The sequence below is a fragment of the Alteromonas sp. AWJ4_197 genome (assembly GCF_056160285.1).
The window spans coordinates 288,357-346,027 of record NZ_JBSWWW010000004.1 but is presented as its reverse complement, the minus strand read 5'-3'; the positions used below and the strand labels follow the sequence as shown (position 1 = coordinate 346,027).

Annotated in this window: 51 protein-coding genes (2 of these 51 cut by a window edge); 27 read left to right on the top strand and 24 right to left on the bottom strand. The window is 49.0% G+C overall.

Going from position 1 to position 57,671, the window contains the following annotated elements; genetic code table 11:
• Both ACXAGC_RS10785 and ACXAGC_RS10780 read left to right on the top strand, forming a co-directional pair.
• Window positions 1-94 carry the 3' end of a YaeQ family protein gene (locus ACXAGC_RS10785; protein ID WP_474844388.1) on the top strand. It extends 455 nt beyond the left edge of the window, so only the last 94 of its 549 coding nucleotides appear in the window; its start codon lies beyond the left edge, outside the window; the stop codon is at window positions 92-94.
• A 134-nt stretch (window positions 95-228) separates the two neighbouring features.
• Window positions 229-849: a CAP domain-containing protein gene (locus ACXAGC_RS10780; protein WP_474844387.1), complete on the top strand. Its 621-nt coding sequence runs from the start codon at window positions 229-231 to the stop codon at window positions 847-849.
• A 26-nt stretch (window positions 850-875) separates the two neighbouring features.
• On the opposite strand, the gene ACXAGC_RS10775 is transcribed toward ACXAGC_RS10780, so the two are convergent.
• The gene (locus ACXAGC_RS10775; protein WP_474844386.1) at window positions 876-1,910 is read right to left on the bottom strand and encodes a DUF3080 family protein; all 1,035 of its coding nucleotides are present in this window, start codon (window positions 1,908-1,910) and stop codon (window positions 876-878) included.
• Window positions 1,910-2,845, bottom strand: coding sequence for a fructosamine kinase family protein (locus ACXAGC_RS10770; RefSeq protein WP_474844385.1), 936 nt, complete (start codon window positions 2,843-2,845; stop codon window positions 1,910-1,912). The genes ACXAGC_RS10775 and ACXAGC_RS10770 overlap by 1 nt, the downstream gene beginning before the upstream one ends.
• A 207-nt stretch (window positions 2,846-3,052) precedes the next feature.
• On the opposite strand from ACXAGC_RS10770, the gene thrS reads away from it, so the two are divergent.
• From thrS to ACXAGC_RS10730, 8 genes are all read left to right on the top strand, one after another.
• Window positions 3,053-4,969 (top strand): threonine--tRNA ligase, encoded by a 1,917-nt coding sequence (thrS, locus tag ACXAGC_RS10765; RefSeq protein WP_474844384.1) that lies wholly within the window; start codon window positions 3,053-3,055, stop codon window positions 4,967-4,969.
• A gap of 77 nt (window positions 4,970-5,046) precedes the next feature.
• A complete protein-coding gene (infC, locus tag ACXAGC_RS10760) occupies window positions 5,047-5,586 on the top strand; it encodes a translation initiation factor IF-3 (protein WP_119501596.1) in 540 nt (179 codons plus the stop codon).
• A gap of 116 nt (window positions 5,587-5,702) precedes the next feature.
• The gene (gene rpmI / locus ACXAGC_RS10755; RefSeq protein WP_012518091.1) at window positions 5,703-5,900 is read left to right on the top strand and encodes a 50S ribosomal protein L35; all 198 of its coding nucleotides are present in this window, start codon (window positions 5,703-5,705) and stop codon (window positions 5,898-5,900) included.
• An 18-nt stretch (window positions 5,901-5,918) separates the two neighbouring features.
• Entirely contained in the window at window positions 5,919-6,275 is a 357-nt protein-coding gene (rplT, locus tag ACXAGC_RS10750; RefSeq protein ID WP_070123306.1) for a 50S ribosomal protein L20, read from the top strand.
• Window positions 6,276-6,539: 264 nt separating this feature from the next.
• Complete coding sequence (gene pheS / locus ACXAGC_RS10745) at window positions 6,540-7,520, top strand: phenylalanine--tRNA ligase subunit alpha (RefSeq protein WP_474844383.1); 981 nt, start codon at window positions 6,540-6,542, stop codon at window positions 7,518-7,520.
• A 12-nt stretch (window positions 7,521-7,532) separates the two neighbouring features.
• Complete coding sequence (pheT, locus tag ACXAGC_RS10740; protein WP_474844382.1) at window positions 7,533-9,920, top strand: phenylalanine--tRNA ligase subunit beta; 2,388 nt, start codon at window positions 7,533-7,535, stop codon at window positions 9,918-9,920.
• A gap of 3 nt (window positions 9,921-9,923) precedes the next feature.
• The gene (ihfA, locus tag ACXAGC_RS10735; protein WP_070123303.1) at window positions 9,924-10,223 is read left to right on the top strand and encodes an integration host factor subunit alpha; all 300 of its coding nucleotides are present in this window, start codon (window positions 9,924-9,926) and stop codon (window positions 10,221-10,223) included.
• Window positions 10,224-10,342: 119 nt separating this feature from the next.
• Window positions 10,343-10,921: a hypothetical protein gene (locus ACXAGC_RS10730; protein WP_474844381.1), complete on the top strand. Its 579-nt coding sequence runs from the start codon at window positions 10,343-10,345 to the stop codon at window positions 10,919-10,921.
• A gap of 11 nt (window positions 10,922-10,932) precedes the next feature.
• Here ACXAGC_RS10730 and ybaK read toward each other — a convergent pair whose 3' ends face one another.
• The gene (gene ybaK / locus ACXAGC_RS10725) at window positions 10,933-11,418 is read right to left on the bottom strand and encodes a Cys-tRNA(Pro) deacylase (protein WP_474844380.1); all 486 of its coding nucleotides are present in this window, start codon (window positions 11,416-11,418) and stop codon (window positions 10,933-10,935) included.
• A 199-nt stretch (window positions 11,419-11,617) separates the two neighbouring features.
• Here ybaK and ACXAGC_RS10720 point away from each other — a divergent pair, with 199 nt between their 5' ends.
• A complete protein-coding gene (locus ACXAGC_RS10720) occupies window positions 11,618-12,988 on the top strand; it encodes an SLC13 family permease (protein WP_119501591.1) in 1,371 nt (456 codons plus the stop codon).
• Window positions 12,989-13,008: 20 nt separating this feature from the next.
• Here the strand turns inward: ACXAGC_RS10720 and ACXAGC_RS10715 are convergent, their stop codons facing one another.
• The 3 genes from ACXAGC_RS10715 to ACXAGC_RS10705 are packed head-to-tail and all read right to left on the bottom strand — an operon-like array spanning window position 13,009 to window position 18,586.
• A complete protein-coding gene (locus ACXAGC_RS10715; protein WP_474844379.1) occupies window positions 13,009-14,448 on the bottom strand; it encodes a CsiV family protein in 1,440 nt (479 codons plus the stop codon).
• A gap of 2 nt (window positions 14,449-14,450) precedes the next feature.
• Complete coding sequence (gene mfd, locus ACXAGC_RS10710) at window positions 14,451-17,942, bottom strand: transcription-repair coupling factor (RefSeq protein ID WP_474844378.1); 3,492 nt, start codon at window positions 17,940-17,942, stop codon at window positions 14,451-14,453.
• Window positions 17,943-17,992: 50 nt separating this feature from the next.
• The gene (locus ACXAGC_RS10705) at window positions 17,993-18,586 is read right to left on the bottom strand and encodes a PilZ domain-containing protein (RefSeq protein WP_474844377.1); all 594 of its coding nucleotides are present in this window, start codon (window positions 18,584-18,586) and stop codon (window positions 17,993-17,995) included.
• 111 nt (window positions 18,587-18,697) lie between these two features.
• On the opposite strand from ACXAGC_RS10705, the gene ACXAGC_RS10700 reads away from it, so the two are divergent.
• Window positions 18,698-19,894: a lipoprotein-releasing ABC transporter permease subunit gene (locus ACXAGC_RS10700; RefSeq protein ID WP_474844376.1), complete on the top strand. Its 1,197-nt coding sequence runs from the start codon at window positions 18,698-18,700 to the stop codon at window positions 19,892-19,894.
• Between the two features lie 99 nt (window positions 19,895-19,993).
• A complete protein-coding gene (locus tag ACXAGC_RS10695) occupies window positions 19,994-20,560 on the top strand; it encodes a phosphoribosyltransferase (protein ID WP_474844375.1) in 567 nt (188 codons plus the stop codon).
• A 27-nt stretch (window positions 20,561-20,587) separates the two neighbouring features.
• On the opposite strand, the gene ACXAGC_RS10690 is transcribed toward ACXAGC_RS10695, so the two are convergent.
• The 4 genes from ACXAGC_RS10690 to ACXAGC_RS10675 all read right to left on the bottom strand — a co-directional run bounded on the left by ACXAGC_RS10690 (window position 20,588) and on the right by ACXAGC_RS10675 (window position 23,322).
• Complete coding sequence (locus ACXAGC_RS10690) at window positions 20,588-21,211, bottom strand: DJ-1/PfpI family protein (RefSeq protein ID WP_474844374.1); 624 nt, start codon at window positions 21,209-21,211, stop codon at window positions 20,588-20,590.
• On the bottom strand, window positions 21,183-21,827 hold the full coding sequence (locus ACXAGC_RS10685; protein ID WP_303573992.1) for an energy-coupling factor ABC transporter permease: 645 nt from the start codon (window positions 21,825-21,827) through the stop codon (window positions 21,183-21,185). Before ACXAGC_RS10685 ends, ACXAGC_RS10690 begins: the two co-directional genes overlap by 29 nt.
• Window positions 21,828-21,842: 15 nt before the next feature.
• On the bottom strand, window positions 21,843-22,652 hold the full coding sequence (gene xthA / locus ACXAGC_RS10680; protein WP_474844373.1) for an exodeoxyribonuclease III: 810 nt from the start codon (window positions 22,650-22,652) through the stop codon (window positions 21,843-21,845).
• Between the two features lie 88 nt (window positions 22,653-22,740).
• The gene (locus ACXAGC_RS10675; protein ID WP_474844372.1) at window positions 22,741-23,322 is read right to left on the bottom strand and encodes a heme oxygenase-like domain-containing protein; all 582 of its coding nucleotides are present in this window, start codon (window positions 23,320-23,322) and stop codon (window positions 22,741-22,743) included.
• A gap of 84 nt (window positions 23,323-23,406) precedes the next feature.
• On the opposite strand from ACXAGC_RS10675, the gene ACXAGC_RS10670 reads away from it, so the two are divergent.
• Together ACXAGC_RS10670 and ACXAGC_RS10665 are read left to right on the top strand one after the other, a co-directional pair.
• Window positions 23,407-25,959 (top strand): HWE histidine kinase domain-containing protein, encoded by a 2,553-nt coding sequence (locus ACXAGC_RS10670; protein WP_474844371.1) that lies wholly within the window; start codon window positions 23,407-23,409, stop codon window positions 25,957-25,959.
• A gap of 99 nt (window positions 25,960-26,058) precedes the next feature.
• Complete coding sequence (locus ACXAGC_RS10665; RefSeq protein ID WP_474844370.1) at window positions 26,059-28,173, top strand: two-component system response regulator; 2,115 nt, start codon at window positions 26,059-26,061, stop codon at window positions 28,171-28,173.
• 5 nt (window positions 28,174-28,178) lie between these two features.
• Here the strand turns inward: ACXAGC_RS10665 and ACXAGC_RS10660 are convergent, their stop codons facing one another.
• Window positions 28,179-28,649, bottom strand: coding sequence for a hypothetical protein (locus ACXAGC_RS10660; RefSeq protein ID WP_474844369.1), 471 nt, complete (start codon window positions 28,647-28,649; stop codon window positions 28,179-28,181).
• An 11-nt stretch (window positions 28,650-28,660) separates the two neighbouring features.
• Window positions 28,661-29,506: a hypothetical protein gene (locus tag ACXAGC_RS10655; RefSeq protein WP_474844368.1), complete on the bottom strand. Its 846-nt coding sequence runs from the start codon at window positions 29,504-29,506 to the stop codon at window positions 28,661-28,663.
• A gap of 131 nt (window positions 29,507-29,637) precedes the next feature.
• Here ACXAGC_RS10655 and ACXAGC_RS10650 point away from each other — a divergent pair, with 131 nt between their 5' ends.
• On the top strand, window positions 29,638-30,039 hold the full coding sequence (locus ACXAGC_RS10650) for a DUF2750 domain-containing protein (protein WP_474844367.1): 402 nt from the start codon (window positions 29,638-29,640) through the stop codon (window positions 30,037-30,039).
• Between the two features lies 1 nt (window position 30,040).
• Window positions 30,041-30,424 (top strand): SufE family protein, encoded by a 384-nt coding sequence (locus ACXAGC_RS10645; protein ID WP_474844366.1) that lies wholly within the window; start codon window positions 30,041-30,043, stop codon window positions 30,422-30,424.
• On the opposite strand, the gene ACXAGC_RS10640 is transcribed toward ACXAGC_RS10645, so the two are convergent.
• The gene (locus ACXAGC_RS10640) at window positions 30,417-30,839 is read right to left on the bottom strand and encodes a hypothetical protein (RefSeq protein WP_474844365.1); all 423 of its coding nucleotides are present in this window, start codon (window positions 30,837-30,839) and stop codon (window positions 30,417-30,419) included. The two genes, ACXAGC_RS10645 and ACXAGC_RS10640, sit on opposite strands and share 8 nt — an antisense overlap.
• A gap of 38 nt (window positions 30,840-30,877) precedes the next feature.
• Entirely contained in the window at window positions 30,878-32,131 is a 1,254-nt protein-coding gene (locus ACXAGC_RS10635; protein WP_474844364.1) for a glycosyltransferase, read from the bottom strand.
• 263 nt (window positions 32,132-32,394) lie between these two features.
• On the opposite strand from ACXAGC_RS10635, the gene ACXAGC_RS10630 reads away from it, so the two are divergent.
• Entirely contained in the window at window positions 32,395-33,240 is an 846-nt protein-coding gene (locus ACXAGC_RS10630) for an HDOD domain-containing protein (RefSeq protein WP_119501574.1), read from the top strand.
• Window positions 33,241-33,270: 30 nt separating this feature from the next.
• Here ACXAGC_RS10630 and ACXAGC_RS10625 read toward each other — a convergent pair whose 3' ends face one another.
• The gene (locus tag ACXAGC_RS10625; protein WP_474844530.1) at window positions 33,271-34,086 is read right to left on the bottom strand and encodes an acyl-CoA thioesterase; all 816 of its coding nucleotides are present in this window, start codon (window positions 34,084-34,086) and stop codon (window positions 33,271-33,273) included.
• 90 nt (window positions 34,087-34,176) lie between these two features.
• Here ACXAGC_RS10625 and ACXAGC_RS10620 point away from each other — a divergent pair, with 90 nt between their 5' ends.
• Window positions 34,177-34,968, top strand: coding sequence for an alpha/beta fold hydrolase (locus ACXAGC_RS10620; RefSeq protein WP_474844363.1), 792 nt, complete (start codon window positions 34,177-34,179; stop codon window positions 34,966-34,968).
• On the opposite strand, the gene glgC is transcribed toward ACXAGC_RS10620, so the two are convergent.
• The gene (gene glgC / locus ACXAGC_RS10615) at window positions 34,965-36,236 is read right to left on the bottom strand and encodes a glucose-1-phosphate adenylyltransferase (RefSeq protein WP_119501571.1); all 1,272 of its coding nucleotides are present in this window, start codon (window positions 36,234-36,236) and stop codon (window positions 34,965-34,967) included. The genes ACXAGC_RS10620 and glgC overlap by 4 nt on opposite strands.
• A 136-nt stretch (window positions 36,237-36,372) precedes the next feature.
• Between glgC and ACXAGC_RS10610 the strand changes: the two genes are divergently transcribed.
• From ACXAGC_RS10610 to ACXAGC_RS10600, 3 genes are all read left to right on the top strand, one after another.
• Window positions 36,373-37,356, top strand: a complete 984-nt coding sequence (locus tag ACXAGC_RS10610; RefSeq protein WP_474844362.1) for a nucleoside hydrolase — start codon at window positions 36,373-36,375, stop codon at window positions 37,354-37,356.
• A 41-nt stretch (window positions 37,357-37,397) separates the two neighbouring features.
• Window positions 37,398-37,931, top strand: a complete 534-nt coding sequence (locus ACXAGC_RS10605) for an SRPBCC family protein (protein WP_119501569.1) — start codon at window positions 37,398-37,400, stop codon at window positions 37,929-37,931.
• A gap of 79 nt (window positions 37,932-38,010) precedes the next feature.
• On the top strand, window positions 38,011-39,219 hold the full coding sequence (locus ACXAGC_RS10600) for an MFS transporter (protein ID WP_474844361.1): 1,209 nt from the start codon (window positions 38,011-38,013) through the stop codon (window positions 39,217-39,219).
• A 1-nt stretch (window position 39,220) separates the two neighbouring features.
• Here the strand turns inward: ACXAGC_RS10600 and ACXAGC_RS10595 are convergent, their stop codons facing one another.
• From ACXAGC_RS10595 to ACXAGC_RS10570, 6 genes are read right to left on the bottom strand one after another with little or no spacing between them, the layout of a single operon-like run.
• Window positions 39,221-40,138, bottom strand: coding sequence for a hydroxymethylglutaryl-CoA lyase (locus tag ACXAGC_RS10595; RefSeq protein WP_474844360.1), 918 nt, complete (start codon window positions 40,136-40,138; stop codon window positions 39,221-39,223).
• On the bottom strand, window positions 40,128-42,110 hold the full coding sequence (locus ACXAGC_RS10590; protein ID WP_474844359.1) for an acetyl/propionyl/methylcrotonyl-CoA carboxylase subunit alpha: 1,983 nt from the start codon (window positions 42,108-42,110) through the stop codon (window positions 40,128-40,130). Before ACXAGC_RS10590 ends, ACXAGC_RS10595 begins: the two co-directional genes overlap by 11 nt.
• Window positions 42,103-42,909 (bottom strand): enoyl-CoA hydratase/isomerase family protein, encoded by an 807-nt coding sequence (locus ACXAGC_RS10585; RefSeq protein ID WP_474844358.1) that lies wholly within the window; start codon window positions 42,907-42,909, stop codon window positions 42,103-42,105. Before ACXAGC_RS10585 ends, ACXAGC_RS10590 begins: the two co-directional genes overlap by 8 nt.
• Before the next feature lie 12 nt (window positions 42,910-42,921).
• Entirely contained in the window at window positions 42,922-44,529 is a 1,608-nt protein-coding gene (locus ACXAGC_RS10580; RefSeq protein ID WP_474844357.1) for a carboxyl transferase domain-containing protein, read from the bottom strand.
• Window positions 44,530-44,542: 13 nt separating this feature from the next.
• The gene (locus ACXAGC_RS10575; protein ID WP_474844356.1) at window positions 44,543-45,712 is read right to left on the bottom strand and encodes an isovaleryl-CoA dehydrogenase; all 1,170 of its coding nucleotides are present in this window, start codon (window positions 45,710-45,712) and stop codon (window positions 44,543-44,545) included.
• A complete protein-coding gene (locus tag ACXAGC_RS10570) occupies window positions 45,709-46,116 on the bottom strand; it encodes a MerR family transcriptional regulator (RefSeq protein ID WP_474844355.1) in 408 nt (135 codons plus the stop codon). The genes ACXAGC_RS10575 and ACXAGC_RS10570 overlap by 4 nt, the downstream gene beginning before the upstream one ends.
• Before the next feature lie 239 nt (window positions 46,117-46,355).
• Here ACXAGC_RS10570 and ACXAGC_RS10565 point away from each other — a divergent pair, with 239 nt between their 5' ends.
• The 4 genes from ACXAGC_RS10565 (at window position 46,356) to ACXAGC_RS10550 (ending at window position 53,322) form a co-directional block, all read left to right on the top strand.
• Window positions 46,356-47,531 carry a thiolase family protein gene (locus tag ACXAGC_RS10565; protein WP_474844354.1) on the top strand — a complete coding sequence of 392 codons (1,176 nt, stop codon included), beginning with the start codon at window positions 46,356-46,358 and terminating at the stop codon, window positions 47,529-47,531.
• Between the two features lie 396 nt (window positions 47,532-47,927).
• Entirely contained in the window at window positions 47,928-51,080 is a 3,153-nt protein-coding gene (locus tag ACXAGC_RS10560) for a S8 family serine peptidase (RefSeq protein WP_474844353.1), read from the top strand.
• Window positions 51,081-51,141: 61 nt separating this feature from the next.
• Window positions 51,142-51,675 carry a PEP-CTERM sorting domain-containing protein gene (locus ACXAGC_RS10555; protein ID WP_474844352.1) on the top strand — a complete coding sequence of 178 codons (534 nt, stop codon included), beginning with the start codon at window positions 51,142-51,144 and terminating at the stop codon, window positions 51,673-51,675.
• A gap of 252 nt (window positions 51,676-51,927) precedes the next feature.
• On the top strand, window positions 51,928-53,322 hold the full coding sequence (locus ACXAGC_RS10550) for a transporter substrate-binding domain-containing protein (protein WP_474844351.1): 1,395 nt from the start codon (window positions 51,928-51,930) through the stop codon (window positions 53,320-53,322).
• Window positions 53,323-53,350: 28 nt separating this feature from the next.
• Here ACXAGC_RS10550 and ACXAGC_RS10545 read toward each other — a convergent pair whose 3' ends face one another.
• Both ACXAGC_RS10545 and sbcB read right to left on the bottom strand, forming a co-directional pair.
• Window positions 53,351-55,012: a DUF342 domain-containing protein gene (locus ACXAGC_RS10545; protein WP_474844350.1), complete on the bottom strand. Its 1,662-nt coding sequence runs from the start codon at window positions 55,010-55,012 to the stop codon at window positions 53,351-53,353.
• Window positions 55,013-55,100: 88 nt separating this feature from the next.
• Window positions 55,101-56,531, bottom strand: coding sequence for an exodeoxyribonuclease I (gene sbcB / locus ACXAGC_RS10540; RefSeq protein ID WP_474844349.1), 1,431 nt, complete (start codon window positions 56,529-56,531; stop codon window positions 55,101-55,103).
• A 130-nt stretch (window positions 56,532-56,661) separates the two neighbouring features.
• On the opposite strand from sbcB, the gene ACXAGC_RS10535 reads away from it, so the two are divergent.
• Window positions 56,662-57,671: the 5' portion of an isoaspartyl peptidase/L-asparaginase family protein gene (locus ACXAGC_RS10535; RefSeq protein WP_474844348.1), read on the top strand. It continues 7 nt past the right edge of the window; 1,010 of the gene's 1,017 nt are visible here — the first part of the coding sequence; it begins with the start codon at window positions 56,662-56,664; its stop codon lies beyond the right edge, outside the window.

The window sequence follows — 57,671 nt, the reverse complement described above, 5'->3', positions numbered from 1 at the left end:
TCAGGTTACCGTTCAGGATGGCCAGATGTGGCTTAACATTGAAGGTGGCGGTGTAACAGAAAGTGTTGAAGTATCAACAGAACAGCGGATGTAAAGGCAGGGCAGAACTTTCTGTCTGCCCCGTCTCTGCCATCAGTTTTTCGAACATCAGGCTTGACTGGTTTGACAGACCCGATATGTTAGACGATACGCTTCGCCGTTTTATGGGCCTTGTCATAAGGAAGTGCATTGCAAATATTCAGGTCAATTTTCTTTACCATGTTACTCACGCCCTTTGCTGTGATGCCGGCAGAAGAAACCGCAGATAACGATGTAACGGCTTGCGGCTTCAGCCCGCAGGCCATTGCTCTGGCAAAACTCATACAGCAGGACCCGTTGCAGCAGCGCGCTTCCATTCAATGTCATCCGCTGCTTGCCCAGGCCGCCGATGATAAGGCCCGGGTCATGGCTGAGGTTGGCATGGTCATGCACAATGTGGGAGGCAGTCCTAACAGCCGCTTACGGGAAATCGGTTTTCCGCTGCCACGCTATTATAGCGGTGTTATGGGTAATCAGGTGGAAGCTATTGCCGGCGGCTATACAACACCAGATTCAGTTTGGCGTGCTTTTAAAGACTCAAAGTCTCACCGCCAACACCTGCTCGGTGAGCTTGATTTTTATCGGGAACAGCAGTTTATCGGCGTAGGATTTTATTCCGACCGTCATGCGCCTCACGTGGAATACTGGGTTGTTTACGTTACGAAGGCGGCGGACAATCTGCCGGTGCCTGACTTTGAATTTATACCCGACAAAGGCATTTTTGTTGTACAGCAGGTTAAACCTGAAATTAACTTGTCTTCGCCACAGTGACTGATGGACACTTATTCCCTGTAACATTACCCGGCCTGTGGCGATAAATTACAACGTCCCAGGAAGTGCTGCCACAATCCGATATGTTCTGCCATCACCTCACGGTATTGCCGGAACTCCAGTTCACGCTCAGTTAAATAGTCTTTGAATGCCTCAGACAAATAAGGGGATGTCTGAAGCGCATTCAGTGCCGGCTGCAGTTTATACATGTACTGATTCAACTGGCTGCCGGCAGGTTGTATGCGTTCAATGAAGAACAGATAAAAAACATTTCTGAGTATTTCTGCCTGTTCAGAGGCTTTACCGTTATCACAGTTAATGTCTGCCAGAGGAGCGGGGAGCAAGCGGTTCAGAGCAGATAAATGTGCCGAGAAGACTTTTTGAGATTTCCAGACTTTGGCCGGAATGCGGGATGATTCGAGAATTTTAAGTTGCCCGTTAATTTGTTCTGATGTGACGCTGCCGGTATCAGGCAGGGTTGTTAACCAGGCCAGAGCATTAATGCCGCTTTCGGCATCACGGTTATTACCGGCGGTTATCAATTCCTTGCTCTGAGAGAACGCCTGGCGGGTTTCGGTACTGGTTTGGATCAGGTTCGCCCACACTTTCTGCAGTTGTGTTGCTTTCATTGCCCGAAGTTCATCCAGCCGGTTGGCAAGTGACGGGTTTTCATCAGTTTGTTTTAGTTTTCTGACACAATTTTCCAGCGCCGTTACCAGCGTAGATTCATATACCCAGCTCGCAGCGGCATCCTGTTGTTTTCCAAGCGTGGTGTTCCTTTCTGCTACCAGCGTACCTAATTCACAAGACTGAATAGAATAAAAATCGGGTAAGGTTATTTCAGCCTCTTCAAGGGGATTAAACAACGTTTGCCGGGAAGGATAGGGTAGCGTTGTGTCAGATCCCACATCAGGGAAGCTGCTATCGAGCACCCGTGCCAGGCGGGAGCCGTATTCTTCAAGGTCCGTCTTCAGCGGGGGCGCCAGTCCGCAGCCATTCAAAATCAGGATGACGATAACAGACAGCTGTATTTTCAGGAATGTCAGGAGTATCTTTGGCATTACTCAACAGGTTGCCGGATAGCGGAAATTTGTTCTTTGCACGATTGTATATAGTGTCCGCCAAAAAGTAATGCATGATTGAGCAAATGATAGAGATTATAGATGTGCTTTCTGTTCCGGTAACCTTTATCCAGTGGCCATGTCTGGTTATATCCGGCGTAAAATTCCTGTGGAAACGCGCCGAAAAGCTCTGTCATGGCAATATCTGCTTCACGGTCACCATAGTAAACCGCCGGATCGTAAATAACCGGGCCGAACTTACAGAAACCGGCATTGCCACTCCATAAATCGCCGTGCAGTAATGACGCACGAGGATGATGCTCTTTTAACAGCGTATGGATTTGTGTCACCAGTACATCAATATTGGTGAGGCGAATCCCGTGACGGGCACAATCTTCCATCATCAGGCCAATCCGGGTTTCGGCAAAAAAGCGAGACCAGCTTTTGTTGAGCGTATTGTGTTGCCGGGTCTGACCAATGTAATTGTCTTCGTGCCAGCCAAACTGTTGGGCGAGGGCTGTACGGTGGAGCGTGGCCAGCCGCTCGCCGAACACAGACCATTCGCCTTTGCCGGGCTGGCGCAACTTGAGATGTTGCAGCACCAGATATTCAAAATGCTGGTCATCTTCGTCGATTTGTCCGTGACACACTGCGGCGGGTACATACAGCGCGCCGGATCGGGATAAAGCCTTCAGTCCGTCCATTTCGTAACGCAGCTTATGGCCATTCAACAGCGGGTTGATTTTTACAAAGTACCGGTGGGTTTCATCATTGATAACAAAGGCAGAGTGGGTATCACCGCCGCTGATCGTTGCACGTTTTGTGTAACTGAAAAATGTCTGTGTTGCATCGCTTATATGTTCGCAGATGAAATGCCACATAGGAATAAACGTCATTGATCGCCAGGTGAACCATGGAGAAATTATGGCAAACATTACTGTGAATGCCAGCAACGAAAACTGCTGTATTCACAATTAAAGTAATGTGTCATTGCGCACAGCATTTAAGCCGTTATAATTCGGTCTCTTTTGTCAGATGCAGGTAGGCATCTGAATACTTTTTCATTGCGTTATTTTGACGCTGTACACCACAAATTAATGCAAGTGGCGCAGAGTAGGCGTCACCACTGTAAAGGATATAACATGCCTGTAATTACACTTCCTGACGGAAGCCAGCGCGCTTTCGATTCTGCTGTTTCGGTAATGGATGTTGCTGCTGACATCGGCCCCGGTCTCGCCAAGGCGACTATTGCCGGCCGTGTTAACGGTGACCGTGTAGACGCCTGCGACCTGATTGAGTCTGACGCAGCGCTGCAAATCATCACCGCAAAAGACGAAGATGGTCTTGAAATCATCCGTCACAGCTGCGCGCACTTAATCGGCCACGCTATTAAACAGTTATGGCCTGATGCAAAGATGGCAATCGGTCCGACTATCGACAACGGCTTTTACTACGATGTTGATATGGAACACAGCCTGACGCAGGAAGATTTGCAGAAGCTTGAAAAGCGTATGCTGGAGCTGGCTAAAACTAACTACGACGTAGTGAAGAAAAACGTAAGCTGGCAGGAAGCGCGGGATACTTTTGAAGCCCGCGGCGAAACCTATAAAATGGAAATTCTCGACGAGAACATTCCAAAGGATTCTTTCCCGGGTTTGTATCACCACGAAGAATACATCGATATGTGTCGTGGACCTCACGTACCGAACATGAAGTTCTGTCAACATTTCAAACTGATGAAAGTGGCGGGTGCCTACTGGCGCGGTAACAGCGACAACAAAATGTTGCAGCGTATTTACGGTACAGCCTGGGCAGACAAGAAACAGCTGAAAGCCTATCTGCAACGTCTGGAAGAAGCAGAGAAGCGTGATCACCGTAAAATCGGTAAAACCCTGGATCTGTTCCACTGGCAGGAAGAAGCGCCGGGCATGGTGTTCTGGCACAACGACGGCTGGTCTATTTACACCGAGCTTGAGCAGTTCGTGCGTAAAATGCTGCGAAGCTATTCCTACGACGAAGTAAAAGGTCCGTTGATGATGGACCGCGTATTGTGGGAAAAATCCGGCCACTGGGATAAATACGCTGAAAACATGTTCACCACGGAATCGGAAAAGCGTGAATACGCGATTAAGCCGATGAACTGCCCTGGTCACGTGCAAATCTTTAATCAGGGTCTGAAATCCTACCGCGACCTGCCGTTGCGTATGGCAGAGTTCGGTTGTTGTCACCGCAATGAACCTTCTGGTGCACTGCATGGTCTGATGCGTGTACGTGGTTTCACCCAGGACGATGCGCACATCTTCTGTACTGAAGAACAAATCCTCAGTGAAGTGGGTCTGTGTATCGACATGATTTACGACGCTTACAAAGCGTTCGGCTTCGAAAAAATCGAAGTTAAGTTGTCTACCCGCCCTGAAAAGCGTGTAGGCAGTGATGAAATCTGGGACAAAGCAGAAAAAGCACTGGCGGAAGCGCTGGACTGCAAAGGCATTGAATTCAGCTGGTTGCCTGGTGAAGGTGCCTTCTACGGCCCTAAAATTGAATTCACCCTGTACGATTGTCTGGACCGTGCATGGCAGTGTGGTACCGTACAGCTCGACTTCTCTATGCCTGGCCGCTTAGGTTCAACTTATGTTGCTGAAGATGGCGAGCGTCGTGTTCCGGTTATGATTCACCGTGCGGTGTTAGGTTCTCTTGAACGTTTCATCGGTATTCTTACTGAAGAATTTGCCGGATTCTTCCCGCTCTGGTTAGCACCTCAGCAGATGGTGGTGATGAATATTACCGACAATCAGGCTGAATATGTGCAAAAAACTGTACAAAAACTGCAGAATGCAGGATTTAGAGTAAAGTCTGACTTGAGAAATGAGAAGATAGGCTTTAAAATCCGCGAGCACACTTTAAAGCGCGTTCCTTATATGTTGGTCTGTGGTGACAAAGAAGTCGAAGCAGGGCACATCGCCGTTCGTTCCCGTAAAGGTGATGATTTAGGTTCAATGTCTGTTGATGCCTTCATCGAACTGGCACAAAAGGAAGTCGCGGAGAAAACCATTAAGTAATGGTGAGTGTATAAGATTCAGCCCGCTGGCATGAGAAACTGGCGGGCATCAGTTTTTAATTTTTGGAGGATTAGCACATTAAAGGCGCTAATAATAAGGCTCAGGGCGATAAAGCCCGCATTAACGACGAAATCCGTGCTCGCGAAGTACGATTAATCGGTAAAGATGGCGAACAGATTGGAGTAGTGTCTCTCGCAGAAGCGATGCAGACAGCTGAAGAAGCAACTCTTGATCTTGTGGAAATCAGTCCAAATGCTGAGCCGCCAGTCTGTAAAGTTATGGACTATGGCAAATTCCTCTTCGAGAAAAGTAAAGCTCAGAAAGAGCAAAAGAAAAAACAGAAGCAAATTCAGGTCAAGGAGATTAAATTTCGTCCTGGCACTGATGAAGGCGATTACCAGGTAAAACTGCGCAACCTGCGTCGCTTTCTGGAAAGTGGGGATAAGGCTAAAGTCACGATTCGCTTCCGCGGACGTGAAATGGCCCACCAGGAGATCGGCATTGAGCAACTGAACCGTGTTAAAACGGATTTAGAAGACATTGCTACTTGCGAGTCTTTTCCACGTCGTGTGGAAGGCCGCCAGATGATCATGGTGCTTGCCCCAATTAAGAGGTAGTAGTGGTCTAAAGTTTTCAGAGAATCTGCACCTTTGAAACACCCTGCTGCAAACATTAGCCGGCAATAAGTGACTGCACACTGAAAGCCGATATCAAACAATGCGGAGTTTTAGCAATGCCTAAAATGAAAACTGTAAGCGGTGCCGCCAAACGTTTCAAGAAAACGGGTTCTGGCCGCTTTAAAAGCAAACAGTCTCACTTACGTCACATTCTGACTAAGAAGAGCTCTAAGCGTAAACGTCACCTGCGTGGCAAAAAACTGGTTCATGACTCTGATACTAAATTAGTTCAGCGCATGCTGCCTTACGTATAAGACTTAGGAGACTGATTAATGGCTAGAGTAAAACGCGGCACTATCGCACGTGCTCGTCACAAAAAAGTCCTCAAGCAGGCAAAAGGTTATTACGGTGCACGTTCACGTGTTTATCGCGTAGCAGTACAGGCCGTAACTAAAGCTGGTCAATATGCATATCGTGACCGTCGTCAGCGTAAGCGTCAATTCCGTCAACTGTGGATTGCACGTATCAACGCTGCGGCTCGTCAAAATGGTATCTCTTACAGCCGTTTCATCAACGGTCTGAAGAAAGCGTCTGTTGAAATCGATCGTAAGATCCTTGCCGACATCGCGGTACATGACAAGGTAGCATTCAGCGCATTAGTCGAAGCGGCTAAAGGCGCATTAGCTTAATTTTTTAACAAATTAAGTTTAAGTTCTTTCGGGAAACGGCGAGCAGGATGCTCGCCGTTTTTCGTTTCAGCGCAAAAATTTTTTCATTCTTTCGCCACCTCTGGCAATAAGCGCTCAAATCGCAAATTAATCCTGTAAATGTTGGAATATTCAGCCTCTTAGGGTAGCCGTATTCTTTGTCTGTCGTGTAAACTACGGGTTTAGAATTTTTGGTTAAGCAGCAACGCTGTTTTTCCACCACTACCATGCCAAATTGAGGATAACATGGAGCTTGAAGCGATCATCAGTCAGGCACAAAGCCAGATTGACGCTGCCGAAGATGCAGCCACGCTCGATAATGTGCGCGTCGAGTTTATGGGTAAGAAAGGCAAGTTGACTGACCTGTTAAAAGGGTTAGGCAAACTGTCTAACGAAGAACGTCCTGCAGCCGGACAAAAAATTAATCAGGCCAAACAGCAAATTCAGCAGGCTATCAGTGTTAAGGGCGAAGCGTTACGTGCCGCTGAACTGAATGCAAAGCTGTCTGAAGAAGCTGTGGACGTGTCAGCGCCCGGTCGTCAGGAAGTGCTGGGGAACATACACCCTGTCAGCCGCACGATTGAACGAATCGAAGGTTTTTTTGGTCAGCTAGGGTTCGCTGTTAAAACCGGACCGGAAGTGGAAGACAGCTTTCACAACTTTGATGCACTGAATATTCCTGCCAATCACCCTGCACGGGCTGATCACGATACTTTTTATTTTAATCCTGATGTGATGCTGCGTACCCAGACTTCCGGTGTGCAAATTCGTACCATGGAAACGGAAAAGCCACCACTGCGTATTATTTCGCCGGGCCGTGTTTACCGTAATGATTACGACCAGACACACACACCGATGTTTCATCAGGTGGAGGGTCTCATGGTTGACCGCAATGTGAGCTTTGCTGAATTGAAAGGCATTCTTCATGACTTCCTGGAACACTTCTTCGAAGAGTCACTGGAAGTGCGTTTCCGTCCTTCTTATTTCCCGTTTACAGAGCCTTCTGCCGAAGTAGACGTGCGTCGTAAAGGCGGTAAATGGCTGGAAGTACTGGGCTGCGGTATGGTGCACCCGAATGTACTGAAAGCGGTACACATTGATCCTGAAGAATTCACCGGCTTTGCTTTTGGTATGGGCGTTGAACGTCTGACCATGCTGCGCTATGGCGTTAACGACCTGCGCGCATTTTTCGAAAACGATCTTCGTTTCCTGAAGCAGTTCAATTAAGGCAAAGCAATCATGAAATTTAGTGAACAGTGGTTAAGAGAGTGGGTTAACCCACAGGTTTCTACCGGTGCCTTATCTGAGCAGCTTAGCATGGCTGGTCTGGAAGTGGATGGCGTCGAGCCCGTTGCAGCGGAATTTTCCGGTGTGGTAGTGGGTAAGGTAGTTGAGTGTGGTCAGCATCCGAATGCAGACAAACTCAGAGTGACAAAAATTAATGTCGGTGAAGAGGAATTACTGGACATCGTATGCGGTGCGCCTAACTGTCGCGAAGGATTGAAAGTTGCAGTAGCGAAAGTCGGAGCAGTACTTCCCGGTGATTTCAAAATTAAGAAAGCCAAACTTCGTGGCGAGCCTTCTCACGGTATGCTTTGCAGCTTTTCTGAGCTTGGCATGGGAGAGGATCATAGCGGTATCATTGAGCTTCCTGCAGACGCAGAGCTTGGCATGGACATTCGCGATTATCTGAATCTCGATGACAATATCATTGAAGTCGATTTAACACCTAACCGCGCGGACTGTCTGGGTATTCGTGGTCTGGCCCGTGAAGTGGGCGTTCTGAACAGCACTGATGTGACAGAGCCGGCTATCGAAGACGTGGAAGCCTCTATTGATGACAAACTGGCGATTACCTTAAGCGCCCCTGAAGCGTGTCCACGTTATCTGGGCCGTGTTATCTGCAACGTTGACGTAAAAGCAGCGTCACCGCTGTGGCTGAAAGAAAAGCTGCGTCGTTGCGGTATCCGTTCTATAGATCCTATCGTAGACGTTACTAACTTCGTTCTGCTGGAGCTGGGTCAGCCGTTACATGCATTTAACCTGGATGCCATTGACGGCAATATCAACGTTCGTCTTGCGCATGCCGGTGAACAACTTACTCTGCTTGATGAGAACACCGTTGAGCTGAAAGACAACACTCTGGTTATCGCCGATGACAGCAAAGCACTGGCCATGGCCGGTATTTTCGGTGGTCTGCACTCGGGTGTGAACGAAGAAACGAAGCACATTCTTCTGGAAAGTGCGTTCTTCAGCCGTGATGCCATTGCCGGTCGTGCACGTCAGTATGGTTTGCATACCGATGCATCTCACCGCTATGAGCGTGGTGTGGATCCGTTGCTGCAACGTAAAGCGATGGAAAGAGCCACGGCACTTATTCTGGATATTTGTGGCGGTCAGCCGGGTCCGGTTGTAGAAGCCGTAAATGAGGCATCACTGCCAGTGTCTTCTGATGTGGTATTACGTCGCGTACGTTTGAGCCGTGTGCTGGGTATTGATATTGCTGACGATAAAGTGACCGATATTCTTACCCGTCTGGGCCTGGATGTCACGGTAACGGAATCAGGCTGGGAAGCGAAAGCGCCAAGCTACCGTTTTGACATTGCCATTGAAGAAGATCTGATTGAAGAAGTGGCCCGTGTTTACGGTTATAACAATATTCCTGACCAGGCACCGAAAGGCAGCCTGAAGTTGCTGAACAGCAGCGAGTCAGCGATTCCGGTTTCCCGTTTTAAATCTGAACTTACTGCACGGGGTTACGTCGAAGCCATTACGTATTCGTTTGTTGACCCCAAAGTACAAAGTGGCTTATTCCCGTCCCGGGAAGGCATGGTATTACCACATCCTATCTCGGCGGATATGTCGGTTATGCGCTTAAGCCTGTGGCCAGGATTGCTGGGGGCTACGGCTTACAACCAGAAACGTCAGCAAGCGCGGGTCAGATTGTTCGAAACTGGTTTACGTTTTATTCCTGACAGCGATGCGCCGCAGGGTGTGCGCCAGGAGCCGGTGATTGCCGGTGTGATTGCCGGTCGCCGTTATGACGAAAGCTGGTTGAGCGACGACAGTGCGGTAGACTTCTTTGATGCTAAAGGAGATGTGGAAGCGTTACTGGCACTCAAAGCCGGCGGGCAGTCAGTCACCTTTGTAAAAGGCGAACACAGCGCATTGCATCCGGGTATGACTGCAGAAGTGCTTTTAAATGGCAAATCAATCGGTTATGTTGGTGCAATTCACCCACAGTTTACTAAACTGTTAGGTGTAAATGGTCGCGTTTTCGTCTTTGAGCTTGATCTTAAAGCAATTTCTGAGCGTAACTTGCCACAGGCAAAAGCAATTTCCAGGTTCCCGGCGAACCGTCGTGATATTGCAATTACGGTCAAAGATGAAATTACCGTTGGAGCGATTCTTTCTTTCGTAGAAAAAATTGGCGTAAATCAACTAGTTGGCCTAAACTTGTTCGATGTGTATAAAGGGAAGGGTGTCGAGCCCGGCTATAAGAGCCTCGCACTGTCTCTTGTACTACAGGATCCTGATAAAACTTTGGAAGAAGCTGAAATACAACAAGCAGTGGACACCGTAGTTAAAGGGCTGGAATCAGAGTTTGGGGCAGCGTTAAGAGAGTAGATTATGGCATTGACCAAAGCCGAAATGGCTGAACACTTATTCGAAAAACTGGGTATTAATAAAAAAGACGCTAAGGATTTGGTGGAAGCCTTCTTTGAGGAAATCAAGGAAGCGTTAGAATCTGGTGAACAAGTGAAACTGTCAGGTTTTGGTAATTTTGACCTGCGTGATAAGAACGAGCGTCCCGGAAGAAACCCGAAAACCGGTGAAGATATTCCGATCAAAGCCAGACGGGTGGTTACATTCCGTCCCGGCCAGAAGCTCAAAAGCCGGGTTGAAAACTCAAAGCCACCGACAGAGTAACGTCGTTACGGCATCTGTAAGCGGTGCCTCATCTGTCAGGTATTGATGTTCTTTGTTAGGGCAATGCGCGCTGCGTATTGCCTTTTTCGTTTTTAAAATTGCATTTAGCAGGAGTTGCAATGAAAAAAGCAGGATTCCTCGCAGCATTGATTCTTGTTGCTGTGGCGGGGTATTTCATTTATCTGTCCGATTCTTCTTCAGAACAGGCCCCGGTACCGGTAATTACGGTGATGGATATTCTTCATGCTTCTGATTTGGAAGCCGGAATAAAGCAGGCAGTTGCTGATGGTGACAGTGAAGCGCTTGAAAAATGGATGAACCGGGCGCAGGAAGTGGCGGAACAGGCCGGTCTGAGTTCAACTGACATGCAGTATCTTGCGTCATCTCAGGCGGTTGAATACGTAAAGTTCAATGCCAAACGCAGCTTGTTTAATGATGAGTTTGAAGAACGTTACTATGCCCTTGAAGACATCGGCAGTCTGAAGGTGAAGTACCCGGAAGCGAAAGATTTGTTCCCGCAAGTGGAGGCATTAATCACTAAGCGGGATCAGATCATTGAGCAGATTGCTGTCACGTTGTCGTCAGGACAGGCACCCGGTGAGAAAGAACGTGAGGCAGCCAGAGAAATGTGGCAGTCACGCTATGCCGGAGCAAACAACGGGGAGCGGGATGCTATCCGGCCGGGTACCGGCGAATAATCAGCATGGTTTCACCCGTTATCTTCGCTGCTGACGGTCAGCGGGTGAAATGTTGCAGCGGTCAGTGCACTTAAATCAGACGGTTTCAAACCGACTTCAAGCCCTCTGCGGCCGGCACTGACGTGCATTTTCTCCAGGTTCTGCGCTGAATGGTGAATGAATACCGGTAGTCTTTTCTTTTGTCCCAACGGGCTCACTCCACCCAAAATATAGCCTGTAGTCCGCTCGACGTCTGCAGGGGCTGCCATGGCTGCTTTTTTCGCGCCGGCTGCTTTCGCCACAGCTTTCATGCTCAACTTATCTTCCACGGGTATGATGCAGACGACCCATTGCTGCTTATCCGTTTCTGCTACCAGGGTTTTAAAAACCGTTGCAGGATCGAGGTGCAGTTTTTCACAGGCTTCCAGTCCGTATGAAGGCGCAGCGGGGTCATGTTCGTATTTTAATACCTGATGTGTCACTTTCTTCTTTTTCAGAAGATTAATCGCCGGCGTCATAGGGCCTCAACTAAGGAAGATAAAAAGAGTTTTGTGCGTTTTGATTTTTGCATCAATGCCGGTTTTTATGATATCAATATCAACGCGCTAACTTAATCAAATAATAAAAATAAACCGGATTAAGACTCAATTGCGAAAACGCCTGCCATCAGTTTCTTTCACCACGTAGTCGGTGCATCACGCGCCCGGAAATGTATGTATGCAAGTTAAATCACGCTTTATTGCCTTGTCAGTACTGGCAAGTCTGAGTATTTTTGTCATTATGATGAGTAATGACTTCGGCCAGATCATGAGTTTAACGGCCGGTCTTACTATTCTTATCGCTATGCTCTGGATGACCGAAGCATTACCTATTCCCGTCACGTCTCTTATTCCGTTTTTTGCCTTTCCCATGGCGGGAGTGATGACCTATCAGGAAGCCTCATCGGCGCTGGGAAGCCACGTTATCTTGTTGTTGATGGGCGGCTTTATGTTGTCCAAGTCGCTGGAAAAATCCGGCGTACACCGCAGGCTGGCAGTTTATATGCTGAAGCTTACCGGGGCCTCAAATGCTAAGCGGCTGGTGCTCGGTTTTATGCTTACCTCTGCGGTTCTCAGTATGTGGATATCGAATACTGCCACTACGCTGATGCTGCTGCCCATTGCACTGGCGATAATCAGCTCTGTGGATTCTCCCCGTCTGGCATCAGCCATTTTACTGGGGATTGCCTACGCCGCCAGTATCGGTGGGGTAGGTACACCAATTGGTACGCCGCCGAATATCATTTTTATGAGTGTGTATCAGCAAACTACCGGCACTGAGCTGAGCTTTCTGGACTGGATGAAAACCGGTATTCCGGTAGTCATACTGGCTATTCCGGTGATGGCGCTGTGGCTTACACGTCATCTTGGTCAGATCCCCACGGTGGTATTACCGGACACCGGTGACTGGAAACCGGCTGAGCGCCGGGTGCTGATTTCATTTTTAATTATTGCGCTGGCCTGGGTTTTCCGGCCGTTCTGGACACAGTGGCTGGGCATGACGAATGTGAGTGACAGTACTATCGCCATGGCCGGTGTGGTAATGATGTGCCTTATTCCGGACGGCAATAAGGAAAAGCCGGGACAAATCCTCGACTGGGATACTGCAGCTCAGATCCCCTGGGGCCTGCTGATGGTTTACGCCGGCGGTATTTGTCTGGCTAAAGCTTTCACTGTATCAGGTTTGAGTGTGGTGCTGGGAGAAGCACTGACCAGTTTATCGGTGTTACCGGTCATGTTGCTGATCCTGGTGCTGTGTCTTGCAGTGAGCTTCGTGACTGAAGTGACTTCCAATACGGCCACAGCTACATTGTTGATGCCAATTCTGGCCAGTGCAGCTATTGCCCTCGACCTCGACCCTGTCGTGTTAATGATGCCTGCTGCTATCAGTGCCAGTTGCGCGTTTATGATGCCGGTTGCCACGCCGACAAATACAATTGTATATGGCAGTGGTCATATTAATATGCAGACAATGGTCAGAGAGGGCACCATTCTGAATATACTGGTGGCATTTGTGGTCACCGGCGTGGTCATTGTCACACGCCTTTAGCTGCCGTTAAAAGACATCAGCTATTGCTGATGTCTTCTGATTTGCACGATCATGCCAAACATGGGGTGGTCAAAGTAGTGGATTTGTTTACTGATCACCCGGCGTACCTGATGAAAAGGCACCGCCTGCAATTCAAATTCAGGCTGCCCGTTTTCGCTCTCTCCCGTCGTTACCGGCTGACGGTACTGCATCTCACTGTCGATGTGCAGATAAGGTACCCGGTTAATATATTTCAGATACACTTTCAGAAAACCATCTAATTTCCAGATGGCAGGAGTAAGGCCTTCGTTAGCCTGTGCGACAGTCGTATTTTGTGCTGTATCTGTCTGCATGATGTGTTCAGGTCCCGCTGCCATCATGTCGTCAAAACTCACCTTGCCGGCGCGGTTCAGACGTGAAGATAACTGCGTAAAGAAATCATCCTGTGTCAGCGTTAAATCTTCCTGTGTCTCCGACTCTGCCTGTTCGACGGGTAGCGGTAACTCCGGTTTAATAGCTTCACCGGTCATTGTGAAGCTGTCTGCATAATTGTCGCCGGCGATGATCCGCATGGCTGCAGCTTTTTGTTCACCGAACTTCACCGGCTGACGCCAGGCAATATGAAGCATACGGTTCAAGCCACGGGTCTGCCGGATCTGCCGTGAAAGTTTAGTCAGTTCCAGACTGTTATAAGGCAGCAAGTGTGCAAACCGGGCGAATTCTGTATCCCGGCCGTCAAGAAACTCCGGCACAACATCCGGTGCCGGAAGAGAATTATCCGGTTTGTAAGTCTGCCATTCACCATTTTGCCAGCTTAACCAGTCCCGCGGCGGTTCACAGTAGCTGAAACGGGGAACAGTGACGGGTGTAACCGTATTGATCCCGGAAAAAGCAATCCAGTACTCAGCGATTTCTGAATCTGTGACAGGTTCAACAGCCGGCGTAAGCGGTTCCTCGTCTGCAACGGCCATTTCAGCAGATGAGAACCCGTCATGGCCGGTTTCTTCGCTGAACGCTTCTGCCAGCGCATCTTCGCGGTTCTGCTGAGACAGTTCTGTTTCATCAGATAAGTCCGTTGCTGAGCTAAAATCAGATGGACTGCTGTCTGACAACCCTGTGTTATCAGCGCCTGTAACGGTATTCTCTGTTAACAGTGACTGCGAGGCTTTCCAGCGCGCATAGTCAGCCTGAATGTCTTCCAGTGACGGTGTATCCATCCACAAAGGGGAGGAGGGCACACCACAGGTGGCGAGACCTTGCTTAATGTAACTGATATCAGGACGAAGATAGTTGTCAATCAGATTTAATTCAGCCACAGACTGAGCCAGTGGTGTTTCAGCAAATTGCTCATTGAGCTCACTGATGCTGAGGTTACGATCGAAAATGATCACTTCCACATCAAACCACCAGTCATCCGCAGCAAATACTGGTGAAGCGGTATTTAAAAGAAGTCCTGCTGCTAAAGCGACTACCCGTTTCATGCTTACTTTGTCTCCATGGCAAAGTCGTTCAGTACATTTTCAATCAGGGATAACCGTTCTTCTGCTGTTTCGGTTTTCTTCACCAGACGCAACTTCTGGCTGCCTTCAAAACGGAACGTATCAGAACGGGTTTGTACCAGTTGTATGATATACCCCGGATCCACCGGCGTATTTTCTCTGAATTCAATGGTGCCGCCAATGCTGGTCAGGTCGATTTTTGTTATACCCAACCGTTTTGCGATGAGTTTGAGTTCAGCGACTTTGATAAGTTGTTTAGCCCGCAACGGCAGTAAGCCAAATCTGTCTATACACTCAACCTGGAATTCATCAATGGCATCTTTACTCTGACAACTTGCCAGTTGCTTATAGAGTGAAAGACGCTGATTAACATCTGCAATATAGTCATCGGGCAACAGCGCAGGAATACGCAGCTCAATTTCCGTCTGATTGGCTGAAGCATCTTCCAGACTGGGCTCGCGACCTTCCTTCAATGCTGTCACAGCCTGGTCCAGCATGTCCATGTACAGCGTAAAACCGATAGAGGCTATCTGCCCCGATTGATCATCGCCGAGCAATTCACCGGCACCACGAATTTCAAGGTCATGGGTAGCCAGTGCGAAGCCTGCGCCCAGATCTTCCAGGCTGGCGATGGCTTCCAGACGCTTGGCCGCATCTTTCGTCATCCGCTTCGGATGAGGGGTAAGCAGGTATGCGTATGCCTGGTGGTGAGAACGGCCCACACGTCCGCGCAACTGGTGAAGCTGCGCCAGACCGAGGTGGTCGGCTCTGTCCATAATGATAGTGTTAGCGGTAGGAACATCAATACCGGTCTCAATGATAGTGGTACACACCAGCACGTTATAGCGCTGGTGATAGAAATCACTCATCACGGTTTCCAGTTCCCGCTCACGCATTTGTCCGTGACCGGTGGCAATACGCGCTTCAGGGACAATTTCGGCAATTTCTTTCGCGGTTTTTTCGATGGTATCCACTTCATTGTGGAGGAAGTAAACCTGACCACCACGAAGAATTTCACGCATAACCGCTTCACGGATCACGGACGTATTGCGTTGCTGCACAAAAGTCTTTATCGATAAGCGGCGTGCCGGCGGCGTAGCGATGATGGATAAATCACGCATACCGGACAATGCCATGTTCAGCGTTCTCGGTATGGGGGTAGCGGTAAGGGTCAGAATATCTACATCTGCACGCAGGGATTTGAATTTTTCCTTCTGACGCACGCCAAAGCGGTGTTCTTCGTCAATGATCACAAGGCCAAGATCGTTAAATTCAATGTCGCTGCTGAGCAGTTTGTGGGTGCCCACCACGATGTCCACCTGGCCCTCTTTGATGCCGTCGACAACGGTTTTCTGCGCTTTACCGCTGACAAAACGGCTCATTACCTGAATATTAAACGGCCAGTTTGCAAAGCGGTCTTTGAAATTTTCAAAATGCTGTTGTGCCAGCAGGGTGGTTGGCACAAGTATGGCCACCTGTTTACCGTGATTGGCAGCCAGAAAAGCTGCCCGCATGGCTACTTCTGTTTTACCGAAGCCCACGTCACCACAAACCAGTCTGTCCATGGCCTGCGGTGAACCCATATCCTGAATAACGGCATTGATGGCCTGAATTTGATCCGGTGTTTCTTCAAAAGGAAAGCTGTCGGCAAAGCTCTGGTAATCTTCCCAGTTGATGTCGTAGGCGTACCCCGGTTTTGCTGCCCGTTTGGCATAGACATTCAACAGTTCCGCAGCCACGTCGCGGACCTTCTCGGCTGCTTTTTGTTTCGCTTTTGTCCACGCATCTGAGCCCAGTGAGTTCAGTGGCGCATGATCCACATCGCCGCCGGTATAGCGTGAAATCAGATGCAGAGAAGACACCGGCACGTAGAGCTTTGACTGCTTTGCATATTCAATGCACACATACTCGGTCATCACGCCGCCGGCATCCAGGGTTTGCAAACCCGTATACCTGCCCACGCCGTGATCAAAGTGAACCACCGGTTGTCCAACAGACAGTTCAGCGAGGTTGCGGATAATGGCACTTTCATCCGTTGCCTGCCGTTTGTCACGTAAGCGGCGCTGACTGACCTTATGGCCCAGCAGTTCTGTTTCAGTAATAAACAGAATATTGCCCTGTTCACGCTGCCACTCGAAGCTGTTTTCTACCAGACCAACACAAATGCCTGCAGCAACATCACTGTCGATGAAGTCACTGAGTTGCTGAACGGCTTCAGGGCGGATCCCTGCTTTATTCAGCAGAGTCAGCAGGTTTTCCCGCCGTCCCTGAGATTCAGCACAGAAAAGCACACGGCTGCCGGCATTCCGGGCGGCTTTCATTTTTTCCGTCAGCGCCTGAGCCGGCTGTTTCTTCTGTGGATTAAACGCGATGTCTTTAAGGCTTTCGCATCCGAGGTTGGATTTTCCTGCTTTTTCTTCTAAAGCGTCTGTGTGCAGTGAAATCCGCGGCCAGTTTTTTACCTGTTCGAAAAGTTGGTTAACTGGCAGAAACAGTGCTTCAGGGCTGAGCAGGGGGCGTGATAAGTCGTATCTGCGCTGTTCGTAACGCTCTGCCACATCTGCCCAGTAAAATTCGCTGGCGTCCATGACATCGCCATGCAGCATCAGGACGGCATTATCGTGGAGATAGTCAAACAGGGTAGCGGTATGGTCAAAAAACAGCGGCAGGTAGTATTCGATACCCCCGGGCATGGTGCCTTTGGATACCTGACTTAATACCGATTCCTGCGAACTGTTGCTGTCGAAGGTTTCCAGGTAACGGGCTCTGAAGGCTGAAAGTGCTGCTTTGTCGGTGGGAAATTCTCTCGCCGGTAACAACCGGATTTCATCTACGGCATCCGCAGAGCGCTGATTTTCTGTTTCAAAATACCGGATAGAATCAATTTCATCATCGAATAAATCAATGCGGAATGGTCTGTCACTGCCCATGGGAAACAGGTCGATAATGGAACCGCGAATGGAAAATTCGCTGTGGCTCATTACCTGGTTTACATGCAGATAGCCGGCTTGTTCGAGATTGCGCCGGAACTGTTCACGGTCAAGGGTATCGCCTTTATGAACCATCAGCAGATATTTATTCAAATAATCTACCGGTGCCAGCCGTTGCATCAGCGTGTTTACGGGAACGATGAAGATACCGCGGGGCTCGTTCGCCATCCGAAACAAAGTTTCCATCCGCTGGGAAACAATATCCTGATGGGGCGAAAACATATCATAGGGCAGAGTTTCCCAATCAGGGAACAAGGTGGTAACACTACGGTCGTTATCTAAAAACCATGCAAGTTCCCGCTGGAGCTTCATGGCTGACGGTGTGTCAGCGGTGATAACAACCACCGGTCCTTTATGCTGCTTATATGCCTGGCTGACGGCCAGAGCGCGGCTACTGCCTTTTAACTGACCCCATTGCTGGTGATCACCTGTGCTGCCGGCCTTTTTTGCCTTCGGCAGTGGTAAAGAAAAAATTGTGGCTGTCATGTCACCTTGAAAACTATTGGCTGGTTATCATGGAGTTGCGTGAGAGCGAACTATTCCTGTTTGTCCTGAGCGCGTTTGCGCAGCTGCTGGGTTTGCAAATGCAAACTGGCGCGCACCAGCAATTCCTGATCCTGTTCGCGGATGCTGCGGAAAATGAAAGATATATGGTAATCATCTCCGTGCTGCTGGCAAGCAATAACTTCACCGAAACAATAAACAGCCGCCGCTTCCTGATTGAGAAACAGCTTCAGTTCTGCCAGCGTACCGGTTTCGTAAGGCGATGTGGTACTGACGATTATACCGCCGCCGCCAAACTTAACGGTTTGATAGCGACAGGTCTCATCATCCTGCTGGTGCAGTATATAAGACATCATCAGGTCGATTTTTCTGGCCTGATGGTTCAGGTAATCGGTTAGCGCTGCAGCGTGGTCTCCGAGGTTACGCAGCGGTCTTAATGCCTGTGCCTCGATGGCAGCCATTTCCCCGGCAATTCTAAATGCATAGGGCATGACGGATTCAAGATCGTCACTGGCAGGAACGGATTTACCCGCTTCCAGCGGCACTACGTTTACCGGCAGTTCACTGGTAATCATGAAGAACTCGTCGAATTGTGCCTGTTTATCTGCCAGTGTCTCGTTGCTCATTTAAATCCTGCTACATCAATCTTGTACGTAGTAAAGCTTACACGTAGACTAACAACTTTACTAATACGGTTGCCGTATTACGCCATTTACTTTTTCCGACGCCGGGTTTTCATGTTTCAACCAGTCTCTGCCTTTCTGGCGCTGCGCTATTCTACTGCGAATAAACAAAATAGCTTTGTTTCGTTCATTAACTTTTTTTCAGTCGCCGGAATTGCACTGGGTTTGATGGCGCTGATCATTGTGTTATCGGTGATGAACGGGTTTGAAGGGCAATTAAAGCAGCGCATTCTGGGTATTCTGCCTCATGTGGTTGTACATGCGGAACCATCTGCGGCTCCCTTTGAAAGCATTGCCGGTGTAGACCATGTCATGCCGTTTATCGAAACAGAAGGGGTTTTACAGGCAAGAAGCGGGCTGAGAGGTGTGCAAATTCAGGGCGTTGTGCCGGAAGATATGCAGGACTCTGTGGTGGCAGAAAACATGGTGGCCGGTAAGTTCACCGGTCTGGAAAGCGGCAGTTTTAATGTGATTGCCGGTCAGGCGCTGGCTGTTCAACTCGATCTCAGACCGGGGGATACAATGCGTCTTCTTGTGGCTGGAGCGAGTGTATACACCCCGCTGGGACGCATGCCGGCTCAGCGTATTGTAAAAGTAGCAGGGTTGTACGGGGTTAATTCTCAGATGGATGACAAGGTCATCTTTATGCATCTGGACGATCTGAAAAGGTTATTAAGGAAACCTCAGGATGCGCCCTCAGATACCCGCCTTTTCCTTAACGACGCCTTTAATTACAGTGCGGTCATAAACACATTAGACGGGCAGGGCTTTTCATCCGATAACTGGCGGGAACGTCAGGGGCCCCTGTTCGATGCTGTGAAAATGGAAAAAAACATGATGTTTATGATGCTGCTGCTCATCATTGCCGTCGCTGCATTTAATATTGTTTCTGCGCTGGTGATGGTAGTCACTGAAAAGCAGGGTGACATTGCCATTTTACAAACTCAGGGAATGGAAGCCGGTCAGATACGGACAGTCTTTTTACTTAACGGCCTGTTTAACGGTGTGAAGGGCGCTATACTTGGTCTGGTACTGGGTGTTGTAGTAGTGTTGCAACTGAATAATTTGCTGGCACTGCTGGATATTCAGCTGGCATTGTCTGCCGACGGGCAGGGGATCCCTGTGGATTTACGTTGGCATCAGGTCATTATGGTGACACTATTTTCACTGGTATTGTGTTTGCTGGCCAGTGTTTACCCTGCTGTGAGAGCGATGAAGGTGCATCCTGCTACGGCGCTGCAGAACGAATAAACTGGCTTGTACCATGTTGACCATGTGGTTAATTTTGCGTGCAAATAACCTTAATTTTCACTATACTTCCCGCCTTTCAAATCTGGCCGGATAAATGCTATGAACAAAAACTTTATTACCTCCCAATCTCTTCTGGAAGACTCGTTCCGTTTAGCGGCTATGGTATATGAAGATGGCTTCCGGCCGGACTTCATTATCGGTATCTGGCGTGGTGGTGCGCCTATTGGTATCGCTGTTCAGGAATTTTTTGAATTCAAAAATACCCCAACTGACCACATCGCAGTGAGAACATCGTCTTACTACGGTATCAACAAACAGTCGAAAGAAATCCGTGTTCACGGTCTGCATTATCTGGTCGAGAATGCTAATGCTGACGACAAACTGCTGATTGTTGATGATGTATTTGATTCCGGCCGCAGTGTGGATGCGCTTATCAAACAGGTGCGTAAACTGATGCGTCTGAATATGCCGAAAGATATCCGTATTGCCTGCCCCTGGTACAAGCCACAGAACAACAAGACGGAAATTGTTCCTGACTATTATGTAAATCAGAGCGATGAGTGGCTGGTATTTCCTCACGAAATCGCTGGTTTGAGTGAGGAAGAAGTGCGGGAAGGTAAAACCGAACTGGCCGGTGTGATGGATATTCTTTACAAGAAAGACTAGTAGATCCTGCTGTTAAATGTGTCTGCGCTATATGCGCAGACAGCTGTCGTCCCACCGGTATTCCATTTGTCTGGCTGTTGCTTCAGCATCAGCTTTCTTCGTAATATCAGCTACCAGCGTTAACGCCATGTCGATGCCGGCTGATATACCGCCACTGCTGTAAAGCGAGCCCTCATTCACTACCCGGCAATGTTCATGCACAGTGAGTGACGGATAAAGCCTGCGTAAATCAGCAATGTCCTCCCAATGTGTTGTCATATTATGGCTATCCACAATCCCTGCTTCAGCAAGCAAGAATGAACCTGTACACACTGATGCCACTATCTTTGCACTGGCAGATGCCTGTTTGATCCATGCCAGCAACACAGGATTGTTCAATTCGCGGGTATGATCGCCGCCAACCACCACGAGGATGTCCGGTTTCTCTGCATCTGCAAATGTAGTGTGGCTCTGTACCATAAAACCCGCACGGGCTTTAATCATGGCAGTTTCGGCTACCAGTTGTACCTGCCAGTTAAACTGGTGGACCCGCACAGCCGTGGTAAAGACTTCGTAGGGCCCGGCGAAATCAAGCACCTCCGCGTCAGGGTATATCACAATGGCAAAGCGTAATGGCTGTCGGTTATTTTCCGTCGATATAGAATTTGTCATGGAAGGTGTAGACCAGTTCAGGTTTATAGACGATGAGCAATGTCATAGTCATACCATTTAACAGTCCTTCGGGGAAGAGCAGTAAGGGGATAAGAATAAGGTAGTTATCTCTTACGGTTTGCCAGTCATATAAACCGTCAGCCAGGTAATATCCCCCCAGCAAACCCATTTTCAAAGCTATGACTATGGCGCCCGGGAAAAATGCACAGGCAAATATGTAGACGAACAGATTACGGGGGATTTTGTGAAATGCGGTCATAAAGATGACGTAGCTGACACACACAGGCATGACAACGCCAAGCAGACCATTTACGCCGATCATGTGCCATTGTTCAGTACCGGTTAATGTTATACCGGTAAGGGCCACGGCTCCGGCGATCAGCGCCTTTCTGAATCCGAGTGTCAGCGTTAGTGCACTCAGCCATAAAAAATGAACATCCAGCCCCTGATAAATCCCGGCACGGAAAATCCACAAAAAAAACAGCAGCGCGGTATAACCGAATAACACATGCTGCTGTCTCTTATCTTTTAACAAAGCCTGCCAGGACAGATTCCTGATTATCACAATCATCAGTCCGGTGAACAGAATAAGTGCGAATGTTTGCAGGCTTGTCAATGATGACCTCGTTAGTTAAATATCATACACCGTCCAGATAGGAGCATGATCAGACGGCTTTTCAATGCCGCGCAATTCGTAATCAATACCGGTTTCCTGAAGTCCTTCATGTACTGGCTTTGTTGCCAGGATATGGTCAATGCGCAGACCCCGGTTGTCGTTAAATCCTTTTGAGCGGTAATCGAACCAGCTGAACTGGTCGCTTACTTCCGGATTTTGTGCTCTGAAGCTGTCGGTCACGCCCCAGTCGTAGAGTGTGTTAATCCACTCCCGTTCTTCCGGTAAAAAAGAGCATTTGCCGGTTTTCAGCCAGCGTTTACGGTTATCCTCGCCAATGCCGATATCATTGTCTGCCGGCGAAATGTTCAGATCACCCATAATGATGACGTTGTCATCCTGACTATGGTGGTCACTGAGATACCCCATTAAATCGGCATAGAATTTACGCTTCGCCGGGTACTTGGTTTCATGCTTTTCATTCTCGCCCTGAGGGAAATAGCCATTCAGTACCCGTACCGGCTGACCATTTTTACCTGCTAACGTCACCATTATCATGCGGCGCTGAGCGTCTTCTTCATCAGTGGGAAAACCGTATTGCACATTCAGCGGCTTCTCTTTTGTGAGCATAGCCACACCGTAGTGACTCTTCTGTCCGTGGAAGAAAACGTGGTAACCCATCGCTTCCACATCAGCAACAGGAAACTGCTCGTTATGCACTTTGATTTCCTGCAAACCGATGACATCCGGCTGGTGTTTTTCAATCAGTGCAGACAGCTGATGCAACCGCGCACGAATCCCGTTAATATTAAAAGATACTACTTTCATGAAATTCACTGTTAATTAATTTATTGCAATCATAGCAAAACCGCTGTGCTGCCTGAAGACAGGCACAGGCTATTTTGCAGCTTTTGAGTTAAGCAGGTTCACTGTAGTGTGAGGCAGTATGAATGATACTTTCAAAAACCTGTTTGGCAGCGTCTCCCGCATCATCATCGTTGATATTATTGGCCCGGGCCCAGTCAGTAGCGCCTGCTTTAAACGTTTCCCAGTTTGCGCCGGTTTCTGCCATGGCACGGTAGTATTGCTGCGGCAAACCGGGATGACGTGACTGCAGCCAGCGACTGATGATACTGCCGCCCATGGACGATCCCATCCACACATAACTGAATGCCAGCAGGCTGGTTGGTGACTGAGATGATAATGCAGATTTGAACTCAGGCTGTTCTTCCAGCACCCCTAAAATTTGCAGGTCCAGGTTAAGTGCATCAATGACATCATCGACTATTATCAGGTGACGTATTTCATCAGGTAAGCGGGCCACGAAAGGCGCGGCATAAACGTGAAAAGCCCTTAGTACAGACAAGGCTCTGCCATAATGCAGCGGACTGAACGCTTCACTGCGCATCTGGTAACAAAACGGGTAGGAGGCTTCTAACTGCTTGTGAGGTTCTGACGATGATTCTCTGAGTGTTAAAAATAGTTTATTTATATTCATCAATAAGTTGATCTGATATTCTGAAAATGTTGTAAGACATTAAGCCGTAAAATATTCTAAAAGTCATAAGCACGGTTCAAAGACATGGATAACGCCACTTCATCAGACTTCACTGTCGATCTGACTAATTGCGACAGGGAACCCATTCATCTGCCGGGCAGCATACAATCTTTTGGTTGTCTGATTGCCGTGCGCGCCGACTGGCTGATTGCGTTTTGCTCAGCCAATACTGAACATTATCTTGGTGTACCTGTGGATGACGTTGCCGGAGAACCGCTGAAAAACTGGTTTGACAAAACGACGTTACACCATATTCGTTCTTCCTTACAGTCTTCCATGATTACCGGCAGGAATGAACGGTTGTTTGCACAAAAAGTTGTGGCTACCGGACTAACTGTTGATATCTCTGTTCATCATAACGGTCTTTATACGCTGATAGAGCTGGAAGAAGTGCACAGTGGACGTAAAGCTGATGAGCAGTTTGTGCGATCTCTGCTGACGCAATTTTACCGTGCCGCCGACAGTAAAGAACTCATTGATCAGGTTGCCCAGCAAATACAGCTTATCACCGGATATGACAGAGTGATGGTGTATAAGTTCCTGCCGGACGGGGCAGGAGAAGTGGTGGCTGAAAGTAAGCAATTTAAGTTGGAACCTTTTCTTGGCTTGCGTTACCCCGCCTCTGATATCCCTAAGCAGGCCCGTGCCTTGTATGTGAAAAACCTGCTGAGGGTGATTGCTGATGTGGATGACACAACGGTGCCGGTGTTACCTGTTGTGAAGGGGACTGACAGTCAAATTGATATGTCATTTTCCATTCTGCGTGCGGTCTCTCCCATCCATATCGAGTATTTGAAGAACATGGGGGTGAAAGCCTCCCTGTCTGTTTCCATTGTCATTAACGGTAAGTTGTGGGGTTTGTTTGCCTGCCACCACTACAGCCCTAAAGTACCGTCGTATTATCAACGGACGGAACTGGAGCTTTTTGCTGAGGTATTTTCCCTGGAGTTGTCGTCGCGGTTAATGACGGAGCAAAGTGTCGAACGGGACAGAGTGCGGCATGTTCATAATCGAATTATGTCGACCATTCCGACCTCCGGTTCGCTGGCACAGGGTATTGCTGATCAGTTTCCTGTCATGCGCGACCTGATAAAATGTGACGGTATTTGCGTCATCGTAGACGGTGAAGTACGCAGCGAAGGGCATGGTCTGGAACCGGATAACCTCAAGAGGTTGTGCCGTCAGTTGAACGCACTGGCAGCCAGCGAAATTGCCGCCATTGACACTCTGGCGGATTTTATGAGTGGTTATCAGACCGATGTTCACGGCATTGCCGGTGTGCTGGCGGTCCCTGTATCAAAAAGTCCCAGAGATTATTTGCTGTTTTACCGTCAGGCACAGACCAAAACCGTAAGCTGGGCAGGTAATCCGGAAAAACCGGTGGTGGCCGGGCCGAATGGCGCCAGACTCATGCCAAGGAGCAGTTTCGACGTCTGGCAGCAAACTCACAGTGACAGTTGTCACGAGTGGCTTGAGCAGGAACTTAATGACGCAGATTCTTTGCGGGTGACCCTTCTTGAAGTAATGATAAGACACATTCAGGAAAGGGACAGTATCCGTCTGCAGGCTGCACGAAAACATGAAATTCTTATATCGGAACTGAATCACCGGGTACGGAACATTCTGAATCTGGTCAACGCCATTGTGATGCAAACTGAGCAAACCGGCAGAACACTGGAAGAATTTATTCAGGTTCTCAGTGGCCGCCTGGTTGCTCTGGCATCCGCTCATGATCAACTTACTGCGTCAGACTGGACTGATATTTCATTCCGCAAATTACTGGAAACTGAAATTCAGGCCTATGTGAATTTATCTAACAGTATTGAGCTCCATGGTGAGGATGTGTTGATAGCGCCTTATGCAGCCACGCCTCTGGTGCTGGTGATGCATGAGATGTTTACCAATGCAGCGAAATATGGCGCGCTTTCGAACTCAGGTGAAAAGGGCACGGTGTCTGTCCACTGGTCTGTATCGAAGAAATCTGAGTTAATCATCCGTTGGGAAGAAACTGGCGGTCCTCCTGTGTCGCTGCCTGGTAAAGACAGTTTTGGTATGACAATGATACGGAATGTCATTCCCCATGAGCTTGAAGGCGAAGTGGACATTGAGTTTTCTCCGGGTGGCGTAAAAGCGACACTGGTGATCCCCCATCGTTATCTTGTCGTTAAAGACACCTCTGCGGACAGTGAAAATGTAGCAACGATTGAAGAACCCGATACGTCTTTAAGCATGCCGGAATATGCTCTGGTAGTCGAAGATAGTCTGGTGATTGCCCTTGATATGCAAAAAAAGCTGAAGGCGCTTGGTGTTCAGAATGTCGCTGTAGCAGGTACGCTTGCCGCAGCGCGCCGTTCTGTTGAAGGGCGCGAACCCGGCCTGGCCGTTTTTGACGTGCATCTGGGTAATGAAACCAGTTTTGACCTTATCAGACAGCTTTCGGCCCAAGGTATTCCTGCCATTATCGTTAGTGGTTATGGTGAGGATGTAGACATCCAGGATGAAATAAAGCACGTACCAGTGTTAACCAAGCCGGTCACCGGGCAGGATTTAATGACTACTCTGGCGCAAATCTTGTAAGACTGATTGACGCAGTCTTCATTCATGATTAAGAGTAATGTGTAACTTAGCGTCAACCGTCGTCTTCAGACTTATCCGGCGGTGATAACAGGAGTAGTGATGAGTTTACTGGAAAATAAGCGGGTGCTGGTGGTGGAAGATACCACTATTGCGGCAACGTATCTGGCCCGCGAACTTACTCATATGGGCGCTGAAGTCGTCGGGCTTGCCCGCTCAGAGTCGCAGGCCATTGATATGGCTGAGGAACTCGAACCTGAACTTATTCTGATGGACATCCATCTGGCCGATGGTGGAAGTGGTATTGAAGCCGCGCGGATCATCGCCAGCAAAATTGTTGCGCCATTGATTTATACGACGTCGTTTTCTGACGACACTACATTGAGTCAGGCACTGGAAACGTCGCCATATGGCTACATTGTTAAACCCTTCGATACTAAAACATTGAAAGTCAGTTGTGAAACTGCGTTAAAGCGGTTTGAACTGGAACAGAAAATCGTATTCAACACGGTGCTGCCAGAAATTCAGCGCGAAACTGCGGCGCCTGTCAGTCGCGGTGAGGTTTTAACAAATGAAACAGAGAAGAGGCACCGACTTTCTGACGTGATCTTTGATCAGTTATCCGAAGGTGTCGCTATTATTGATGATGCCTTTATAGTCACAGAGGCAAACCGTTCACTGGCAACCTTGCTGACCGGTGATGTGTCTACCCTGAAAGGGCAGGACATTACCCGATATGGTTTTAACCATGATCTCTTTTCACGTTGTGATGAATTGGCACAGTCTGATCGTGTATACCGTCATAAATTATCACTGCGAAACGGCACGGAAGCGATGTTTCCCGCTTTTATTACCCTGTCATGCCTGGATGGCGGAACGGACAGGCAGCAATACATCCTTACGGTTTCTGACATATCAGATTTGTCCCGTGCAGAGCGTAAGCTTGAGGAGCTGGCGTTCCGGGACCCGCTCACCGGAACGGGTAACCGCAATTATATGAAGCTGTTGCTGGATGAGGTGAAATTTTCGCGCTGCATCCAGTCTCTGATTTTTATTGATTTGGATGGTTTTAAGCAAATTAATGACCGCTACGGTCATGATATTGGCGATGCGTTGCTGGTAACCTGCGCTCAACGCCTGCAGTCTGAACTGAGAAACACAGATACATTAATCCGCCATGGTGGCGATGAATTTGTTGTGCTTGTTCAGGACAACGCTGACATATTAGCGCTGACACAAAAAATGCTGGTGTCTCTGGCCAAACCTTATCATTGTCACAGTGTGCCACTTTCTGTCACTGCCAGTATTGGTGTCGCTGATTTTGATATACAGGACAGCACAGAAGATTTGCTGAAACACGCTGATATCGCTATGTATGAGGCGAAAAAGCAGGGTAAGAACCAGACTGTGGTTTATTCCTCTGACCACGAAACGGCTATTGAATACCGTTTGCTGGTGGAAGAGAGTTTGCTGGCTGCTATTAAAAATCAGGATTTATACGCCAGTTTTCAGCCTATTGTTGACCGTGAAGGCAAAGTTGTCGCTCTTGAAGCCCTTTGCCGCTGGCGGGGGAAAGATGTAAAAGACATGCAGCCGGATACGTTCATTCCTGTGGCCGAAGAAACGGGTTTGATCAATCCCTTAGGCTTAAAAATGTTGAGGGAAGTATGCATTGCAAGCGGAATGCTTGAAGCACAGGACTTAAGTCACATCAGGATCCACATTAACGTGTCGTTATTGCAGCTCAGTTCAACAGCGCTGGTGGATCAGTTTGTCACCTACTTTGCGGATTTCAATGTATCGCCGTCATCCGTGGTGATCGAGATTTCAGAGCGGGCTATAGTCGATGCCGGCGCTAAGCGTATTATCCGCGCGCTGGAAGATTATGGGTTTACTGTGGCGCTGGATGATTTCGGACATGGTCTTGTGGCCTTATCCGAATTAACGGATAACCGGGCGTCGGTGATAAAATTCGACGGTACCTGGCTTGTCAGACTGGAAGATGAACCAATGCGATTACTGGCGGCGTCGCTGGTGGATTTAAATAAGCGTTTGGGTAAATCAGTTATCTTTGAAGGCATCGAGTCTCCCGCACAGGCCGAATTCGCCAGAGAGGTTGGAGCAGATTTATTCCAGGGCTTTTTATATGCCCGGCCAAAGTCTCTGACGGAAATCCTCAGAATGATTGCGCCTGAAGAGGCACGTGTTGCCTACTAAAGTGGTTATTCTAAAGGATTGATAGCTGCCAATGATTGCTGCGGAGTTATTGTCGTATTTTGAATGCGGGGATAGCCGAAGCAATCGGGGCAGGGCATATCATGTAACGCTTTGAACAATGCCTGCTCATAGCCGGTAGATATTGAAAATGTGCAGAATGACGGGTTGGTTTCCATCATAAACAAACAAAAATCTACCACAGGCTCATGATGAGTTAAGTAATTTTGCAGTTCTTTAACGCAGACCAGTGCTGTGTTTATCAGTGTCTGAAACTGTAAATCAATATCGGAAAACGCATTTTCAGTGATGTCCAGCCAGGGAAACTGCACCGTAATGGTTTTCTGCGATGGTGCGCCGGCAGGGAGTGAAGCCCGGTAAAAAATGAAAGCTCTTTCATTGAATGAGATACGGTGTAATGTCAGAAAGTCATCGGGCAGTAATGAACAAAACAGACTGTCTGGTGCTGTTATTTCCATGTTTCTTTGTCTTACCGGTATTCGTCTTCTAAGTTTTGCTGGGCCACGTACATGGAGATAGGAAATTTATCATAAATATTGTTGTCATCTCCATGCATAGAATGAACAACAAACAAGTTGTTTACCGGCACGCCGTTTGAACCGGCAAAAACATTAATAAATTCTTTTACAAGTACGTGACTGTTAATTGTGGTCTCGTCTGTGATCTGCCTGGCCAGATCATTGATCCGGTCCAGGCATCCCATGAATTCGTCCAGTAACGAAACCAGCTCTATGCTTCGTGGTGTTTCTTTCAAAACCGACGCTCTGAAATCCATGGGACCACCAAGAAAGTCACGGTCGATATACGCTTTGATTTCGTAGCGGCGGGCAGCGTCAGGTGAGTCAGATACAGGTTGCCCGCTTATTTCAATTTCGTGGACGCTGATCCCGTAATAAGACACATAGTCGTACAAACTGTCTACAAACCGGTAGGCGAAAGAGCGCTGATATTCAATTTCCATGCGCCGGGTGAGCCTGTTAATTTCGGAGCGGTCCTGGATGCAGGCCTGCACATGCCGTTTGATTTGTGCCGTGAACGTCCGGCCACTAAGAATATAATTATTCACCGCGGCGTTAAGGCGTGTCTTTGCGTCAATTAAGTGCTCAGGGTGAGCATTATCGAGATAGGCAGTCCCCACGGCTTTGAGCGCTTCTGTAATCAGGCCGTAATTAGTTCTGACCAGTTTAAATTTATGCCGGATAGCATAAGCTGAAGATAGACGTTTTCTTGCCCGTTTTAACTCCCGGAATTGCTCCTCATCAAGAGGCATTGAGGCTGCATGTGCCGGCGAAAGGATACAATAGGATGAGCTCATCAATACGTTACTCAGTTAACGCAGTCTTTAATCACGATTATGGAGATTAGCACGGAAAGGCGGGAGTTTATATTAGTTTCCCGGTCTCTCTGTGGGTATAATCCGCCGGAAATTATTTATGTGAGAAAATTATGTTCCCGGATACCATATCTGAAACTTTACCTGAAATTGTACAAAGCCAGGCTGCATCCTTGTCACCGGAAGAACGTACCGCGTTGTTTCTTCAGTACTCTACCAAAGCACAGTCAGTGTGGCTGGTAAAAGGAGAGGAAGGCTTCGTGATGTTCGAAAATGACGGTGCGGTGGTGTTGCCCGTATGGCCCCATAAAGATTTGATCAATACATGGGAAGTGGCAGCACACACCACATTAACAGCGGAAAATGTGGCGCTGGACACGTTCATGGAAACCTGGCTGCCCGGCATGGCTGCTAACAATACCCATGTGTGTGTTTTCCCGCTTACCAGTGACGATGCCGGCATTATCATGACAGCTTCTGAACTGGCAGACAGCCTGCAAGAAGAGGCAAAATAAAATGACCCTGCCGCCGCTTGCCGTCGGGGTCAGTGAGGCCCGTGGTTGGGATAATGTTATGCGCCACATTATGCTGGCAGGCAAGCATTTACCGGTGTTGCCAGAATCTTTACGCTCTGCCGGCAACAAAATTACCGGTTGTCAGAGTAATGTGTGGCTGGACGTAAATACTGAAGACGGCGCCTCACCATTTCTGGCATGGTCTGATTCAAAGGTGATCAGAGGCTTGTTGGCGGTAATGCTTGAAAAAGCCGCATTAAGCGGACCGCTGACCGTTGCTGAATGGCAGGAATTCTTGCAGCAGGCAGGTCTTGAACGCTATCTCAGTGAGTCACGCACCAGTGGTTTGCGCTATGTCATTGCCGCGCTTGCTGATCTTAAATGACACGATTGTCCCGGATGCGTTCTAACACGCCGTTAAAACAATCAATATCCGGCTCGTTAACATCGCACTGAAAGGGCAGTTGCCGCGAAATGCGTTTTACCTGTTCAGTGTCATCTACATAACTGTATACACAGGCATGTGTGAACAGAATTTCCGTCCATGCGGAAGGTAACGGTGAAGAGGAGCGGATAAATGCATCAATGTAAGGCAATAAGTCGTATTCAGCCTCAGCAGACAAGCTGGCGATATATTTCACTGCGTCGTTGGCTTCATCTTTTAAACCGTACGCCCGTCCGTACTGGATGGAACTGACAGCTTCAGCCACTCCCTGACAAAAATATACATTGTCATCTTCCTGTGCACTGGCAGAGCAGGACAACAGGATAAGTAGTAAGGTGCTTATCAGTGTTTTCATTCATCTTTCCTGAGAGGCTGACAAGTTAAGCATAGCAACTATTGCCCGTGATGTTTATTTTTTGCCTCTATCCATTGTGACATAAATTGTGATGCCCGCAGTGACTGGTGCCATACCATCGCCTGTAAAAACCACTTTTGGCGATCGGCGTGAAGGCGGTTGCGGCGGGCATTAACTTCATCAAGAAGCATACGCTGGTGTTTTACTGAGTCAAAATGACTGGCCGCAAAACGTTTGCCATCTTCTGATGCTTTTAACCATAGATTTTCATCAGTATATAGCGTGACAGCAGATTCAACAAAGTCTTCGTTGGTATGTGTAACCATACCGGGCCAGGTTTCCTGCTCACCAATCCCTTCTGCACCGGTTGTTGTGGTTACAGAGGGCGTACCGCATTGCATGGCTTTCACCAGTTTTCCTTTTACGCCCGCGCCAAATCTTACGGGGGCCAGCATTATCCGGTGAGATGCAATGGTTTCATCTGCGTTCTCAGCCCATCCCCTGACGTGGAATCCTCTGGCCGGATTATGTAAAGCCATAGCCTTTTTAGGAGGATATGCGCCGTATATATTCAGGTTAATGCCCGGCAGGCGCTTTCTGACAGCCGGCCAGATCTGTTGTAGTTGAAGTACCGCATCCCAGTTCGGGGCATGCCGGAAATTCCCGATAAAAACAAAATCTGAGCGGGCATGGAAGTCGGGCAGAGGTGTCCGGCACCCGGTCGTAAGCAGCGGCAGGTGCAGCAATTGCTCCCGGGGGATCGGGAAATTGCTTTGCAGCCAGTTCAACTCCTGGTCAGAAATGATCAGCGTCAGATCACTGCGCAGAATGGCGGCCACTTCCCTGATAGTCATCTCACTGAATGTGCCGGGAAAATTGTCTGATTTGTGGCCGCTTTTAACCTGCTCGTGACGCTGATGTCTGAGGCTGTGCATGTCTTCCGTATTTAAAATGCGCATGGCGTCCGGGCAAGCGCCGCGCACTCTTGCACTGAACTGCTCTTCAGTCATAAAGCGGTCGAACACCACCACATCCGGCGAAATAGCGGCAATACGCTCATCGAAACTGCTGCAATTCAGTGCCACACTTTCTGTCGTCAACCCGTCTAAATTCAAATCGGCGCAATGCTCAGACGCATTGGCGGCAGTCATAAATACTACCCGCCAGCCATCACTCAGGAAGCCGGTGATAATACCCATCATGTTCTGTCCCGCTGCTGAAGAGTCAGGCTCAGGCCACACAAAACCGATAATCACAGCCACAGGCCGGGAAGATGAAATCGCAGTGCTCACAAGGTGTTCCGCTATCAAAAGACGGTATGTTACCAGACTCGGGGCAGGGTATGCATTTTAAGACTTATGTATCTGGTCATTCGTCGTCTCTTTTATACCTTTACGTTAAACTTCAAATAATTCCCGGGCCCGTATTATTTAAGGCCTTAAACTGAAAAAGTGTGGCATGTTACGATTTCCTGGCCTATACATGTAAACAGCGAGCTGAAAAAAGGAACGCCTGCTGAACAAGGTCTACAGGATATTGCCGGAGTATTGTTGTGATGAATGCACAAGATATTGCAGAAAAAGCGAGTGGGGTGTTTGTACTGCCTGATGCAGTGACCCGGTTAAAAGAGTGTATGGATGACAACGCAGCCAGCATTGATGATATTGCTGAAATCATTGCTTTTGACCCGGGGCTTACCAGCCAAATGCTGAAAGTCGCTAACAGTGCGCTGTACCGCTTCCCCAATAAAATTGAAACCATCAGCCGTGCACTGCAAGTCATCGGAACACGATCAGCCTACGACCTTGCGCTAGCTTACGGTATTACCCACGCATTCAGTGATATCAACGCCAAAGTTATCGATTTGGACAAATTCTGGGAGCAGAGCGTCAGTTGCGGCTTGCTGGCAAAATATTTTGCTGAAAACAAACGTATCCGCGAACCTGAGAAACTGTTTGTGTGCGGTTTGCTGCATAACATCGGAGAGCTGGTGATAGCATCAGAGATGCCTCAGGAAGCGAAACGATGCCTGGCTTTCAATGCCAGAGTCAGTCCCGCTGAATTGCAAAAAGCCATTCTCGGCTTTACCTATGCTGAATTGTCGTCTGCACTGGTGCAGTGCTGGGGGATCCCTGAATCTATCTATCGTCCGGTATCGTTGATCCACGACGTCGACAGCGGAGTGGACGATTCCGATACCCTTATTCTGCAACTCAGTTACGTGCTGGCTCTGGATAACGTAAATCCTGAGGTGTATCCGAGCTATCACAACCTTTCGCCGGAGCTGCACGACAGACTGGCGTTGAAGCGGGAAGACCTGGAAGATGCGCTGGATATCACAAACCTGCAGTGTATCAGTGTGATGTCACTGTTTAATCCGAACTCATTTATTCTGTACTGACCGCCGGTTTTCTCCGGCGGCTTCCGTCTGCTAATCAAATACCGCCACTGTTTGCCTGCTAAGGGCAACAACATCATTATGACTGTTCCAGATGGTCGCTTCTGTGTGACCGTATCCGTCTGCAGCCTGACGGGTATGTACCTTATATGCGAACCAGTCTGTACCACTGACTTCGTGATGAGGATGAATAAATTCAAGATTCCAGCTCACAGTACTTGCCGGTGCAGGCCATCGCAGCATCTGCAGCAAAGTAGGTGGCCAGGCATCGATCATAGTGATCAAATGTGCATCACTGATGCTTTGAGGCGCTTTCTTAAAACGCATGAAACCATGGTAATGGCTGCCTGATTTTCCTGTGAAAGGCATACCACCATCGTCGATAGCCAAATCAAAATGCTGGAAAAATTTAGGCGTGACCTTAGGTATTTGCGGGATAAATTTTGCCTTTTGTGGCCACGGCATTTCGTGGGTTTCAACATTGTCTACCCGAATTTTTGAGGTCCGTGCCATGCCGAAGCATGCTTGTACAAACACACATGTCTGACCGTTTTGTATAATCTGACCCGTGTACTGGGATACGTTTTTTCCGGTTCGCAGGCAGGTGACCAGAATAGTAAAGGGCTCGTTAAGTAATAAAGGGCCGACAAAGTTAGTGGTGTAAGAGCGTAAAACACGGTCATCATGAACCTGTGTTGAAATGGCCTGATAGGCCATGCCGGCGGAGATGCCGCCAAATGCAGTGCGGCCCTGAGCCCAGTCCTTTGGTATGATTAATGGTTCACTCTGCCATTGATTTTCGGCGATAGCAGACATTCCCGGTACAGCAAGTAATTCATCTACGTGCATAATTCTTCTGGTCGGATGAGTTTTGTTGTATCCTAGCAGAGTTTTTACACTTCGCCAATTTAACGGTTTCATGAAGAGTCCGGACGACTTATGACAACAATTCATTTTGCCCATGCCAACGGGTTCCCGGCAGCAACATACAATACCCTGTTTTCAGCTTTACCGGCAGACTGGAACGTGCTGGCAAATCCTCTGTTTGGCCACAAGCCAGAATTTCCTGTAGCCGGTAACTGGCAAAAACAGGTTGATGAACTTGTCTGGTATCTGGATTCGCAGGAGCAATTCCGCCCTGTCTGGCTTGCCGGTCATTCATTCGGGGCTATGCTGTCTTATATGACCGCATGCCGTTATCCGCAAAGAGTAAAGGGGGTAATTATGCTGGATCCCCCGATGGTGTACGGGGCTAAACAATGGCTGGTGCGCGGGGCGAAGAAACTTAAATTGATGGATAGAATCACGCCGTCACGGCTTGCGAAAATTCGCCGGACGCACTGGCATAAGGATGATGATCTGGAAGGATACTTTGCCGGTAAAGCTCTGTTCAGAAATATGGATAAACGCTGTATCCGGGATTATGTGGCCGCCGGCACGGTGAAGGACGGAGAAAACCGCAGACTGACTTTTGACAGACAGGTAGAAGCCGAGATCTTCCGTCATTTTCCCCATAATCTGCACCAATTTTCAGGCAAATTGCAGTGCCCGGGGCTGATGGTTGCCGGTTCCGGATCAGATGTGGCAAAACCGTCAGACAGAGCCAGATTCGTTAAAGACAATGCTCTGGAATTCCGGATGTTCGATGGTGGTCATATGTTCCCCCTCGAACAACCGGAAAAAGTCGCTGAAATCATTACAACCACGATTCAGCGCTGGCAGGCGGGCTAACCCCCTAAACCACCAACAGGCATGCCCAGCATTTCGCGGGTTACCAGTACAACACCTTTATCAGACACACGGAAACCCCGGGCGCGGTCTGCCTCATGGTCGTAGCCGATAACAGTGCCTTCGGGCACCACACAACCCCGGTCAATGACGACTTTCTTCAGCCGGCAGTTACGCATAACTTCAACATCAGGCAGGATCACCGCTTCTTCAATGGTGCTGTAAGAGTGCAACCTGACATTTGAGAAGCACAGACTTCTGCGCAGCGTTGAACCGGAAATAATACAACCGCCTGACACGACGGAATTAATGGCTTCACCCCGTCTGCCGTCTTCATCCCAGACGAATTTCGCAGGGGGCAATTGCTCCTGGTACGTCCAGATTGGCCATAAACGATCGTACAGATTCAGTTGCGGCACCGGCGCAACCATTTCCATGTTGGCTTCCCAGAAAGAGTCAATAGTACCCACATCGCGCCAGTAAGCCTGCTCATCACCGGATGTTTCAAACGGGTAGGCAATTACCGTATGGTCTTTAATGATAGAAGGGATAATGTCTTTACCGAAATCACGTTGAGAGCCTTGTTTTTCAGCATCACGACGCAATTGCTCGAACAAAAACTCTGTATCGAAAATATAATTACCCATAGATGCCAGACAGCGAGTGCTGTCACCGGGCAGAGGAGTAGGGTGTTCAGGTTTTTCTTCAAAGCCCAGAATACGCATATTTTCGTCAACCGACATAACGCCAAATGCCCCGGCAGCTTCCTGAACCGGTACCGACATACAGGACACCGTCATTTTTGCGCCGCTTTCAACGTGGCGGGCAATCATCGGGCCGTAGTCCATACGATAAATATGGTCTCCGGAAAGGATCATCACATATTTGGGTAACTCATCGCGGATAATATCGATGTTCTGGAAAACTGCATCTGCAGTCCCTTCATACCAGCTATCGGAAAAACGCTGGGATGCTGGTAGAATCTCGACGGATTCGCCAAGTTCTTTTTTAAAGTGTCCCCAGCCCCGCACCAGGTGGCGGATGAGTGAGTGGGATTTGTACTGCGTTACCACACCAATCCGGCGGATACCGGAATTAACACAATTAGATAACGGAAAATCGATAATGCGAAATTTGCCGCCAAAATAAAGGGCAGGTTTTGCCCGCCAGGTAGTCAGTTCATGCAGTCTTGACCCCTTGCCGCCGGCAAGAATCAGCGCGTAAGTGTCCCGGGTCAAATTACTGATATAGCGTGAACTGTTATCAGCCATGTTGGTTCTCCATTTTATCAGCACGTTACGGCTGTGCCTGAAAGACAAAAGCAAAAAGTAACATTTGGACAACACTGTCACAAATGATTAACTCCATATTACACAAGATAAAACTTAACGCCAGATAAGGATTTTTATGCCGGCTAAATTAACCAGAACCCCGGTGATTTTCGATCACGACGGCGGTATCGACGATTTATTATCTCTGATGCTTTTACTGACAATGGACCATGTGGATCTGTTGGGTGTGACGATTACCCCGGCAGATTGCTATCCGGATGATGCACTGTTAAGTACCTTAAAAATTTTAACGCTTACCGGTAACGGGCATGTGCCGGTAGCCACCGGCAACATCCCGGGGCCAAATCCGTTTCCTCCTGAATGGCGGGCTCAACCGAGGGTTTGTCACAGCATGCCGGAAATGCTGCGGACACAGGAAATCACAGATAATGTGCAATCTGTCGCGGCTGATATCTGGATTGAGGAAACGTTAAAGCAGGCAGAATCACCGGTAACGGTGCTGATGACAGGGCCGTGTACGAACTTATCTGCAGTTTTGTCTCGCCAGCCAGCTTTACAATCCGCTGTCAAAGAAGTGATTTGGATGGGTGGTGCCATTGATGTGAAAGGAAATGTGGCAATGCACGACCACAATGGTACCGCAGAATGGAATGCTTACTGGGATCCCTGTGCCACCCGTACGTTAATTCAAAGTGGCGTTAATGTGTGCCTGGTTCCTCTGGACGCCACCAATGCGCTCCCGGTTGACCGGGCGTTCCTGGTCCAGCTTGCGCAATCACGCACCCCGGTGGCGGATCTGGCCGGGCAGTTCTGGGCCGCAACGGTCACTGCAATCCCATCTTACGAATTTACCTATTTCTTGTGGGACATACTGGCGACGTCCATCGCCGGATTACCAAAAACGGCTTTTTCAAAGACGTCAGGGTATGTTAACGCATCTGTATCGACCCCTGATGCAGGACGCATTTTCAGATGTGAAGAAAGTGAAGGGCACAAAGTAAACTGGATTGACCGGGTTGACGCAGATGCCGTCAGAAAATATGTCGTTCAGCAATTTTCCGGGACGTTTGACACATTTCCTGCTGCAAATGTTAATTAAGTGTTATATATTTTGAGTGAATATCAACACGGAGATTGAAAATGGCGTGGCTGAAAAAAACGCTGGTGACAATAATAGTGCTCATTTTCGTGCTGACAGGCATCGGGTTTCTGTTACCTTCAGATTATCATGTCGAACGCAAAATCATGATCAATGCCGCGGCTGAAGACATTTATCCCAATGTGGTTAATTTAAAGGCATGGCCCCAGTGGGCAGTGTGGTTTATGCGTGACCCTGCGATGCAGGTTTCGTTCAGCGGCCCTGACCGGGCCATCGGCATGCAAACGGCCTGGCTCAGTGAAACTCAGGGCGACGGCGAGATGGAGATTACCGGTTTGCAACATAACCGCGTGATGACCTACCGGCTCTATTTTCCTGATTACGAAATGGGGTCGACCGGTGAATTTACACTGGAGTCTGTTGAAGGAGGCACGCTGGTTACCTGGAGCGACAGCGGGGATATGGGCATGAACCCGGTAAACAGGTATATGGGATTGATGATGGATGGCATGATCGGACCTGACTTTGAACTGGGGCTCGAAAACCTGAAAACCGTTGTGGAAAATCAGAGTTAGTCCGGAAACCTGAGTATATAAACTGATCCGACAACCGGAAGAATGGCGTTCATGGCGGTCATTACATGCGATATAGTGAATGTTACGACCGCCACGGAGTCTTACTGCGTTGTACCCGAAAAATAAAATCCTCGTCATCGCCTCACTGGCTGCTAACAAACTGGCGGATTTGCTGATATCCGCTAAAACAACGCTGCCTGCATTACTTTTGTCATTGTCTGCGCCTGTATGGATGATTAGCTGGCTGGTACCTGTGAGAGAATCCGGTGCTTTACTTCCACAGGCATTTATCGGTGTTTTACTGCGGCGTTATCCTGCAAGGCATCAGGTATGGCGTGCCGGCATGATCGTGCAGGCGCTTTCTGTGACCGCAATGCTACTCAGTGCGCTGTATCTCGAAGGCGTCGTGGCCGGTTCGGTGGTACTGGGCAGCCTGATACTGTTGAGCCTTGGACGGGCTGCCTGCTCACTGACCATGAAAGACATCCAGGCGGACGTCGCTGATAAAGGAGAGCGGGGCGATTTACTGGGGATAGCTTCCACTGTGTCAGGTGTACTGACACTTTGTCTTGCTGTACCGCTAATTTATTTCAAATCAGCACTGGGACAAACCGTTGTTCTGATGATTATTGCACTGGCTCTTGCCGGGTTTGTCGCAGCGTTGTTCATTCTGTTGCCGGTGAAAACCCGGGTCAGTGTCGAAAACAATCAACAGGACAGCTCCGGTTTTTCTTTTTCTCAGTTTGATAGTGTGGTGTACCGTTTCATCGCAGTCAGAGGCCTCTTTGTACATTCAGCGTTAGTCGCGCCGTTTTTTATGCTGGAAGGCGATGCTGACAGTCAGTCGCTGTTACCGATTTATCTGGCTGCTCAGGCTGCTGCAACCATGCTGTCCTCGCTGGTTTGGGGCAGGGTGGCAGATAAAAGTGCCAGACTCACCCTTCAACTGGCAGGAATACTGGCTGTCCTTGCCTGTGCTGGTCTGCTCATGTTCAGCATTGACAGTCTGTGGTGGCCAGCCGGCCTATTTTTTTTGCTATCCATTGCCCACACCGGTGTGCGTACAGGCCGGAAAACCTACAGTCTGGATGTGAAGGAGGGGCAGCAACGCACGGAACTGGTGGCCTTCTCGAATACCGCGATTGGTATTATTTTGCTGTTATTCGGGGCCGCATATGCTGCACTGGGAGAGGTCTTGCCTTTCAGTGTCGTTTACATCATGGCCGGTTTTCTGATTGCCGGTGTAGTGACGACACTGATTTTACCGCAGGAAAAAGCGCCGGACTGAGTCATAGTTCCGGCACTTCAGAATGTAGTGCTGCTGCAACTTTGCTTTGTGCTTTTCTGTTGACGATAAGGCTTACAGCGCGACTTGCTTTCAGCAATGCGGTCATATCGACGCCGGTATCAATGCCCATGCCATTGAGCATATACAGTACGTCTTCTGTAGCAACATTGCCGCTGGCGCCTTTGGCATAGGGACATCCCCCCAGCCCCGCAACGGCACTGTCAATGATACTGACACCCTGCTGCAGAGCCACAAGTATGTTTGCCAGAGCCTGTCCGTAGGTGTCATGAAAATGCACTGCCAGTTGTGGCAGTGGTACTACCTCTTTAACTGCTTCCAGCATTGCTGCTGTTGCCAGCGGCGTACCGGTTCCGATGGTATCGCCAAGGGATATCTCATCACATCCCATTGCGATGAGTGCTGAAGCCAGCCGAGCTGCAGCAGCAGGAGCAATGTACCCTTCATAGGGACAACCCAGTACACAGGATACATAGCCCCTGACTTTTAACCCCTTTGCCTTCGCTTTGCTGACAACCGGTTCAAATCTGGCAAGACTTTCATCAATGCTACAGTTGATGTTTTTTTGTGAGAAGGATTCTGATGCTGAACCAAAAACAGCTACTTCTTTTACATTTGCCGCCAGCGCCCCATCCAGCCCCTTTTCGTTGGGAGTCAGCGCACTGTAGGTGACGCCGTTAACTTCAGGCAGTCCGGCAAACACCGCGGCGGTGTCTGCCATTTGCGGTACCCAGCGTGGGGAAACAAAGCTGCCTGCTTCAAGGCGTGTCAATCCGGCCTCAGTGAGCATACTAAGCAATGCTATTTTCTGTTCAGTGGTCACCGGTGCGGACTCATTTTGCAGTCCGTCTCTTATCCCCACCTCAACCAGCGTTACTTTGCGGGGGAGTTCATTCTTCATCAGGCGTAAACTCCAGCAAGACACTGCCGCCGTTAATCATGGTGCCCGGAGAGCAGAAAAGCGTTTCCAGCGTGCCATCGCAGGGCGCTTTGATACTGTGCTCCATTTTCATTGCTTCCATGATGACCAGAACGGTATCTTTTTTTACTTTAGTGCCGGTTTCAACAGGGCAGGCGACAATCGTGCCGTTCATCGGTGCAGTAAAGGTGTTTTCAGTGCCGCTTCCTTCATCAGAGCCTGTATCCGGTTGGATCTCATTAAAAATCAGGCTGCCTTGTTGCGTGAAGAGCGTACGGGTTTCTCCGTTCTCTGAAACGCGGATGGTTTGTAGATGATCGTTAATTTTTAACTGGAACGTGTCATTCAGCCATTTACCGTTTGCACGCAGTGCGTTGCCATCAATGGTAATCAGCCAGTCGTCGCTTTCCTGTTGAGGCCATCGGATGTCCACCGTGAAGTTGTCCGTTCCGGCAACAGCCAGTTGCAGTGTTTTCTGACAGGTTCCGTTCATCCGCCATGATAAGGATGTTTCCCAAGGGGATGTAACGGCAGTCTCTTCCCATGGCAACACGCAGATCAGTGCCATCATTGCCAATTGTTCGTCACTTACTTTTTTGCTTTGCTGTAACGACGCAGTGTGTTTGTCGATGAAAGTGGTTGTTAAGTTTGCTGCGATAAACTCAGGGTGAGTGGCCAGCCTGTGCAGATAATCCACATTGGTGGTTACTCCGGCAATATGATATTGCCGTAAAGCTGTCGCCAGACGTCTGAGTGCCCGTTCCCGGTTTTCATCCCACACAATCAATTTTGCGATCATCGGGTCGTAAAACACGGAGACTTCATCACCGCACCGGACACCGGTATCCACTCTGACATAACGGGACGGTTGCGGCGGAGTATGATCTTTGAGGATGCCGGTTTCCGGTAAAAAGCCGTTATCCGGATCTTCAGCGTAGAGACGGGCTTCAAAAGCATGGCCGTTTATCGTAAGTTCCTGCTGTTTTTTCGGCAGTACTTCACCCTGTGCGACCTTGATTTGCCATTCCACCAGATCTTCACCGGTGATCATTTCCGTCACAGGATGTTCAACCTGCAAACGGGTGTTCATCTCCATGAAATAAAAACTGTCATCTTCATCAAGGAGAAACTCCACTGTGCCGGCACCTTCATAGGCAATGGCTCTGGCTGCCTGCAGTGCCGCTTCACCCATCTGAGTGCGCAGTGCTTCCGTCATGCCGGGAGCGGGGGCTTCTTCAATGATTTTCTGATGACGGCGCTGTAAGGAACAGTCACGCTCAAACAGGTAAACACCATTGCCGTGCTGATCGCAAAACACCTGGAACTCCACATGACGGGGGCGGGTGAGGTATTTTTCCACCAGCATAATATCGTCACTGAAGCTGGCCATAGCCTCCCGTCTGGCAGCACTCAGAGCGTCAGCGAATTCTTCATCTTTCCAGACCTGTCGCATGCCCTTACCGCCACCACCGGCTGCGGCTTTCAATAATACCGGATAGCCCATTTCTCTGGCAGCCTGAAGTAATACTGCATCCATCTGGTCATCACCGTGATAGCCCGGGACCAGCGGAACACCGGCTTTTTCCATAATGGATTTGGCCGCTGATTTTGAACCCATCGCACGGATGGCCTCAGGCGGCGGACCAACGAAAATAATATTGTTGGCACGGCAGCTTTCGGCAAATGCTGCGTTTTCAGATAAAAAGCCGTAACCGGGATGGATGGCATCTGCACCGGTTTTCAGTGCAGTATCAATAATGACATCACCACGAAGGTAACTGTCTTTTGACGGGGCTTCGCCTATTTTTACCGCTTCATCAGCCATCGCAACATGCATGGCGTTTTCGTCGGCAGAGGAATAAACCGCCACCGTTGCTATGCCAAGTTTATTAACGGAGCGGATAACACGGCAGGCAATTTCACCGCGATTCGCAATCAGAAGTTTATTAATCATTACTGCTCTCCTGCCACTGCGCCGGGCGCTTTTCCAAAAAAGCGGTTAACCCTTCCTGACCTTCATCAGATACGCGGATATCCGCGATTTCCTGACTGGTTTCCTGCATCAGGTTTTCGTCTACAGGGCGGAATGCCACATTGCGCACCAGAGCTTTAGCTCTGGCCATGGCCACGGGACCATTTTTAAGCAATTGAGAAACGAGAGTTTCTACCGTGTCATCCAGTTCGTCTTCGGTGACCACTTCACTGAGCAGGCCCAGTCGTCTGGCACGGCGGGCTGAAAATACTTCTGCGGTCTGGAAATAACGGCGGCATACACGGGCACCCATCGCTTCAATGACATAAGGGCTGATGGTGGCAGGTATAAGACCAATCCGGACCTCACTTAAGCAAAACTTGCTGAGTTTGGTACCCACGGCCATGTCACAACAGGCAATCAGACCTATTGCGCCACCGAAGGCTGCACCCTGAACTCTGGCAATAACCGGTTTTGGTAAGGTATTCAGTTTGTTAAGCAAACTGGCAAGGGCGAAAGCATCCTGCTGATTTTCCTCTACAGAATAACCAGCCATTTTTTTCATCCAGCCGGCATCTGCACCGGCACTGAAAGATTTACCTTCAGCCCGCAGGATCAAAACACGAACGTAATTGTCCTGAGCGGCGGTGTCTAAGTAATGAGATAACGCTGCAATAATGGTGTCATCAAACGCATTGTGCTTTTCCGGCCGGTTCAGTGTAATGCTGGCAACGCCGCGCTCATCAATATGGTACGTCACGAAATCGGTTACAGGTTCCATGATCCGGACTCCTTACATGCGGAACACGCCGAAGCGTGTTTCTTCAACGGGTTTATTCAGGGCGACTTTCAAACTCATTCCCAGCACTTTGCGGGTATCGGCAGGGTCAATCACACCGTCATCCCACAGGCGCGCGGAAGCATAGTAGGGGTGTCCCTGCTTTTCATAAGTATCGATAACCGGTTGCTTGAAGGCCTGCTCTTCATCGTCAGTCCAGCTTTCGTTATTACTTTCTTTCTGGTCACGTTTTACCTGCGCCAGAACGCCTGCAGCCTGTTCACCGCCCATCACTGATATGCGGGCATTCGGCCACATAAATAAAAATCGCGGATCATAAGCGCGTCCACACATGCCATAATTGCCGGCGCCGAACGAGCCACCTATGAGAACAGTGATTTTCGGCACTTTGGCGCATGCCACTGCGGTGACCATTTTCGCCCCGTGTTTAGCAATGCCGCCAGCTTCGTATTGTTTACCCACCATGAAACCGGTGATGTTCTGCAGGAAAATAAGCGGAGTCTTGCGTGTTGCGCATAACTGTACAAAGTGCGCGCCTTTCAGCGCACTTTCGCCGAACAGAATGCCATTATTGGCGACAATACCTACTTCCATACCGAAAATGCTGGCAAAGCCGCAAACCAGTGTTGTGCCGTAGAGGGGTTTGAATTCATCAAACTCAGAGCCGTCTGTGATCCTGGCTATTATCTCTCTGACATCATAGGCTTTCCGCGAGCCTTTCGGCACGATGCCGTAGATGTCTGATGCCGGATAGCGTGGCTCTTCCCAGTTTTGTTCTGCCACCTGATACCGGTTCTGCCGGTTCAGTCTACCGACAGCATTGCGTGCCAGCTCCAGTGCATGATGATCGTTATTAGCGAGCTGGTCGGCAACGCCTGAAGTACGGGTATGCACATCGCCGCCGCCCAGTTCTTCAGCACTGACCACTTCACCGGTTGCTGCTTTTACCAGCGGAGGACCGCCGAGAAAAATGGTGCCCTGTTCGCGTACAATAATACTTTCATCGGCCATGGCCGGTACGTACGCACCACCGGCGGTACAGGAGCCCATTACCACAGCGATTTGCGGAATATTTTGCGCTGACATATTGGCCTGATTGAAGAAGATCCGGCCAAAGTGTTCGCGGTCGGGAAATACTTCATCCTGACGGGGCAGGTTAGCGCCACCGGAATCTACCAGATAAATACAGGGCAAATGATTTTCTTCCGCGATGGTTTGCGCCCGTAAGTGTTTTTTGACTGTGAGCGGGTAATAGGTACCGCCCTTCACAGTGGCATCATTGGCAACAATCATGCACTCCAGGCCGGCCACGCGCCCGATCCCGGCGACTACGCCGGCGCAGGGTACGTAATCGTCGTACACTTCCCAGGCTGCAAACTGTCCGATTTCCAGAAACGGAGAGCCTTCATCCAGAAGAACGTTTATACGTTCACGGGCCAGTAGTTTCCCCCTGGCATGGTGTTTCTCCACGGCTTTTTCGCCGCCGCCCTGAGAAATCTGAGCGACTTTGGCTTTAAGATCGTCTGTCAGACGGCGCATACAGGCGGCATTATCTTTAAATTCTGCCGATGCAGAATTCACAGTAGAACGCAGAACGGGCATAACCCCTCCTTACTTATTCAGATTCTTTGAACAGTTCGCGGCCGATGAGCATCCGGCGGATTTCAGAGGTACCTGCGCCTATCTCATAAAGTTTCGCGTCGCGGAGTAAACGTCCCGTAGGGTACTCATTGATATAGCCGTTGCCACCCAGCAACTGGATGGCGTCCAGCGCCATACGGGTAGCCAGTTCCGCCGAGTACAAAATGGCACCTGCAGCATCTTTTCGTGTGGTTTCCCCGCGATCGCAGGATTTTGCAACGGTGTACACATAGGCCCTCGCGGCATTCATCTGCGTGTACATATCGGCAATTTTGCCCTGTACAAGCTGAAATTCACCGATAGACTGACCAAACTGCTTCCGGTCATGAATATAGGGTACGACGATGTCCATACAAGCCTGCATGATACCCAGCGGACCACCGGACAGCACAAGGCGCTCATAGTCCAGTCCGCTCATTAAAATACGGACGCCTTCGCCTTCTTTGCCCATCAGATTTTCTGCCGGCACTTCACAGTCTTCAAACACCAGTTCGCAGGTATCGGAAGAGCGCATACCCAGCTTGTCGAGTTTTTGTGCACGGCTGAATCCCGAGAAATCACGCTCAACAATGAACGCTGAAATGCCCTTGGGGCCGGCCTGTGTGTCAGTCTTTGCATAGATAACAAAGGTATGGGCATCAGGACCATTTGTGATCCACATTTTATTGCCGTTGAGGATGTACTTGTCGCCTCGCTTTTCGGCCTTCAGCTTCATGGAAACCACATCAGAACCGGCGCCGGGTTCACTCATCGCCAGCGCCCCGATATGCTCGCCGCTCACCAGTGCCGGTAAGTATTTTTCTTTTTGTGCCTCAGAACCGTTACGGAAAATTTGGTTTACACATAAGTTTGAGTGCGCTCCGTAACTTAAACCAATTCCGGCTGAAGCGCGGCTGATTTCTTCCATGGCGACCGTGTGTGCAAGATACCCCATGTTGGCACCGCCATAACTTTCATCCACCGTGACACCCAGTAACCCCATGTCACCAAATTTTGTCCATAACTGATTGGGAAAACGGCTTACTTCATCCGCTTCTGTCGCCAGCGGTGCAATCTCCTGCTGAGCAAACTGATGCACATGTTCTCTGAGCATGTCGATTTCTTCGCCCAGACCAAAATTCAATGTGGGGTAGGGTGTTATCATCTGTCGTGTCCTCGTTTTAATTCTGCCAGTTCTTCACGGCAGCGTGCTTCAACTTCATCAAGTTCACCCATCAACATCTGAATGTCTTCGAGTTGCTGACGAAGTACCGCACGCTTTTGTTCCGTCATGCTGAGCATCGTTTCCAGCTGTATGGCTGAATCCGGATTTGTGTCGTAAAGTTCGAAAAGGTTGTTCACTTCCGCCAGCGAGAAGCCCAACCTCTTACCACGTAAAATTAGCTTTAACCTCACCCTGTCTTTGTTATTGTAGATGCGGTTCTGCCCGGTTCTTGAAGGTGTAATAAGTCCTTGTTCTTCATAGAAACGGATGGATCTGGGTGTTATATCAAACTCCTTTGCCAGTTCTCCGATGGTAAAAGTTTGCTCTTCTTTGTTGTTTGTCATGACTGCGCCTTGTCGGTGTCGTTAACCTGTATGCCCGGCCCGTAACAGGCATGACGACTGAGAAACTGTCTTAATACAGGTTTACGTTAACGTAAATTGTAGTTGACGTTAAGGTAAAGTAAGAAAATTGTAACGTCAATAAGTGCAAAGTTTCTGTTACGTTTTCCGGTGATATATGATGTACTGAATATAATTTGTGCAGTACCTGAACTTCCTAAAATAAGTGAGGCAATACAACTATGAGCAATGAAGCGGTAGTAATTGTGGCAGCAAAACGTACCCCTATGGGTGGATTCAATGGCAGTTTGTCTTCTGTGCCATCGACGGAGCTGGGTGCTGAAGTGATCAAGTCAATTTGTACAGATGTGGATTTGAGTCAGATTGATGAAGTTATTATGGGCTGTGTATTACCTGCCGGTCTGGGTCAGGCGCCGGCCAGACAAGCTGCATTGAAAGCAGGACTGCCTTTATCTGCCGGTGCAATTACCCTCAATAAAGTGTGCGGATCCGGACTCAAAGCCGTGATGCTGGCCCACGACCTGATCAAAGCCGGCAGCGCAGAAGTCGTCGTAGCCGGTGGCATGGAAAGTATGAGTAATGCACCGTACCTGTTGCCAAAAGCTCGCACAGGTTACCGTATGGGGCATGGTCAGGTACTTGATCATATGATGCTGGACGGACTTGAGAATGCCTATGATGGTAAAGCCATGGGGTGCTTTGCGCAGGATACCGCTGACAGTGAAGGACTGACCCGTGGTCAGATGGATGAATACGCGTTAACTTCACTTTCCCGCGCGAACGAAGCTATCAACACCGGTGCGTTTGGCAATGAAATTTCTGCTATTACCATCTCTACCCGTAAAGGCGATGTGGTGGTTGATACTGACGAAGGACCGGGTTCAGCCCGTCCTGATAAGATTCCGTCATTGCGCCCTGCATTCAAAAAGGACGGTACGGTCACAGCGGCAAACTCCAGCTCAATTTCCGATGGTGCTGCAGCCCTGCTGGTGATGTCTGAATCGAAAGCCGCGTCACTTGGCCTGACACCACTGGCCAAAGTGGTGGCGCACGCTACCAATGCCATTGAACCTGAAAACTTCACTGTTGCTCCAGTAGGTGCAATGGAAAAAGTGCTCGATAAGGCCGGTTGGTCTAAAGAAGACGTCGATCTTTGGGAAATCAATGAAGCGTTTGCCATGGTAACCATGCTGGCCATTCAAAAGCTGGGTCTGGATGCAGAGAAGGTGAACATTAATGGTGGTGCCTGTGCGTTAGGTCACCCTATTGGTGCATCCGGTGCCCGTATTCTGGTGACGCTTATCCACGCACTGGCTAACAAAGGAGCGAAGAAAGGTATTGCTTCTTTATGTATCGGTGGTGGCGAAGGTGTAGCCCTTGCCGTTGAAATGTGCTGATGGTTGCGTAGCTTAGTTACTGAATATAAAGGCAGTGCAATCATGTACTGCCTTTTTTATCTCTATGATTTGATTAATAAATAACCTTTTAAGCGTCAAGAAAATTTACAAATTAGCAACAGGTTATATATTCCTGCTTGATATATCTTATAAAGATCAGGAAGATAGAACACGTGGTGTGAATTTTGTATAAATATCAGACCTCCGATGACATGGAAGAAGTAAATAAAAATCGGGGAATAATAATAAATGCAGTAAATCCAGAAAGCGGGTTCCACGTTTGTAAATGCGTTAATGCAGATTCAGGCAGGAATAATTCCCGATGCGGTAAAACTGATGTTTTATCTTCTGAAGGAAGCCGCAAAACAAAAAAAGTGTCAATGGGAGACGCAATAAATGACATTTAAGAAAAAACTATTGGGAACAATGGTTTCTATGGCTGTTACCGCGGGTATGACTACCACAGTAACTGCTCAGCAGATTCCAGCCCAGGACCTGACGAAGTTTTCTGTTTCAGGAAACCAAGCTAATGTCAAAAAGGGTTCCGGTGTTTACATCATCCAGATGAAGCAGGCACCAGGTATCACCTACGCAGAGGAAATCGGGGAGCTCATCCCAAATAAACAACACGTCGCATCGAGGGGTAACCAATACGCCTCAGACACCAAACAAATCCGCAATTACACCAGCAAATTAAAACGCAACCAGCGTGCCGCAGCAGCCGCCGTGGGTAACGTTAAAATCATCCATAACTATGTTCACAGCTTTAACGGATTTTCAGCAAAGTTAACGCCTGCCCAGGCAAAAGCATTACGCGCTAATCCTGAAGTCGCCAGCGTCTGGGAAGACCAGATGGTGAAAGTAGACACGGCTAATACTCCTGAGTTCCTCGGCCTTACCGGCGCGGGTGGACAGCATACTCTGGGTATTAAAGGTGAAGATGTGATTGTCGGTATTCTTGACACGGGTATCACACCGGAAAACCCGAGTTTTGCTGATGACGGCTCTTACTCCGATCCGGCTGACATCGGTTGGCAGGGTGCCTGTGATACCGGTGAAGAAGCACAGGCAGGCACATTTGCCTGTAACAACAAACTTATCGGTGCACGTTTCTTCCCTGAGACTTTCCAGTCTGTTTATGACATTCAAACAGAGTTAGGTGAATTTATGTCTCCCCGTGACGCCGATGGTCACGGTAGTCACACAGCCAGTACTGCTGCCGGTAACGAAGGCGTGTCTGCTGTAATGAACGGCACTGAAATTGGCGTAATGTCCGGTATCGCGCCGCGTGCCCGTGTTGCCATGTATAAAGTGTGCTGGAACTCTGACTACGTTAACCCGCAAGGCGGTGACGAAGCCGGCTGTTTCTACGGCGATAGTATGGCTGCAATTGAACAGGCTATTGTTGATGGTGTGGATGTACTCAACTATTCCATCGGTGGCAGTCTGACTGACCTGACCGTGCCTTCTACTGCAGCCATGTTACGTGCGGCACAGGCTGGTGTATTTGTTTCAGTTTCAGCCGGTAACTCTGGCCCTGCAGCATCTACCACCGGCACACCTGCTCCCTGGGTAACCACAGTGGGCGCCTCGACTTATGACGGTACAACTGTTGTAAATGGTCTTGAAGTCACCCAGTTCGATGAAACCAGTACGGTTGCATTTACCGAAGGTTCAATTACAAAACCACTGAGTGAAACAGGTCCTGTGACCGGTTCACTAGTTGTAGCTGAACCACTACTGGCCTGTTTTGACGGTGCAGCATCTACGCCACTTGATAACGCTGATGATATTTCAGGAAACATTGCGTTAATTCAGCGTGGTTCCTGTGCATTCTCGCAAAAAGTTAGCCGTGCACTGGATTCAGGTGCGACTGCTGTCGTGGTCTATGACAATGGCGGCGGTGTGACCGTAATGGGCGGCGATTTTGTCGGCGGCATCCCCGGCGGTATGGTTACCGAAGCTGTGGGCAGCATGCTGAACTCTTCAGCGGTTGAAGGCGGCAATGTGACCGTGACAATGAGTGCCGGTACTTATGTTGAACAAGAGGAAACAGGCAATATCATGGCTGATTTCTCTAGCCGTGGCCCGAATGCCTCTACACTGGATGTTATTAAGCCGGATATCACAGCCCCGGGTGTTCGCATCCTGGCTGCAACCACTGACACGCCAATGTTCGGCGAGCAGGGTAAGCAAGTGGCTTACTTAAGCGGTACGTCAATGTCTTCCCCGCACATTGCCGGTATGGCAGCGCTGCTTATTGATCAGCATCCTGATTGGACTCCTGCTCAGGTTAAATCTGCACTTATGACTACTGCTTATCAGGATGTCACCAAAGAAGACGGCAGCACACCGGCTGATCCGTTTGATTTTGGTGCTGGTCATGCTGCACCGGTTTCTGCTATGGAACCCGGCTTAACCTTTGATGCTTCTTTCTTCGATTACATGGGCTTTATGTGTGGTCTGGACGAAGAATCATTTGTTATCAGCGAGTCTGGTTATGATTGTGCTACTTATGAGGCCAATTACTTCCCGACTGATCCAAGTCAGCTGAACTATCCGTCAATTGCTATCGGTGAATTGTCCGGTGCTGAAACTATCTACCGTTATGTTTCTGACGTAACTGGTGTAGACAGCACTTACACCATTTCAATTGAAGGCCTGGATTCACTGGATGTTTCTGTTCAGGGCTATAACAGCGACCTCACGCCGGTACAGGGCGGTGTGGTAGAAGTGGCTGCAAACGGGACTTCAGCTTTTGCACTGACAGTAGCAAAAACAGAAGAAACTGTTCTTGATGAATGGATCTTCGGTGCAGTGGTGCTTGAGGGTGATAACGGTAAAGTTGTTCGCAGCCCGGTAGCAATTATGCCGGCAGCGGATGAGAACATTTCTGCACCTGAAAGCGTTTCTGTAGGTCTGAACTCCCGTGGCCGTGGTTTCTTCTCAGTGGGTATGAACTATACCGGTCGTGCAAGTATCGACTACGCAAGTCTGGTTGCACCTGAAGTAGTTACAAGCACCGTTGAGCAAGACCCTGACAGCTCGTTCGCATTCAACGAAGACGGTTTGTCTACTACCTTGTTCCACATTCCTGAAGGGACCACCATGGCCCGTTTCAGCTTACGTGACGAACTGGTAGAACAAAGCGGTACTGACCTTGACCTTTACGTTTACCGCTGTGAAGGCTGGTTATGTTCAGAAGTTGGTGTGTCTGCATTCGGTGGTTCTGATGAAGATGTTGTTCTGATGAATCCTGAGCCGGCAGCTAATGTTGGCGTTGGTGATGTCTATATCGTTTGGGTTCACGGTTGGGATCTGAATGGCGCGACGGAAACTGACTTCCAGATGCCTGTATGGGTAGCCGGTGGTAAAGACAGCAGCAGCCGTTTCAGCATGTCATCCCGTGCGGTTGACGGACGCCTTAATGACGTTCGTATCATTACCCGCGGTCTTGCGTCTGGCGTGCCTTACATGGGTACTGTGACGTTCTTCGATGGTGATGGCCAGGAACAGGGCACCACAATCGTTGAAGCTGTAAAACAATAATCAGAGGAAACGGGTACAGTGATTTTCACTGTACCCTCACATTAAAAAAGGCAGAAGTAACATGAAAAAACTAAAAGCACTCTTTAGCGCAGCCGTACTGGCTTGTTGTTCAATGATGTTTGCAGCGCAAAGTCAGGCTGCAATTATCTCTCAGTCTGTATATGTTGGTGGTCTTGAAATCATTTCTTATGACCTCGAACTGGATAACAGCCTGATCAATTCAGGCATGGGTGCAATCAGCACTTATGATGGCCTGGCGTTTAACCTGGTTGATTTCTATATCCCTCTGGCAGACGGCTGGAACCCGGTTTTGAACGATTTCGAAGCTGTTGTCGATGTAGATAATATCTTCGCTGGCGTTGAATTTTTATATGTAGATGCAGAGGATGACTTCCCCTGGTTTTACAACGTTTTTTACGATGCATTCTCCACAATTGACAATTACGTATCTATCTTCTTTGCCGGCGATTATCAGTTAGAAGCATTTGAAGATGACGTAATGGTTGTTAACTCAGTAAGTCTGTCTGAACCTTCAGTGCTGGCACTGTTTGCTCTGGCATTCGGTGGCATGATGGTGCGCCGTCGTCGCGCGTAAGCAGTTTACCGCTATGATTAAGGTCTTCCCGGTGAAGGCCTTTTTTTATTCCTCATGAAACTTCTCCACTTTATCTGCTCAGTCCGTTAAGCAGGTCGTTCCGGTGCAACCGTTGCATCACTTGTATATGCCGGGAGATACTATGATCTTTGTTCCGGTACTTTCCTTATTAAGAATAAGTCGTTAACCTGTACCCGTTGGCGTTCAGTGAGTTTGCCAGCGGTAGTTTTTCTTTTCCCCGAGGTTGTTTGTTTGCCAAAACGGTATTTATTCCTGTTTCTTGCGCTGGCCGCTTTAGCCTGCAAAGTGCCGGTGGCCTATGCTGCCGGAGAACAGGTCGTAACCTACTGTATCGATCCCGACTGGATGCCTTATGAAGCCATGCGTAACGGCAAACATATTGGGATCTCCGCAGATTATATCGATGTTATCAGTAAGCTCTCTCATCTCAAGTTCGAACTCATCCCCACGGAGAGCTGGCAGGATTCGCTTGCGGCTGTAGAGTCCGGCGCGTGTATGGTGACGACAATGATCAACCGTACACCCTCAAGAAGCCATTTTTTGGACTTTTCTACCCCGTATATAGAAGTACCTAACGTACTGGTAGGCCGTAACGGTACGCCTATGGTTCAGGGGTTTGAAGGTGTCGGCAATCGTATCGTCGGTGTGGTCAGCGGTTTCAGGCATGCGGAATACCTTGCCCGCTACTATCCTGATTTGCTTACGGAATATGTTGATTCTGAGGTGAGCGGGTTACAGAAGCTATCTAAAGGTGATATCGATTTGATGGTGGGTTCACTGATGGGCGTTTATTCTGCAATTAATGCTCACGACTTTTCAGATCTGCAAATTGTCGGTTTTGCCGAGCCCTTTGATATGCTTTCTTTCGGTGTGAATAAGAATCATGCCGAACTGGTTCCTTTACTGAATAAGGCGATTTCGTCTATACCTGAATCCCGTAAAGTTGATATTTATAAACGCTGGAATGCTGTTCGTCAGGTAAAGCAGAGCCGGTATGGGTTTGTGCTCGGTATCGTGTTTATCGCTATTGCACTTGTTGCTGTAGCCGCCTGGCGAAAACGGGTAATTAGCAGTTACCAGCGCCAAATCAGCCAGAAAAACGATGAAATTGAAAGCTTGCAGTCTTCGTTACTTGAAAAGAACCGTACACTGGAGTTTTTATCCACGCGGGATGAAGTAACCGGCTTATACAACCGCAATTATTTCATGCAAAAGGCTGAAGAAGAGATCTCAAGGCATTTGCGTTTCCAGACTCCCTGCACACTGATTGCAATTGAAATTACTGAGAACGGTAATAAACTCAGGGCAGGAGCACACACAGACAGTCTATGTAAACGACTCACCAGTGCTTGCTTAACCACAGTAAGAGATGTGGATATTACGGCAAGGTGCGAACCTGATAAGTTTATGATTTTATCACCGCAAACGAACCTTGCGGCAGGCGACAGCCTGGCGAACCGTTTACTTGAGTGTCTGAAAGCAGAAGCAGATCCTACAATCATTTTTATCACAGGAGTGGCTGAACTGCAGAGCGGCCAACGTTATTCCGAATGGAACGACGACCTTAACAGAGCTCTCAGTGCTTCCCGTCGTCAGGGCGGCAACGTAGTCGCGTTGGCAGAGTAGGTTTTGGTAGAGTAAGGCCGGCAGAGGCTTAGCCGGAGGTATCCGGCTCATAGTGCCACTGATGGCCTTCATAGCGGATTTTGCAGCGTTCGTATTCCCGTTCTGAGCGCCAGTTACGGTTATTCAGTTTGGCTGATACGCCGGCGTAAATTCGTTTGTTGGCCTTTAACTGAATACGGTTTTCATATTGCGTTTTCAGCTTTTTCAGTTCCGACGCTTTCAGTTCCAGCCAGTTTAATAACGCTGTTTCATTATTCAGAAGAGATTTTGCTTCGGTTATTTTGTGCTTTAAATCTTTATGGATGGTACGACCGGAGATGACCTCCAGTTTCTCGCGGTGGCGGGAGTTATTCTCCCGTAGCTGGCGTAGCAGTTCATCAATGGTTTCTTTACGCTCCATCAATGCACTCATCCCCGCAGTAAAATCAACTTTCAGCGTACTGCCTGAAATCGCGCCCAGTGTGCCGGCTTCAACTTTGTCTTCGCACACAATTTCACAGGCAAACAGATTACCCATTGGTTTGGATATGTTTCCTACAGTGAGAGAACCACCGGCCTTCAGGCGGCTGTAGGCCATTTGTCTGCCCACGGTAATATTCTTACCGGCAATAATATCCAGCCCCTGGCCATGCTGAACGTGAATGCTGCCCCCTGCGATAAGCGTGCATGCATAACCTTCAGCGTTATCGGTAACCTTACCCATTGCACCTTCAGTGATGATGATATCGCCGCCGGCTTCAATGATTGCAGATTCAACAAAGCCGTTAATCGTGATGTCTTTGGTTGCTTTGATTTTCATTTTCTCTGCAACATCACCATTCACCAGAACAGCACCGTCATAGGTGACATGTCCGCTGCCCACATTGACACCATTGCAGATAAAGGTGTCGTCAATATTCATGCGGTGTTCATGGTATTTCGGCATCCCGGAAATCGTCGCCACCAGCATGTTCTCATCTTCATTACTGACGGCGGTACCGGAACCCATTTTAAATTCCAGCCATTCACCGGGCTTGGGGTAAAGTACCGTGTCTTTAACGTCATAGCCTTTACGGCCTTGAGTCGGTGCTGTTCTGCGCACTACCGGTGTGCCGGTTTTCACACAGATGACGTCGCCAAGATTCCGGAGATCCGCTTTTTCGCCGTCACTGGTCTGAGGCTTGAGGACCCGCTCAAGTGCGTTCGGGACCAGCGGAATAAATCTTGAACCCTTTCCGTTTCTGGGAGGGAGTCCCCTGGCCACTACAGCATTGAGCACCTGGCCAGGTTCTGCTTTTTCCGCTTCTTTTAATAGCATATTGATGTGGCGCATGCCCACGCCACGTCGTATGCGCTGTTTCCAGGCGAGGTTACGGATAGTAATAGCATTAGGCATTCTGCCGCCGTAGGGAGCGGTAAGCCGCAAAGTGGCGTGCATGTTGTCTTCACTGACAACAAAGTCGACTTCTGCATGACGCAATTCAGCAATGTCTGCGGTAACCGGCGTATTGTCGCCGGTTTTATGATAGAGGTTTGCTTTGTCACAGGCTGATTTCAGGGCTTTTTCTGAAAGATAAAAATCGCTGTAAGCACCACTGGCTAATTCAGATTTAATTGTGCTCAGATCTGCTTCCTTTTCCATTTCGGCAGGAAGTAAGCTAAGGGTGACAAACTGAGTATCGCTGTTGTAACTGAAAGAAATACCTTTCATCTTCATGTTCCATGAGACTACGCCAATACCATATCGGCAAACTGCTACTACGTCTTTAGTCTACTTTATAGTGACAGTTGCGATGAGGTCAAAGGTTTTGAGCGTATTGATATAGCGCCCTGAGTATAGCTTGTCTGTTCGGATCGTTCTGATGCTCATGCGCCAGCGTTTCCAGTTCCATCATAAACAGTTCGAGGGTAACCGTGGCGGGCGAATCTTTATCAGTCAGCCTGTATTGTCTGTGTGCCTGCCAGCGGTGCATTTCATCAGCATTCAGCGTGTATGGGTAGTTTCGCGCGCGATAACGGAACAGCAGGGTTTTTAAGGTCTGGTTCTGTGTTTGTGATGCCAGCCGGTCAAGCGCTTCCGGTGCGCTGGCATGCACCTGCTCACACCAGCGGCGCTCTTCATCTGACAAAAACCCACCACTGTAAAGGGAATGATCGGCGTCATTATCAGCGTCATCATGAGGCGTGTTATACACATCAGACAACTTTTGTGTGATATCGCTGGCCGCTAAACGCTTGTAATTTTCCAGGCACTGCTCTCTGTTCAGCCCCAGCCGTTCAGCATTTTCTTCCGTCATGGCTTTTGCCGTGGTGACAAAAGGCGACCGGTTGATGTGAATAAGCTTTAGACCGGGACGGGGTTCATCCCCCAGCTCTGAAGCTGGTGTATACAGCTTTTCCCGGATGGTATCTGCATCATCGTTTAACAGCGGTTCTATGGGCTGAGACAAATCGACGGCGATAATGGCATTACTGTTAACGGGGTGCATGGCAATTGGCATTACCCAGGTACAACAACCCTGACTGGCGGGAATTTTAGACGAAATATGCAACAGCACAGAAGGCTGCTGCAGATTAATCTGCTTTAATACGGCATGTTTACTGCGCAATGAAAACGCATAGTCATAAAGTTTTGGTTGATGTTGCCGTATCAATTTTGCCAGCGCGATAGTAGCGCGGACATCCGAAAGTGCATCGTGAGCCTGACTATGTTCCAGTTCATTGGCTTTGGCCAGTTCTTCTAATTTGAATACCGGTGTACCATCGTCTCTCACCGGCCAGTTAATACCCTCTGGGCGCAGGGCATAGCAGGCCCTGGCAAGATCAATAATATCCCAGCGGGAATTGCCGTTTCGCCACTCTCTGCCATAAGGGTCATAAAAGTTGCGATAAAAGAGGGTGCGGCTGACTTCATCATCAAAGCGAATACTGTTATAACCAACCACGCAGGTGTTGGGCTGGCTCATTTCTTCATGGATACGTCTGGCGAAATCAGCCTCAATCATACCGTCACGCAGTGATTGCTGTGGTGTGATGCCGGTGATCAGGCAAGCCTGAGGGTGGGGCAACACATCATTGGCAATTTGCGCCATGATATTAACGGGCTTTCCAATAACATTTAATTCTGCATCGGTACGGATGGCAGCAAATTGAGAAGGGGTATCTTTGAGCGGGTTAGCGCCCCAGGTCTCGTAATCGTGCCATAGCATTGATGGCGCATATTGTGTCATTGGTAAATAAAATCCATTAGAAAAACGTTACGCGGGGCACTATACCAGCGCAGCAGGGTGCAAGCCAGTTTGCGGCTGATGAACTGATCCTCCGGACGATGTAAAACATGAACAACAATAAGGAAAAGGAATGAAAACGTTTCTCGCAGCTGTGATATGCGGCGCTCTGACATTAAGTTCGCAGGTAGTGGCGGCTGAAGAAAAACCGGTGGCAATCGTTATCCACGGCGGCGCCGGAACCATTTTACAGAAGAATTTCACGCCGGAACTGGAAAAAGCCTACAAAGATACCCTCAGCGAGGCGGCAAAAGCAGGCTACGCTTTGCTTGAGCAGGGCGAACCCGGTGAAAAGGCAGTAATTGCTGCCATCCAAATTCTGGAAACCTCACCGTTGTTTAATGCCGGCATCGGGGCAGTGTATACCTGGGAAGGTGAACACGAACTGGATGCCTCACTAATGCACGGCGGCACCCATAACGCCGGTGCGGTGGCGGGCGTAAAAACCATCCGGAGTCCAATCGCTGCAGCATCGGCCGTCATGCACTTATCTCCCCATGTCATGCTATCCGGTGAAGGGGCAGAAGCTTTTGCAGAAGAGCAGGGGCTGACGCTGGTGGATAACCACATCTTTAACACTGAAAGACGCCTTGAATCACTCAAAAAAGTAAAAGCCCGTATGGAAAGTGCAGGTTTGTACGGCGGTCAGAAAGGCAATGAACGTTTCGGTACAGTGGGCGCGGTTGTGCTCGACAGCGAAGGCAATCTGGTAGCAGGCACTTCAACCGGCGGTATGACTGCCAAGCGTTATGGCCGCATCGGCGATTCGCCTGTGATTGGGGCCGGTACCTGGGCTGACAACAACAGCTGTGCGGTGTCGGCGACGGGGCATGGTGAGTTTTTCATCCGTTATCATGTTGCAGCAGATATTTGTACCCGTATGAAATATCAGGGCACAACGTTAAAAGAGGCGTCTGATACAGTTATTTTTGATGTGCTCAAACCGTTGGGCGGTGACGGCGGCATTATTGCCATTGATAAAAAAGGCAACATTGCAGCACCGTTTAACTCAGCGGGCATGTACAGAGCAAAAATTGACGGAAAAGGCGTCCTTTCCGTGGGCATTTTTGAGCAGTGGGAAAC

Coding starts and splice junctions, on each gene's coding strand:
- ACXAGC_RS10775 (WP_474844386.1), bottom strand. CDS start 1,910: ATGCCAAAGATACTCCTGACATTCCTGAAAATACAGCTGTCTGTTATC.
- ACXAGC_RS10665 (WP_474844370.1), top strand. CDS start 26,059: ATGAGTTTACTGGAAAATAAGCGGGTGCTGGTGGTGGAAGATACCACT.
- ACXAGC_RS10655 (WP_474844368.1), bottom strand. CDS start 29,506: ATGAGCTCATCCTATTGTATCCTTTCGCCGGCACATGCAGCCTCAATG.
- ACXAGC_RS10575 (WP_474844356.1), bottom strand. CDS start 45,712: ATGATAACACCCTACCCCACATTGAATTTTGGTCTGGGCGAAGAAATC.
- ACXAGC_RS10705 (WP_474844377.1), bottom strand. CDS start 18,586: ATGAGCAACGAGACACTGGCAGATAAACAGGCACAATTCGACGAGTTC.
- ACXAGC_RS10690 (WP_474844374.1), bottom strand. CDS start 21,211: ATGACAAATTCTATATCGACGGAAAATAACCGACAGCCATTACGCTTT.
- sbcB (WP_474844349.1), bottom strand. CDS start 56,531: ATGACACAATATGCGCCATCAATGCTATGGCACGATTACGAGACCTGG.
- ACXAGC_RS10650 (WP_474844367.1), top strand. CDS start 29,638: ATGTTCCCGGATACCATATCTGAAACTTTACCTGAAATTGTACAAAGC.
- ACXAGC_RS10730 (WP_474844381.1), top strand. CDS start 10,343: ATGAAAAAAGCAGGATTCCTCGCAGCATTGATTCTTGTTGCTGTGGCG.
- ACXAGC_RS10565 (WP_474844354.1), top strand. CDS start 46,356: ATGAGCAATGAAGCGGTAGTAATTGTGGCAGCAAAACGTACCCCTATG.
- ACXAGC_RS10625 (WP_474844530.1), bottom strand. CDS start 34,086: ATGCACGTAGATGAATTACTTGCTGTACCGGGAATGTCTGCTATCGCC.
- glgC (WP_119501571.1), bottom strand. CDS start 36,236: ATGGCTGATAACAGTTCACGCTATATCAGTAATTTGACCCGGGACACT.
- ACXAGC_RS10770 (WP_474844385.1), bottom strand. CDS start 2,845: ATGTTTGCCATAATTTCTCCATGGTTCACCTGGCGATCAATGACGTTT.
- ACXAGC_RS10545 (WP_474844350.1), bottom strand. CDS start 55,012: ATGAAAGGTATTTCTTTCAGTTACAACAGCGATACTCAGTTTGTCACC.
- ACXAGC_RS10560 (WP_474844353.1), top strand. CDS start 47,928: ATGACATTTAAGAAAAAACTATTGGGAACAATGGTTTCTATGGCTGTT.
- ACXAGC_RS10600 (WP_474844361.1), top strand. CDS start 38,011: ATGTTACGACCGCCACGGAGTCTTACTGCGTTGTACCCGAAAAATAAA.
- ACXAGC_RS10645 (WP_474844366.1), top strand. CDS start 30,041: ATGACCCTGCCGCCGCTTGCCGTCGGGGTCAGTGAGGCCCGTGGTTGG.
- ACXAGC_RS10675 (WP_474844372.1), bottom strand. CDS start 23,322: ATGAATATAAATAAACTATTTTTAACACTCAGAGAATCATCGTCAGAA.
- thrS (WP_474844384.1), top strand. CDS start 3,053: ATGCCTGTAATTACACTTCCTGACGGAAGCCAGCGCGCTTTCGATTCT.
- ihfA (WP_070123303.1), top strand. CDS start 9,924: ATGGCATTGACCAAAGCCGAAATGGCTGAACACTTATTCGAAAAACTG.
- ACXAGC_RS10570 (WP_474844355.1), bottom strand. CDS start 46,116: ATGACAAACAACAAAGAAGAGCAAACTTTTACCATCGGAGAACTGGCA.
- xthA (WP_474844373.1), bottom strand. CDS start 22,652: ATGAAAGTAGTATCTTTTAATATTAACGGGATTCGTGCGCGGTTGCAT.
- mfd (WP_474844378.1), bottom strand. CDS start 17,942: ATGACAGCCACAATTTTTTCTTTACCACTGCCGAAGGCAAAAAAGGCC.
- ACXAGC_RS10610 (WP_474844362.1), top strand. CDS start 36,373: ATGCCGGCTAAATTAACCAGAACCCCGGTGATTTTCGATCACGACGGC.
- ACXAGC_RS10695 (WP_474844375.1), top strand. CDS start 19,994: ATGAACAAAAACTTTATTACCTCCCAATCTCTTCTGGAAGACTCGTTC.
- ACXAGC_RS10700 (WP_474844376.1), top strand. CDS start 18,698: ATGTTTCAACCAGTCTCTGCCTTTCTGGCGCTGCGCTATTCTACTGCG.
- rpmI (WP_012518091.1), top strand. CDS start 5,703: ATGCCTAAAATGAAAACTGTAAGCGGTGCCGCCAAACGTTTCAAGAAA.
- ACXAGC_RS10580 (WP_474844357.1), bottom strand. CDS start 44,529: ATGCCCGTTCTGCGTTCTACTGTGAATTCTGCATCGGCAGAATTTAAA.
- pheS (WP_474844383.1), top strand. CDS start 6,540: ATGGAGCTTGAAGCGATCATCAGTCAGGCACAAAGCCAGATTGACGCT.
- ACXAGC_RS10660 (WP_474844369.1), bottom strand. CDS start 28,649: ATGGAAATAACAGCACCAGACAGTCTGTTTTGTTCATTACTGCCCGAT.
- ACXAGC_RS10720 (WP_119501591.1), top strand. CDS start 11,618: ATGCAAGTTAAATCACGCTTTATTGCCTTGTCAGTACTGGCAAGTCTG.
- ACXAGC_RS10715 (WP_474844379.1), bottom strand. CDS start 14,448: ATGAAACGGGTAGTCGCTTTAGCAGCAGGACTTCTTTTAAATACCGCT.
- ACXAGC_RS10670 (WP_474844371.1), top strand. CDS start 23,407: ATGGATAACGCCACTTCATCAGACTTCACTGTCGATCTGACTAATTGC.
- pheT (WP_474844382.1), top strand. CDS start 7,533: ATGAAATTTAGTGAACAGTGGTTAAGAGAGTGGGTTAACCCACAGGTT.
- ACXAGC_RS10605 (WP_119501569.1), top strand. CDS start 37,398: ATGGCGTGGCTGAAAAAAACGCTGGTGACAATAATAGTGCTCATTTTC.
- ACXAGC_RS10585 (WP_474844358.1), bottom strand. CDS start 42,909: ATGGAACCTGTAACCGATTTCGTGACGTACCATATTGATGAGCGCGGC.
- ACXAGC_RS10590 (WP_474844359.1), bottom strand. CDS start 42,110: ATGATTAATAAACTTCTGATTGCGAATCGCGGTGAAATTGCCTGCCGT.
- rplT (WP_070123306.1), top strand. CDS start 5,919: ATGGCTAGAGTAAAACGCGGCACTATCGCACGTGCTCGTCACAAAAAA.
- ybaK (WP_474844380.1), bottom strand. CDS start 11,418: ATGACGCCGGCGATTAATCTTCTGAAAAAGAAGAAAGTGACACATCAG.
- ACXAGC_RS10555 (WP_474844352.1), top strand. CDS start 51,142: ATGAAAAAACTAAAAGCACTCTTTAGCGCAGCCGTACTGGCTTGTTGT.
- ACXAGC_RS10640 (WP_474844365.1), bottom strand. CDS start 30,839: ATGAAAACACTGATAAGCACCTTACTACTTATCCTGTTGTCCTGCTCT.
- ACXAGC_RS10620 (WP_474844363.1), top strand. CDS start 34,177: ATGACAACAATTCATTTTGCCCATGCCAACGGGTTCCCGGCAGCAACA.
- ACXAGC_RS10630 (WP_119501574.1), top strand. CDS start 32,395: ATGAATGCACAAGATATTGCAGAAAAAGCGAGTGGGGTGTTTGTACTG.
- ACXAGC_RS10595 (WP_474844360.1), bottom strand. CDS start 40,138: ATGAAGAATGAACTCCCCCGCAAAGTAACGCTGGTTGAGGTGGGGATA.